This window comes from Maritimibacter sp. 55A14 (assembly GCF_003122205.1).
GTDB lineage: Bacteria > Pseudomonadota > Alphaproteobacteria > Rhodobacterales > Rhodobacteraceae > QEYE01.
The window spans coordinates 56,351-112,281 of record NZ_QEYE01000009.1 but is presented as its reverse complement, the minus strand read 5'-3'; the positions used below and the strand labels follow the sequence as shown (position 1 = coordinate 112,281).

Genomic DNA, 55,931 nt, shown 5'->3' with positions numbered 1-55,931 from the left:
GGAATGACGGCCGCGGGAACGGCGGCTGGTATCGGGGCGGGTGCGACGGCAGGCACGGCAGCGACGGCGGTACGCGGCAGCGGCCAGCGTTCGACCAGGATCACCGCCAGCCCCGCAATCACCACCGCGCCACCCGCCAGCGACTGCGCGGTCAACACCTCGCCCAGGAAGATCCCGCTCGCAAGGATCGAGAAGACCGGCAGCAGGAGCAGGAAGGGCGCGACCTGGCTGACCGGGTGACGCCGCACGAGCACATTCCACATGCCATAGCCCAGCGCCGTCATGACCAGGCCCAGATAGACCACCGTGCCCCAGACCACCCAGTCGGCGCTGCGGATCGCCGCGACATGGCCGGTCTCGAAAATGAGCGACATCACAAAGAGCTGCGGCGCGGCGCAGACCGCGATCCAGGCGGTCACGGTCAGGCCGTCGATATCCTCCAGCGCACGGATCATCGCTTGCCCCACCGCCCAGACGAAGGCGCCCGAGACGACCAGCAGGACCGACACCCAGGCGCTGGCGACGCTTGGTTCGCCCGCGATCAGCGCGACGCCCGCGAAGGCCAGCGCGATGCCCAGCCATTTGCGCAGGCCCGGACGCTCGCGCAGCGCGACCGCCCCGATCAGCACCAGGAAGGGCACTTCGAGCTGCACCACCAGCACCGCGACCGAGGCATCGAGCCCCTTGAGCCCCGTGAATGTCAGGCTGTACTGCACAGCAGACGCGATGAAGGCGATCAGCGCGAGGCGCCCGATATGGGCCAGCGGCGGGCGCACGAACCACACCAGTGCCAGCGCCGTGACGGAGAAGCGGAAGGCCATCAGCAGGATCGGCGGAAAATGCGCGATCGCGGCCTTGGAAAAGACGAAACCCATGCCCCAGATCAGGGCGACGGAGACGCCCATGAGGATGTCGATTGCGGAAAGACGGCTGACCATGCGGGCCACCTGAAGATACCGGGCTCGCAACGCCCTATTGCGCGGCGCGTTCGACCGGCATCATCCTCACCCGCCCCGGACTTGATCCGGGGCCTCTTTCATCCCTTGGGTGCAAGGCCCCGGATCAAGTCCGGGGCGGGGCAGGCGTAACTCCGATCGACCGCATCCCGCTGTAGCAGAACTTCGCGCGCGCGCCCAACGCATTTGCACGGCGCCTCATTCAATAGTTCGCGCGCGGGTCCGGTCAGCTTCCCAGCTTGTCGTCGAGAACGGAGGAGAAATCCTCGTAACTCATATTGGAAAATTTGTCGCCATTGATGACGAAGCTGGGCGTGGAGGTGATGTCGTCGGCTTTCGCGGTCTCCTGGTAGCGGGCCACCAGCGCCTCGGCATGCTGCTGGTCCGACAGGCAGGCGTCGAGTTCCGCGTCGCCAATACCTGCGATCTTGCCCAGCTTGCGCAGGTTGCCGACGATCTGGCTGGCGTCCTCGCCCGAGAGCCATTCGCGCTGGCGCTCGTAGATCATGTCGGCAATGCCGAAATACCGCTCCGGCCCTCCGCAGCGCGCGACCATCGCGGCCCATAGCCCGAACCGGTCGAAATAGACCTCGCGGTGGATGAAATGGATCTTGCCGGTGTCGATGTAGTCGGCCTTCAGCTTGCCGAAGACGGTCTTGTGGAAATTCGCGCAATGCGGGCAGGTGAAGGAGGCGTATTCGATCACCTTGACGGAGGCGTTCGCGTCGCCAAGCGCCATATCCTCGATGCCCGAGGTGTCAACATCGTCGGCGCTCTGCGCCAGGGCTGCGCTGAAGAAACTGCCGGCCCCGAGGCTCAGCATGGCGGCGGGAAGCGTGGCGATGAAACGTCTGCGGTCCATGAAAGGGCCCTTCCTGTGGTCTATTGGGTGTTGCGGGTTAACACGTTCCGCGCCAGCGCTTCCAGCGCGCTGCGCAGCCCCTCGTCATGCACGCCCTCGGCGGTTTCATGCGCGGCCTGGCGGATCTGCGGCGACGGCGCGGCGGGCGCGGCGGCGGGCGTCGCCCCGGCAAAAGCCGCCTGCGCCTCGGCGAAGCCTTCGGGTGCGGTCTGGGTGATGCGGATACGGGAGATGGCGTTATAGCCGTAGCAGGCATTCACGCGGGCGCGGATCTTCGGCTCCTCGGCCTGGAGCATCGGCGCGTTGGCGCCGGTGGTCAGCACGGTCAGCGTGGCGCCGAACCCCTGCCGGCCATAACCTATCTTGACGGGATGGGCGATGCGCGCGGTCTCGGCCCCAACGATATCGGCCCAATGGGTCAGAAGCCGCGCCACCGCGAAACCGCGCTTCTCCCCCGCGCCCTGAAGATGAGGCTGGATCAGGCTGGACGTCCGCTCGAAGCCACGGCTCCGGCGGGTATGTCCTGTCGGTTTTTCTGTCTTCGGTTTGGCGGCCATGCCTGTCTTTACGCTCTGTTGATCCTATTGTAACCGGCACGGGCATGTGTTCCAGACATTTGCGGAATATGGGGGCATAAAGTTTGTGTGAGGGCGGTTTGAGCGGAATGTTGCTGGACTGGTACGACCGCCACGCGCGCGATCTGCCCTGGCGCGTCCCGCCTGGCGCGGCCGTGCGGCCCGATCCCTACCGCGTCTGGCTGTCCGAGGTGATGCTCCAGCAGACGACGGTGGCGGCGGTGCGCGGCTATTTCGGGCGCTTCACCGCGCGCTGGCCCGACGTGGCGGCGCTGGCGGCGGCCGGGGACGATGCCGTGATGGCCGAATGGGCGGGGCTCGGCTATTACGCCCGCGCCCGCAACCTGCTGAAATGCGCCCGCGCGGTGGCGCGGGACCATGCCGGGCGCTTCCCCGACACACGCGAGGCGCTGCTGGCGCTGCCGGGCATCGGCCCCTACACCGCCTCGGCCATCGCGGCCATCGCCTTCGACCGGCCGGAAACGGTCGTGGACGGCAATGTGGAACGGGTGATCGCGCGCCTGCACGCGGTGGAGGATCCCCTGCCCGGCGCCAAGAAGGCACTGGCCGCCCATGCCGCCGCGCTGACCCCCCAGAACCGGCCGGGCGACTACGCGCAGGCGGTGATGGACCTGGGCGCCACGATCTGCACCCCGAAATCGCCGGCCTGTGGCATCTGCCCCTGGCGCGAGCCCTGCGCGGCGCGCGCCGCCGGTCGCACGGCGGACCTGCCGCACCGCGCGGCGAAGGCCCCCAAGCCGGTGCGGCTGGGCCATGCCTATGTGGCGCGGCGCGCCGATGGCGCCTGGCTGCTGGAACGGCGTCCGGATCGCGGGCTTCTGGGCGGGATGCTGGGGTGGCCCGGATCGCACTGGTCCGCCGCGCCGGAGCCCGCCCCGCCGGTCGCCGCGGATTGGCAGGTGCAGCCGGAAGAGGTGCGCCACACCTTCACCCATTTCCACCTGCGCCTGCGCGTGCATACCGCCCGGCTGCCGGACGCGGCGGCGCCGGAGGGCTGCGTCTTCCTCGACCCCGCCGCCTTCCGCCCCGGCGACCTGCCCACCGTGATGCGCAAGGTCTTCGACATGGCGCGGCATGCCTTCTGACGCGGCGACAGGCCTCCGCGACGCGATTGTGCAGGCACGGTGATGGGGATAGACTGCGCCACGGGGGCGAGGAGACAGGCGGAGGTCACGATGGTCCCGGCATCCGAGGTCGCGAAACTGCACAACGCGCTGCCCTTCTGGCTATCGCTCAGTTTCGTTCCGATCCTGATGATCGCCGCGACGCAAGGCGGCTGGACGCTGGCGCTTCTGCCCGTCTATGGCTGGGTGATCGTCTCGATCCTCGATGCCTTCGCCGGGCTGAACCTGGAGAACGCGGACCCCGACACGCCGGAGCCCGACCTCTTCTGGTACCGGCTGGTCACACTGGTCTGGTTCCCGGTCGAGTTCTGCGCGGTCTTCGGTACGATCTGGTATGTCAGCGCGACCGATCACCTGGCCTGGTGGGAGGCGATCCTGCTCTTCTTCGGGGTCGGCATGATCTCGGGCACAGTGGGGATCAACTATGCGCATGAGCTGATGCACCAACGCTCGCGGCTGGAACGCTGGATGGGCGACCTGCTGATGGCGATGGCGCTCTACGGCCATTTCCGGTCCGAACATCTGCTGGTGCACCATTCCTGGGTCGGCACCCCGCGCGACCCGGTGACGGCGCGCTACAACGAAGGCTTCCACCGGTTCTTCCCGCGAGTGCTGCGGCAATGCCTGGTCTCGTCCTTCCGCGCGGAGAAGGCGAAACTGGCGCGCAAGGACCTGCCCTGGCACCATCGCAGCAATCCCTTCTGGCGCTACTGGGCCTTGCAGGGCCTCTTCCTGGCGCTGGCCTTCGCCATCGGCGGCTGGGCGGGGCTGGGGCTTTTCGCCTACCAGGCTTTCATCGCAGTCTGGCAACTGGAGATGGTCAACTACATCGAGCATTACGGGCTGACTCGCGAACATCTGGGCGACGGCCGATATGAGCATGTGCAGCCCCGGCATAGCTGGAACGCGGCGCAGAAGGTTTCCAACTGGCTGCTGATCAACCTGCAACGCCATTCCGACCATCACTACAAGCCGAACCGGCGCTTCCCGCTGTTGCAGAACCATGCCGAAGGCGAAGCCCCGCAACTGCCCTACGGCTATCCGGCGATGACCGCGCTTTCGATGGTGCCGCCGCTCTACAAGCGGGTGATGAACCCGCGCGTGCGCGCGTGGCGCCGGCACTACTATCCCGAAATCGAGGACTGGAAACCCTATAACAAGGGGATGCTGCCGCAGCCGAAAGGCGCGTGAGAGCCCCGCTGCCCGCCATATTCTCGACCTTTTTCGGGACTATCCATTCCGGTGGGGCTTTGTGCGACGAGGGTGCAGCATGAAGATGTTCAGGAAAAACGCCAAGGCAGCGGACCCGGTCCTGCGCGCCGTAGAGCCGCCGGAACAGAAACCCGCCAACGCCGTGCCCGTCTTCCGCAGCAGCCGCGCGCCGAACGGTCCCCGTCTCGACATCGTTCCGGCGAAGGACACGTCGCCCGTATCGAATGGCGAGCCCCGCAGCGCGCGCATGGCACCGCCGAAATCCGCGCGATCCAGTTTCTGCATCGAGAACGTCACCTCCTCGATGCATGCCGCACGGGCGTCGGCGCGAGACGGCTAGAGCGCCATTCCGAAATCTTTATCCGCATTGCGGCCGATGGCCCGTTGTCAGACGGGCCGCGCGAGCAGGGGAAGAACCTCCGCGCCATGCAAGATGTCGCAGATTGGAGGGGCGCGCTTCTAGGCCGCCGCTTCCTCCACCGGCAGGTGCCCGGACTTCATGTAGATCAGGCAGCCCTCGGTCGAGAACGGCGTGTGCTCCGACAGATGCGGATTGCGCAGCCAGGTTCCGGCGGGGTAGTGGCCGTGCTCGTCCTCGAAGACGCCCTCCAGCACGAAAATCTCCTCGCCGCCGCGATGGCTGTGACGGTGGAACCGCGTGCCCGGCGCCCAGCGTTCCAGCGCCACACACTCGTTCGGAGCCTCGTGCAGCGGCAGGACCGACAGGCCTTCCACTTCCCCCGGCACAAAGGTGGCGTGGGTCGTGTCGATATGCTTCTGCTCCTGATCCTCGGGGAGGAACTGGTGCAGCTTGACGAAGATGGTGCAGCCGGGATCGGTATGCGGCGTGTGGCTCGTGCCCACCGGATTGCGCACATAGAAGCCCGCCGGGTAGTCGCCGCTTTCGTCCGAGAATACGCCGTCGAGCACGAAGAACTCCTCGCCCCCGCCGTGGGTATGGGCGTCGAAGCGCGAGCCGGGCGCGAAACGCACGATCGTGGTGGCACGCGCCACCTCGTCGCCGATGCGGTCCAGCATCATGCGGTCCACGCCGCTGGCCGGGGAGTGCACCCATTCGTAATCCTCGGGCCGGACGACAACCCGCTTGGTGAAATCTGCATTGATTCGCATTTCGGGGCCTCCTGTTCCCGGTATTCCATCTGAGCATTCTCGCCCATTCGTCAAGTAGGCACAAAAATGCCCCGTCCACGGCAAGCGGGACGGGGCAGTCGGGTGCCATGTCTGGCCACAGGCACCGGCGGTATGGGGTGATTTCAGTTGGTGCGTTTCTCGGCCATCTCGGCGCGAATCTGCTGGCGAAGCAGGTCGATGGGCACGGATTTCCCGTCGCGCCGGAAACACCAGTAGGTCCAGCCGTTGCAGCTTGGCGCGCCTTCCAGCGCCGCGCCCACCTGATGGATGGAGCCCTTGACGCTGTCGGCGATCAGCGTCCCGTCGGCGCGCACCTTGGCCGTCTTGCCACCGGGCGAGGTCAGTACCTCACCGGGGCGCAGCATGCCGCGTTCCACAAGCTGGCCGAAGGGCACACGGGGTTCGGCCCGCTTGGAGGTGCTGACCTCAAGATATTCACGGTCGTATTTGCGCGCCGCGGCGATGCGACGTTCCGCGACCTCGCGATAGGCGGCCTCGCGTTCGATGCCGATAAAACGGCGGCCCAGTTTTCTGGCCACCGCACCGGTGGTGCCGGTACCGAAGAACGGGTCCAGAACCACGTCGCCGGGATCGGTGCTGGCCACCAGAACCCGGTGAAGCAGGCTCTCGGGTTTCTGCGTCGGATGCGCCTTTTCGCCGGCCGTGCCCTTCAGGCGCTCATGGCCGGTGCAGATCGGAAGCACCCAGTCCGAGCGCATCTGCACCCCTTCGTTGAGCGCCTTCAGCGCCTCGTAGTTGAAGGTGTACTTGCTGCTCTCGGATTTGGCGGCCCAGATCATCGTCTCATGCGCATTGGTCAGCCGCTTGCCGCGGAAATTCGGCATCGGGTTGGATTTGCGCCACACCACGTCGTTGAGGATCCAGTAGCCCGCATCCTGAAGGCTCGCGCCGACGCGGAAGATATTGTGGTAGCTGCCGATGACCCAGAGCGCACCATCCGGTTTGAGCAGGCGCCGCGCAGCCTTCAGCCAGGCGCGGGTGAAGTTGTCATAGATCTGGAAACTGTCGAAAGCGTCCCAGTCGTCGTCCACCGCGTCCACGCGCGAATTGTCGGGGCGGTGCAACTCCCCCTTGAGCTGAAGATTGTAGGGCGGGTCGGCGAAGATCAGGTCGATCGAGTTCGCGGGCAGGGATTGCATCACCTCGATGCAGTCGCCAGCCAAGATCGTGTCCATCGGAAGCCCCTTGGCCCCCGTTTCAGGGTCGCGTTTCGCCATTTCTGCCTCTCGTCCCGCGCTTTGCGCTTCTTGTTGCGCCAAGAATGAGTCATCGGCGATTCGCGGTCAATTTCTTTTTTGAATCAAGAACTTATAAAAACATCTTGCTACAAGATATTGTATACCGGCTTGAATGATCGTCTATGGTGTGGGGTGACACCGAGGCTGGTCAGCGCCGCCAGATGTGCCTTCGATCCGTATCCGGCGTTACGCTCCCAGCCGTAGCCGGGAAACTGTTGCGCCAAATCCACCATGATGCGGTCGCGCGTCACCTTGGCGATGATCGAGGCCGCGGCGATGGAGAGAGCGCGCGCATCGCCCTTGACCAGGGCGTCGGCCCGGCAAGGCAGATCGGCGGGCAAGAGGTTGCCGTCGACGAGCAGGTGATCGGGCGCCGGGGTCAGCCCCGCGACGGCCCGGCGCATCGCGAGATGGGAGGCATGGAGGATGTTGAGCGCGTCTATCTCGGCGACGCTGGCATGGGCGACCGAGACCAGCGCGACCTGCGCGATTTGGAGTGCCAGCACCTCGCGGCGCTTCGCGCTCAGCCGCTTGCTGTCGTCGAGCCCGTCGGGGATGCAGTCCGGATCGAGGATAACCGCAGCCGCGGTGACCGGCCCGGCCAGCGGGCCGCGCCCGACCTCATCCACCCCGGCCACGCGGGAGGCGCCCAGCGCGCGAACGGCGCTCTCGAAGGAAAAATCCGGTCCCGGCATGGTCAGAGACAAGGACATTACGGCGCCGGACGCAAGATGAAAACGGGGCCCCGTAGGGCCCCGCTCCTACACGTTCACTCGTTAAGAAACCTCGATCAGCGGCGATGGCGGCGGTCCCGGTCGAACCGATCATGGCGGTCGAAGCGGCGGTGACGGTCGAAACGGCCGTGGCGATCATGGCGCGTAAAACGGCCGTGACTGTAGTGGCGCGGGCGATAGTGCCGATTGTAGGCGCGGCGCGGCGGATAGCCATAGTTGTAATAACCATAGCCGCGGTCCACACGTCGGCGGTCCTTGTCGCGCGAGTTCGCCACGGCGGCGCCCAGGATGGCGAGCGCGGCGACCCCGGCGACGACGGCGGCGGTATCGCTGTCGGCACGGGCGGGCGTGGCCGTGGCGGTCATGCCCCCGAGGGCAAGCGTCGCGGCCAGCATCATTGCGGAAAAGGTCTTGAACATGGGTCGGTCCTTTCTCTCGGTCTTCCATCTGCACCCGTCGCGCAGGGGCGTTTTCCTGAGTACCGGATGCAAACGGGCATGTGCAGCGTCGATGGATCAAAGATGGGGCCGGCCCCCGCGGATAGGCAATATCGGCGCGCTGTTATCGGATAACAGTCGATTGGCAACCGGCTAACAGCTTGCGGATATTGTATAACCGGGGATTATTCCGCATGTTCACCACATGTTGAAACGCATACTCATATCCTGTGCGATCATATCGCTCTGCATGGCCGCCACGTCCGCGTCGGCGGACTGCTATGCCGATTACAAGGCGAAGAAGGACGATCCGCTGCGCCTGCATTACGGCGTGGTGCAACTGCCCGACAGCGCCTGTGGCAGCCGCGGCGCGGCGGAATCGGCCACGGCGCAGCGCATTGCGCGCGGCGGGTGGACATTGTTGAAGGTCGTGTCGATCTTCGGGCCGGAAGGGCTTGATCAAAGGAAAGCGAGTGCCGGAGACTACTTCCTCAGATACTGACGCGCCGCGCCGCATATCGACCGGCAACCGCGTCGTCTATGGCGGGCTCGCGGCGGTGGTGCTGATCCTGTTCGGTGCCGCGCTTTTGCTCTTCCTGAACCTGCCCGACGCCAATGCCTTCAACACGCGGGTCGAACGCATCTTCATCGAAAATTCCGACATGACGGCGGGACGCGAGATCAAGCTGCTGGAGATCCTCGCGCAATCCGGCACCGCCTTTTCGGACACGCTGGCCAGCTACCGTTTCGTGATCTTCGTGTTACTGGTCTTCGCCACCGCGCTGCTGGTCGCCGCGCTGGTCTTTCTCTTCACCATCATCACACTCAACCGCCGCATGTCCGAGATCGAGCGCACGGGCATCCAGATCAACAGCCTGCTGCTGAGCCGGGAGGAACAGAAGGTCTTCCTCAACAGCATGGAGTTCACCCTGACCGAAGCCAGCTACGAGGCGCTGGCGGTACTGTGCGAAGCGCGGCTCGACGACGACATGCTCTCGGGTGTGGAGATCGAGGCGATGATCACCGGCAAGGACCGCGCCGATTGCGACGAGGCCGCGGGCGCAACCCGCATCAAGCGGCTGCGCGACCAGTTGGGCAACCAGATCGTCAGCGAACTGCTGGTCAAGAACATCAGCCGCAAGGGCTACATGCTGGCGATCGACAAGGACGTGATTAGAATTCTCTGACCGCTCAAAGCTCCAGGAAATACGGGTCCACGCGACGCCAGAAATGCAGCAGGTAGCGGGCCCGGACCGGGGTGGGCCCCATCGCCTCCAGCGCGTAGACATCGGCGGCCAGTAGCGCCGAGAGCTTGTAGCCCAGCGCATGGGCGCGGTGGCTCTCGCCATCGGAACCGAACATGTCCTCGATCTCGGCGGCGGCGGAGGTCAGCGCGAAGATGAGCTTCAGCGCGGACTCGCCGGGCCAGCGCTGCACCATGTCGCGCACCAGGGCCCGGCGCCGCGCATCGCTTCCCGACAGAAGTTCCGCGATTGCATGCTCGGTCATCGCATCGAGCGCCGATTTACCCATGACACATCACACCCAGGTCCCTTGCCTCCAATGCCACAGCTTGCGCAGGCATGCATTAACTATTCGCGAAGACGGGACAGGCGGAATGGCGACCCCGACAGGATTCGAACCTGTAACCTGCCCCTTAGGAGGGGGCTGCTCTATCCAGTTGAGCCACGGGGCCAGCGCCGGCCCTTCTTGCGGGTTTTGGCCGAGTGGATCAAGGGGGGAAGATCGCCGGGGGAAACGTGCCGGGGGGAGCGTGATTGGCCCTCCGCTCCCCCCGTTCAATTCCGAAATCGCCAGTCAGTCAGAGAGAGCATCAGGACGTTGCGGAACCATTCTGTTAGCGCAAACAGTAATTCGATCCGGCGCCGTGTACAAGCCCCTCCTTTGCCGCTAACACTGAATTTGGCTGCCCCTGCCCGCGACCGGCGCGGGGGCACAGGCGGGAGGGCGCCGTCGTGGCGGAGGACGACAAGTCGCATCTGACATTGCGCGACGTATCGGAAGCGTCGGGGGTCAGCGAGATGACCGTGTCGCGCGTGCTGCGCAACCGCGGGGACGTGTCGGCCAAGACCCGCGCCCGCGTTCTGGAAGCCGCGCGGCGGCTCGGCTACGTGCCCAACAAGATCGCCGGTGCGCTTGCCTCCAACCGCGTCAATCTGGTGGGTGTGGTCATCCCGTCGCTGTCCAACTTCGTCTTCCCCGACGTGCTGACCGAAATCTCCCGCGGGCTGGAGGAGACGCCGCTGCAACCGGTCTTCGGCACCAGCCATTACGATCTCGAGATCGAAGAGAAGGTGATCTACGAGATGCTCTCCTGGCGGCCCTCCGGGCTGATCGTGGCGGGGCTCGAACACACCGACGCGGCGCGCGCGATGATGCGCAATTGCGGCGTGCCGGTGGTCGAGATCATGGATGTGGATGGTTCGCCGGTAGACGCGAACGTGGGCATTTCGCACCGCCGCGCAGGGCGCGACATGGCGCGCACGATCCTGGCGGCGGGCTACCGGCGCATCGCCTATATGGGCACCGTGAAGGCCGAGGATTACCGGGCCGCCAAGCGGCTGGAGGGGTTCGAGCAAGCACTCGCCGAGGCCGGGATACGCTTCGAGATGCGCGAGCATTACGCCGGCGGTTCGGATTTCCGCAAGGGGCGCGAGATGGCCGAGGCGGTACTGGCTCGCGCGCCGGAGGTGGATTTCATCTATTGTTCCAACGACATGATCGGCGCAGGCGCGATGCTGCACTGCCTGGAGGCGGGGATCGACGTGCCGGGCCGGCTGGGGCTGGCCGGGTTCAATGGCATCGACCTGCTGGAGGGCCTGCCGCGGCGGCTGACCTCGATGGATGCGTGCCGCGCCGAAATCGGCGCCGCAGCGGCGCGGATCGTGGCCGCGCGGGCGCTGGGGGAGGGCGACGAGCCGCAGCGGATCGAGTTCGCCCCCCGGCTGATCCACGGCGAGACCCTGCGCAGCCGCTGATCCGGGCTTGATCCCCCCGCGCCGCGCGGTGTACCGCCAAGCCCAACCGTCCCTGGAAAGGCCGCGCCCCATGCAAAGCAGTGCCGCCCACAGTGACAGCGCCACGATCCGCATGGCCGTCATCGCGGTCCTGGCGATCACCGCGCTGCGAGTTCTGGCGCTGGCCTTCAGCCGGATGGACCTCTTCGTGGACGAGGCGCAATATTGGCTCTGGGGGCAGGAGCTGGCCATTGGCTACTATTCCAAGCCGCCGATGGTGGGCTGGGTCATCCGCGCCTTTACCGAACTGGGCGGATCGGACACGGCGTTCTGGATCCGCCTGCCCGGCCCGCTCTTCCACGCTACCGTGGCGCTTCTCCTGATGGCCGTGGCGCAGCGGATGCACGGCGCCGCCACGGGCGCTCTGGTGGCGCTGGCCTATCTCACGCTGCCGATGGTGAGCCTGGGCAGCCTGGTGATCTCCACCGACACGATCCTGTTTCCGTTCCTGGCGCTGGCGCTCTTCTACTGGCTGCGGCTGCTCGACCGGCCCTCGGCCCCCGACGCGCTGCTGGCCGGGGCCTGCCTGGGGCTGGGGTTCCTGTCGAAATACGCGGCCGTCTATTTCCTGATCGGCGCGGCGCTCATGGCGCTGACCCGGCACGACGCCCGGCCGGCGCGCCGCGACGCGTTTCTGGCGGCGCTGGCCTTCGGGCTGGTGATCTTGCCCAACATCGCCTGGAACATCGCCAATGGCGGCACGACCGTGTCGCACACGATGGACAATGCGAGCTGGGTGCGCGACCCGGCCACACGCGCGGGGCTGAACCTCGACAAGCTGGCGGAGTTCCTGGCCGCTCAGTTCATCGTCTTCGGGCCTGTGCTCTTCGGCGCGCTGATCTGGGCCGTGGCGCGCACGCTGCGCGGGGGGGCGGCGCGGGCAGAGGCCGGGCTGCTGTGGTTCGTGCTGCCGATCCTGGCCATCGTCAGCGTGCAGGCCGTGCTGTCGAAAGCCTATGCCAACTGGGCGGCCACCGCATATCTGGCCGGTGCGCTCGTCGCCGTACCGCTGCTGCGCGCGCGGGCGCCGCGCTGGCTGACCGCCTCCTTCGCGATCAACGGGGCGCTGGCCGTGGCGCTTCCGCTGGCCGCCGTCTTCGCCGACCGGCTGGCCTGGGACGGCAGGTTGGTGATGGGCCGGGTGATCGGCCGGGCGGAGATCAGCGAGACGATCATCGAGACCGCGCGGCGCACCGGCGCGCAGACGGTGGTGGCCGCGCATCGCGACATCCTGGCCGATCTCTTCCATACCGGGCGCCAGAGCGGCCTGACCTTCCGCGCGATCCGCGGAGACGGGCGTCCGCGGCACCATTACGAAATGTCGCTAGCCTACGAGGGCGGCGCAGCAAACCCGGTGCTGCTGGCCGAGATCGGGGAGATGCCACCCGCCTGCCCGCATGAGATGGCGCATCAATGGCAGGCCGGGCCCGGCGCCTGGAACGGCTACACCATCACTCTCTGGCTGGTGGAGCCGGATTGCAGCGACCTGGGCCGATTCTAGTAAACCAGGTTGAGCATCAGGAGCGACACCACCAGGAAGAGCACGGTCATGATCCCGCCGCTGCGCAGGAAATCCACCACCCGGTAACCCGCCGGCCCCATGATCAGCGCGTTGACCTGGTGGGTCGGGATGATGAAGGAATTGGAGGTCGAGATCGCGACGGTCAGCGCGAAGACCGCCGGATCGCCGCCCGCCGCCACCGCGATCGAGACAGCCAGCGGCACCAGCAGAACCGTCGCGCCGACATTCGACATGACCAGCGAGAAGACCGTCGCCAGGATCGCGATCCCGGCTTGGAGCGACCAGATCGGCCAGCCATTCAGGAATGTCATGATCTGCTGCGCGATCCACTCTGCCGTGCCGGTATTCTGTACCGCCTGACCCAGCGGGATCAGGCAGGCCAGCAGGAAGACCGTGTTCCAGCCCACCGCGCGATAGGCTTCGTCGATGCTCAGCACGCGGGTCAGCAGCATGCCCACCGCCCCGGTCAGCAGACAGAGCGACAAACGGATATCGGTGAACAGGATCATCGAGAGCGAGACCAGAAAGAAGAAAAGCGCGACACCCACCTTCTGCGGGCGCAACTCGTCCTGCGGGAAATCCGAGGTGACGACGACGAGATCACGGTCGCGCTTGAGCCGCACCAGATTGTCCCAGCGGGTGTGGGCGACCAGCATGTCGCCGGCCCGGAACGGCACCAGCCCGATGGCCGTCGGCGCGTGGTCCTCGGTCTCCACATGGCTGAGCGTCTCCTCGCCCCGGTGGATGGCGAGCAGGCTCAGCCCGTAGGTCTTGCGCAACAGCAGGTCGCGGGGCGACTTGCCGATCAGCTTGGAATCGGGCGGAATCACGATCTCGGCGATGCCGGCATTCGTGGGTGCGAAATCCTCGACGAAGGCATCGAGCTCAGGCCGAACGGTCAACCCGTATTTCTCCGCGAAAGCATGAACCGCTTCGGCCTTTCCGATGATCGCCAGCCGGCAGGGCGCGGCGATCTCGGCGGTCAGGATCTGCACCATCGAAGTCTTGCCGCGATAGAAGGTGGAGATGATGTAGAGATTGTTCTCCAGGTTGATGTCCGCGAGGATCTGGCCCTCCAGCGGGTTGTCCGCAGGCACATCGACCTCGAACACGCTGGCCTTCAGCCCGTAGACCCGTTCCAGATAATCCGAGGTGCCCTGCCCCGACGTCGCCTCGACCTTGACCGGTGCGGCAGGCAGTATCCAGCGCCCGAGCAGCAGGAAATAGACGATCCCGGTCGCGATCAGCACAGCTCCCACGGGCGTCACCGAGAAGAGCCCGAAGGTCTCCATCCGGCGGTCCGGGTCCAGGCCCTCGTTCGCGGTCACGATCAGGTCGTTGAGCAGGATCAGCGGCGAGGAGCCGACCATCGTCATGGTGCCGCCCAGGATAGCGCAAAAGCCCATCGGCATGAGCAGCCGCGACAACGGGATGCCGGTGCGCGCCGAGATGCGGCTGACCACCGGCAGGAAAAGCGCCGCCGCGCCGACATTCTGCAGGAAACTGGAGATCACCCCGACCGTGCCCGACACGATGGGCATGACCCGCATCTCTGTTGTCCCGCCGCGTTTGAGGATCTGCGCGGCCACCTTGTTCATGATCCCGGTCTTGTCGAGCCCGGCGCCCACGATCATCACCGCGATGATCGAGATCACCGCGTTGGAGGCGAAGCCGTCGAAGAGATGGCGGACATCCGCCAGGTTGCCCAGCCCCGGCAGGTAGCTGAGGATGCCCAGCACGACCAGCACCAGGATCGCTGCGAGGTCGATGCGGATCAGTTCCGACACGAAGAGGAAAACCGTGAAACCCAGCAGCGCCACGACGACGCCCATCTCGGTCGTGAAGATCACTTCGGCCATCGTCACCTCCCCCGTTCTTATCGTTGGGAGGAATTGAACCCGATTTTTCGGATTGGATAAAGGGAGGCCCGCGATATCGCGGATAGCGGCAGCGGGCGTCGTGTGGAGGTGACGCTCAACTGCTCCTGCCAAGCAGCACTGAAACTCGTTGATGAAATGAAAGGAACAAAAACGCCGAACGCTCCCCCCCACAGACGCCAAAATAGGCCAATCCGCCCCCGCGGATCTACCGCATGATGGGAAACAGAATGTTTCCACTGCGCGACCCACCGGAAGAACGCGCCCGACCGACCTGAAGCGGCCTTGGCACGAGCCTTCTTCCGGGGCGCGTCAGAAGGCTCTGTTCAACCGAGCCAGGAAAAAAGTCCGGCCATGCCGCAAGCGGCGCAATAACTTGGACATTCTGCACAACGATTCGGGCCGGCGATGTAACTGACACGATCAGAATGGCTCTTCAGGCATCTGGCTGCGGCCAGGCCGTGGCACACCACAATCCTCGTCCACTCAATTGGCCAAATGGCCGGAGGCACTTTCCGCCATGACGATCGAAGGCGAATTTGCGGAACTCCGCGTCAAGACGGCCGGTATGTCCAAGCGGAGATTACGATTGCGAGTAGCGCGAGCCCTCGATATGTTCACTCACACATATCGAGGGAGAGAAAGAAAAATGCCATTGTCAGCCTTGCGCCTTTGGAGTGCCGCGACCTGTCTGGCAATGGCGCTGTACATGGTCCCTGCCGCCGCCAATGCCCAAACCGATGCACCGGTGGTCGCCGCCGCCTCGGATCTCCAGTTCGCAGTGGAAGAAATCGCCGCGGCCTTTGAAACCGAGACGGGCATGGAAGTGCGGGTTTCGACGGGATCGACTGGCAATTTCGCCCGACAAATTCGCGCGGGCGCACCTTTCCAGATATTCATGGCGGCTGACGAGCAATTCATTTTCGACCTCCATCGCGACGGTTTCACCCGGAACCAAGGCGACCTCTACGCGGTGGGCCGGGTGGTGATGGTGGTGCCGAACGGCTCGACCCTTGAAGCTGACGGCAAACTCGACACCCTTGCTGCGGCGCTCTCCAAAGACAAGATCACCCGCTTCGCCATCGCCAATCCCGACCACGCACCTTACGGGATGCGGGCGCGCGAAGCGCTCCGGCACAAAGGCCTCTGGGACGCGCTCCAACCATATATCGTGCTGGGCGAGAACGTCAGCCAGGCGGCGCAGTTCGCGCTGTCGGGCAATGCCCAAGGCGGCATCATTGCCTACTCGTTGGCACTGGCGCCGAGCGTCAGAACACGCGGCACCTACGCACTGATACCCGAGGACTGGCATCAGCCACTGCGGCAGCGCATGGCCTTGCTGAATGGTGCCGGTCCCACCGCCGAAGCGTTCTATGCCTATATCAACGGTCCGTCGGCCAGAGAGGTCATGAAACGTTACGGCTTCGTCCTTCCCGGAGAGTGAGGCATGGACTGGACGGCGCTCTGGCTGTCGCTGCGCCTGGCGGGCTGGACGGTGGCGCTCCTCCTCCCGGTCGCAGTGTTCGCCGGACGGCTCCTCGCCTATCGGGAGTTTCGCGGCAAGGGCGTCACCGAAGCCCTGGTCATGCTGCCGCTGGTACTGCCGCCGACGGTCTTCGGCTTCTACCTCCTCGTCGCCTTCGGCGGGACCTCTCCCATCGGACAGTTCTGGCAGGCGGCCTTCGGGCACCAGTTGGTCTTTACCTTCGAGGGGCTGGTCGTAGCCTCGGTCATCTTCAACATGCCTTTCGCCATCCAACCCGCGCAGCGAGGATTCGAGGCGATCCCGAATGACGTCCGCGAAGCCGCCGCCTGTTGCGGCCTCGGCCCGATGAAGTCCCTGTGGAAAATCGAACTGCCGCTTGCCTGGCCGGGCCTGATGACGGCAATGGTGCTGACCTTCGCCCACACGCTCGGCGAGTTCGGCATCGTCCTGATGCTCGGCGGTTCCATTCCGGGAGAGACGAAAACCGTCGCCATTGCGATCTATGATCGCGTGCAGGCCTTCGACGACCGCAGCGCCGGGATCATGTCGGCCGTGCTGATGGCGATTTCGCTCTTCACCATCACGGTGACGTTCTGGCTGTCCTCCCGCGTCGGGCGGCGTCTCGGGAGAGCGCCATGAACGGTCTCTCCGTCGACCTTGGACAGGATGCGCCGATCCCCCTGGCGGCGTCCTTTTCCTGCGCGACCGGCGAGGTTTTGGCCTTGGTCGGGCCGTCGGGGAGCGGAAAGTCGACGATTCTCAGATCGATTGCCGGCACCTACCGGCCCCAGCACGGGACAGTTCGTGTGAACGATGAGACATGGTTCTCCGATGCCGAAGGGATTCATGTGTCCCCGCAGCGCCGCGCTGTCGGCATGGTGTTCCAGAGCTATGCCCTGTTCCCGCATATGACGGCGCTGGGCAACGTGATGACGGCGATGGGTCGCCTTCCGGCCCGTGAGCAAGACGCGCGTGCCCGTAAGCTTCTGGAACTCGTCCACCTGTCGGGCCTTGAGCGACGGCGCCCTGCGGAGCTCTCCGGCGGCCAGCAACAACGCGTGGCGGTGGCGCGGGCCTTGGCCCGCGCACCCAAGGTCCTGCTTCTCGACGAGCCGTTCTCCGCAGTCGACACGGCGACGCGTCAGCGGCTTTACCGCGAGATTGCCGAACTCCGCCGGGCGCTCAACATGCCGGTGGTCCTGGTCACCCATGACCTTGATGAAGCGGTCATGCTCGCGGACCGGATGGCCGTGCTGCATCATGGCCGAACGCTCCAGGCCGGGCGGCCCGAAGAGGTGACGACCCGGCCGGCCTCGGCCGAGGTCGCTCGGCTGGTCGGTCTCCGCAACCTGTTTCAGGGTACGGTTGTCGGGCATGACCGGAGCGCCCGGACGATCATCGAATGGAGCGGCCGAAAAATCGAGGCTGCCGCGAGGTCCGATCTGGCGCCCGGCCAGAAGGTCTCCTGGGCTGTTCCCGACGGCTTCGTGTTGCTTCACCGCCGCGATCGGCCGTCACGCGGCGAGCATGAAAACCCGGTGCCGGGAATCATCGAAACCATGCTGGTGATCGGACAGACGGCGCATCTGACGCTACGCCCCCGCAACGATCCGGGGCTGCCGCTTCATTTCTCGGTGCCGCTGCATGTGGCGCGACGCAATGGCATCGCCGAGGGTGTCGAGGCGGCGGTCTCGCTGCTCGCCGAAGGCATTCACCTGATGACACCGCCCGCCGCCGCGGAGGCCGGCTGAATGGCCCGGAGAGCGATCGTCAGCGTCTTTAGCGGCGGCACCATTGGTGCGCTCGGCGGTCTCATCGGCCTGGGCGGCGCCGAGTTCCGCCTGCCGGTCCTCGTGGGTGTTCTGAAAATGAGCCCGAAGGCGGCGGTGCCGATGAACCTTTTCGTCAGCCTCGTCACCCTCGTCGCCGCGTTCGTCGGCCGCAGCGCCAGCCTTTCCTTAACCCCGCTACAATCGCTGCTGCCGGAACTCGTCGGCCTGATCATCGGCGGCATCCCGAGCGCGCTCTGGGGCGCGGGGGTCTTGGCGCGCATGTCGGACCATCGGCTGTCGCGGCTGCTTGCCGGCCTGCTGGTGGCGATCGGACTATTGCTGGTCGTTGAAGCGTTCCTTCCGAACGAACCAGCTGGCTTGGCCCCCGCCGAGGCGCTGGCGCGGCTGGCCGTCGGCATCGCCTTGGGGCTCATCATCGGTGCTGCGGCGGCACTGCTCGGAATCGCCGGGGGCGAATTGCTCATCCCCGCCTTCATCTTCATCTTCGGGGCGGACGTGACGACGGCCGGAACTGCGAGCATACTCGTCTCGATCGTGCTCGTACCCACTGCTTTGTGGCGCTATGTTCGCCTCGGTGCGTTTCCGGCGAACACCGACCTCCGCGCGATCGCCGCGCCGATGGGGGTTGGATCGGTCATCGGCGCCATCGCGGGCGGACTGGCCGCCGGCATTTTGGCGCCCTGGATATTGAAGCTCGCCCTGGGGCTCATTCTGATCGCCTCTTCCATCAAGGTCTTCGCCACGCGACATTGATGGAATGGAGTAAGTTCCCCCGGTCCGATGGACACTCCACCCCATCTCTGATGAAACTCCCTAATCGCATGAACCCGACTCTAACGCGCTCGAACCGGTCGAGCACATCGCGAATGTCATCGGTCAGTGCTCTGCCTCCCTTCGTCATAGCGTGAGAGTCGCCGAACCGCCGCCATGCGGACGTTCCGGGCGCAGGGCGACACGGTTAGCGCATGACAAACGGATTCGCCATGGGCGTTTCGGATGTGCTGATCCAAGTCGTCTTGGTTCTTGTATAGTCCAGCACCGCCTCGATCCCCGCTTCCCGCCCGTATCCGGACTGGTTGAAACCGCCAAATGGCGCGATCGGGGAAATGGCGCGGTAGGTGTTGATCCAGCAGATCCCCGCCCGCAGCCGGTCGGACACGCGATGCGCACGCGCCAGGTTCTGCGTGAAGACGCCGGAGCCGAGGCCGTAGGGCGTGCTGTTGGCCAGATCGATCGCCTCTTGCTCGGTGTCGAAGGGCAGAAGCGACATGACCGGACCGAACATTTCAACGCTGAGCGTTGCGGTGTCAGGACCCGCGCATTCAACAAGGGTCGGCGCCATGTACGTGCCCGGACGATCGAGCGCCGCGCCGCCAAACCGGATTGTTGCGCCCTGCGAGCGGGCGGTTTCGAGCGTCTCTTCGATCCGCTGCACCTGTGCCTGGGTGCAAAGCGGGCCGACATGGGTTTCGGGCGAAAGCGGGTCGCCGACGACGATCCCCGCTGTCTTCTCCTCGATCCGCTGCGCCAGTTCGTCGAAGATCGAGCGTTGCACCAGTCCGCGCGACCCCGCGACGCAGCTTTGCCCCGACGCCCCGAAATTTCCCGCGATCAGCCCGTTGGCGGCGCCGTCCAGATCGGCATCCTCGAACACCAGGATCGGGGATTTCCCGCCCAGTTCCAGCGTGGTGACGGCGAAATTCTCGGCCGAATTACGCACCACGTGGCGCGCCGTCTCGGGGCCGCCGGTAAAGGCGATCCGGTCCACGTCGGGATGGCGCGTCAACGGAATGGCGCAGTTCTCGGCATCCCCGGTGATGACCGAGACCACACCGGGCGGAAAACCCGCCTGATCGATCAGCCGCGCCAGTTCGAACATCGGCGCAGGCGCCATCTCCGAGGCCTTGAGCACCACCGCACACCCCGCCGCCAGCGCCGGGCCCAGCTTGGTCGCAGTCAGGAACATCTGCGCGTTCCAGGGCACGATGGCCGCCACCACCCCGATCGGCATGCGCCGTGTGAACACATGCATGTCCGGTTTGTCGATGGGCAGCACCGCACCTTCGATCTTGTCCGCAAGACCCGCGTAATAACGGTAGTAATCCGCGACATAGGCGGTCTGGCTGGCGGTTTCGGCCAGGAGCTTGCCACTGTCGGTGGTCTCGATCCGGCCGAGATGCCGGGCGTTTTCCTCGATCAGATTGGCCAGACGGTAGAGGAGTTTGCCGCGGGCTGTCTGGGTCATGTCGCGCCACGCCGGGTCATTAAGCGCCCGCATTCCGGCGCGCACCGCGCGGTTTACGTCCTCGGGCGCAGCGCAGGCGAAGCTGGCCCATTCCCCGCCCGTGGCCGGATTGGTCGAGGCCATGACTTGTCCCTTGGCGCCTTCAGTCCAGTGGCCATCTATGAAAAGCTGGTAATGCGGCTTCTGTTCCATTGGTCCTCACTGAAATGCGGGCATCACGTCGTCGATGAAGCGCGCCAGCGAGGCGCGTTTGCGCGCGGTCTCCATTCCGGAATCGACCCAGAAGGCGAATTCGTCGTAACCAAGGTCTTCGTAACGCTTGAGCCGGTCAATCACATCCTGCTTGGTACCAAAGACCAGATCGCGCTGCAGCTTGTCCGGCGCGATCATGTCGTTGGCGGCGATCTCGGACTCAGACAGGGTCTCGATCAGGCCCTGGCTTACGGGCCGCCCATTCTTGAACCAGGCAAAGAAATAGGCGTAATAGCGCGCGATGTCGCGCGCCGCGCGTGACACGTCATCGGCATCGGAGCCGACATAGGTGTGCTGCAGCAGCATGATCTTGGGACGTGGGCCGTCGTAGCCATCACAGGCGGCATTGAAGCGGCCCATCAGGGTTTCCACCTCGTCCATGCCCTGCCACAGCGGCGTCACCTGGATGTTGAACCCGTTCTGCACGCCGAATTCGTGGCTGTTGGGATCGCGCGCGGCAATCCAGATCGGCGGCCCATCGGGCTGAACAGGCTTCGGGGTGGACGTGGTGGATGGAAACTCGAAGTAACTGCCCTTGTGGGAGCAATCGCCTTTCCAGAGCTGCGGCACAAGCGGGGCCATTTCGCGCATCCGCTGGCCGGCGTCCCAGGCATCGAGTCCCGGCATCAACCGCTCATATTCATAGCTATAGGCTCCACGCGCGATGCCCAACTCGATCCGTCCACCTGTAATCTGATCGGCCGAGGCGGCCTCTCCGGCCAGTCGGATCGGGTGCCAGAAGGGCGCGATCACCGTGCCGGTGCCCAGGCGGATGTTTTTGGTGTGATGCGCCAGATCGACCAGCGGCAGGAACGGGTTCGGCGCGATGGTGAATTCCATCCCGTGATGTTCGCCGGTCCAGATCGCACGCATTCCGCCCTCGTCGGCCATTTTGCAGAGGTCAAGGAAGTCCTTGTAAAGTACATCATGCGGCTGATCGGGGGTCAGGCGCTCCACATGCGCGAATAGCGAGAACTCCATGGGGTCTCCTTTCAAGTTCGATGCGTGTCGCCCGCGCCTTCATCGCCGAGATACAGCGTGAAGGACCGGGTCCAGGTTTCGAGGGCAAAGCGGGCCATCATCGTCGCGATGGCCGGCGTCGTGTATTCGAGCGCGGGAAGATCGGCGGGCGCGACGCAACGCCATGGGCCGGTCTCGCGCGGCGCGGCGCCCGTGGCCAGAACATAGGTGTGATGCGCCGAAAGCCCGCGGTCGTCGAAGGCCGAATAGATACGCCCAAGCTCTGCTTCTATCCTGCGCGCGGCGAGTCCTTTGGCCAGGCATTCCAACTGGTTGGACCGCCCCTGCGCGGTGATCTGGGGCGGGCGCAGGCCTCCGGGTGTCTCTTCCAGGAGGATACCCGCCGGGGTTTCTATGATTGCCCCGACAACCGCACCGTGCGTGATGCTCTCGCTTGCCGCCCGCTCCAGCCCGAGGCTGAAATAGCGCCCCTCGGCATAGCCCAGGCCGGAGTCGCCGCCATGATCGAAGTCCATGACCTCGCCCAGAAGGATCGAATGATCGCCGGCGGGGATCGCTTGATGCGTCGCACAGGAAAACCGCGCCACGGCGCCGCGAATGAACGGGATGCCATGCAGGTCGAAGTCATGCGGCACCCTGGCGAAGCGGTCCCCCTTAAAGCTGGCGAAGGTGTTCGAGACGTCCTCCTGCCCTTCGGCCAGAATGCTGACCGCGAAATGCGTGGCGCCATTAAAGGCGTCGAACGACGACAGGAACTTGCCCGGACAGACCAGCAAGAGGGCCGGGTCGAGCGACACCGAGGTGAACGAATTTGCCGTGAACCCCACTGGCGTTCCATCGGGCGAGCGGGTCGTGACCACGGTGACACCGGTCATGAAACGGCCAAATGCGCGGCGCAACTCGGGCGGGTTGAAATTCTTCATGGCTGACACTCCGAGGCGAAGTCCAGGAGCTTGCGATTGACCGCATCGGCATGGGTCATCGGCATCATGTGCGCCGCCAACGCGATCACCTCGGCGCGCCCGTCGGGCACCAGCGCCGCCATGGCGCGCGACATTTGAGGCGTTGAATTGGGCTCCTCGCTCCCGGTCAGGAAAAATGCCGGCATGCGCAGGGATTCGAGCGCCCCCGCCGGCGGGCCGTCCTCCGCGGCGAAGACCGAATAGGCGGCCTTGTATCCGGCGGGATCGCAGTCCTTCAGCCAAAGCTCGCAAGCCGCGCGCTCCACCGAGGGCGCATCGCCGAACCATCGGGCAAGCGTGCCGGTCGGGTCCGCAGCCTGCATACCATCCAGCGCGGCCACCCGCGTGGTGACCGCCTGTTTCGCCTCGGCGCCGCGCCGGAAGATCGCATTCACCGCCATGACCCCGCGCAGTCGCTCCGGGTATCGCGCCGCCAGGTCGAGGGCGATCATCGCCCCCATGGAATGGCCCGCCACGACCGCCGGCTCGTCCAGGCAGCCCAGCACGCGTTCGGCGTAACCTTGCAGGTCGGTCAACCCCTCGGCCATCGGGCCGTCGCCATGGCCGGGCATGTCCGGGGCGATCACACTGAAGCCTCCGACGGTCAGCGCGTCGATCTGCCGGGCCCAGGCCTCTGCGCGCAGCCCGACACCGTGCAGCAGGACCACCCGTGGTCCTCGCCCCGCGACGATCGCGGCCAGCGGGCCGATCTCAGACCGCGGCCGGGTTGTCCAGGTCATGGCCCAGATCCTCCAGATCCTGGTAGCGGTCTCCGATGCGGTGATGCGGGCGGCCAGTCTTCGCCGCGCCCAGCACCACCACGATTTCGTCGGCGCGCGGCGCATCGGGAATGGCGAATTGGATCGTCAGGTAATGCGACCGCCGTCCGGCATCGTTCTTGTCCATCAGCGGCACCGTGATCGGGGCATTCGCCCCGCCGCGCGTGTTGGTGAAGGCCAGATAGGATTTCGCCTGCACCGCCTCGCGGTAATGGTTGCCGAACCGCAGAGTGTGGATCAGACCCGAGGCATGCTCGACCTCACCATCGAGCCCCACCACGGCGGCCTTGCCATAAGCCTCGATCCTGTCGCCGCCGCCCGCCAGCGCGATCATCCGCTCGGTCAGCAGCTTGCCCAGCACGGGGCCGTAGGCGTGGATTTCGGGCTTCAGGTCCTCGACATAGCGCCCGGCCCAGGGGTTCCGCACCACCGCCGCCACCGCGAACATGCGCCACGACGTCTCGGCCGCGCGGAAGCCTTCGATCAGCACCTCTTCGTCATACGTCACGATTTTCCGGATATCGGGCTGCATGGATGTACTCCTGTTCGTCGCCCCGCTTTGTCCGGCAACATTGCGGTTTTGACAAACGAAAGAACTTCAGGCTTATCTATTAATAAGACTAATGCCTGGATTGATCATGAGCCGATCTCTGCCCCCGCTCACCTGGTTTCGCGCCTTCGAGGCCGCCGCGCGGCACTTGAGCTTTACGGCTGCCGCCGCGGAGATCGGACTCACGCAATCCGCGGTCAGCCAGCAGGTCAAGGCACTGGAGACCCGGCTGCGCGTCGCCCTTTTCACCCGCCGGGCACGCGGCCTCGCGCTGACCGATGACGGGCGCCGCCTGTTGCCACAGGTGGGGGCGGCGCTGGAACGGCTGGCCGCGGCCACGGACCTGTTCGATGCCGGGCCGCCGAACGAGATCCTCACCGTTGCCATGTCCGTCAGCATGGCCGAGTGGGTTGTCGCGCCTCCTCTCGCCGGTTTCACCGCCGCCCATCCGGGTTTGCGACTGCGCATTCTCAGCACCATCTGGCCCGATGATTTCCACAGCGCGATGGCCGATGTGGACATCCGCTTCGGATCGCAGAGGCAGGTGGGCGACGGGGCACAGGAACTGACCCCGAACCGGCTGGTCGCGCTGAAATCCCCATCGCTGCGCGGACCGCTCGCCAATGCCCCGCTGATCGAGACGGTCGGCACTTCGGATGGCTGGAAAAGCTGGGGCAAGGCCGCCGGTCTCGACGGGTTGAGCCCCTCACTTTTTGCCGACAGCTACGGCACGGCGCTGCAATTGGCGGCTCATGGCAACGGCGTGGCCCTCGTCAGCGAAATACTGGCCGGGCATGCCCTTGGCTCGGGCCGTCTCGTCCGAGCCCACGCCGAGTCGATCCCCGGCAAGGAGGGTTACTATTTGTCGGTCAATCAGCACTCTCAGGCGGCGCATGACTTCAAGGTCTGGCTCCTTGGGCAGATCGGGGCCATTCCGAACAGCAGCAATCGCATGAAGTCCTAAGGTCCGGGCCCAGTCTCCAGTATCCGCCAGTTCGGAAGACCTCCCTTGTGACACCGTGCATCTGGTTGCGCGCTTATCGGTCGGTGCAACTCTGTTGATGTGACCGCCCCCGACGGCATCAATGTGCCAATGTGGGTCTGCGATGGTCAACAAAGGATGACGGTCATGTCGGAGATTATCACTCTAACCCGTTATTCTTGATGTGGATCGTGCCCCTCACCACCTGCCGGTCATCGCCCCGCGCTTGCCCCTGGATCCGTGAACGAACTGCCGCCGCCGGTCCATCTGCTCGTCGGTCGGTCAGAAATGTCCGCTGATGCCACGGCTTCAAACCCGAAACCCCGGCCACGGCGGCGGATGGAGATCAACACATTTCCGCGCCTGTGCCATATTTTCGAACCTTTCCGGCCCTATGCAACTTTCAGTGGAACCTAACAAAGGCCGCCGAAATGAAGCTGATAATCCAGATACCGGCCTTGAACGAACAGGAAACCATCGCGGAAGTCATCGAGGCACTTCCGCGGAAAGTGCCCGGTTTCAGCAGCGTCGAGGTGCTGGTGATCGACGACGGCTCGACCGACCGAACGGTAGAGGTCGCCCGGAAGGCCGGCGCGGACCATGTGTTCCGGATGGGTTGCAACATGGGCCTGGCACGGGCCTTTTCGGCCGGCCTGGAGGAAGCGCTCGCACTCGGTGCGGACGTGATCGTGAACACCGATGCCGACCATCAGTATTGCGCGGCGGACATTCCCGCGCTGGTGCGCCCGATACGCGAAGGCGAGGCCAAGATCGTGGTTGGGGCACGCCCCATCCACGACAACGAGAGCTTCTCGCCCGCCAAGAAACTGCTTCAGCGCTTCGGAAGCTGGGTCGTACGCCGGTGCTCGGGCACCGACATACCCGACGCGCCAAGCGGCTTCCGCGCCTTTTCCCGCGATGCGGCGGCGCGGATGTGCGTCATCAACACCTATACCTACACGATCGAAACGATCATACAGGCAGGCCGCAAACGCATTCCGATCACCTCGGTTCCCGTGCGCGTCAACCGCGTCGAGCGCCCCTCGCGGCTGTTTCGCGGCACGGGGGAATACGTCCGGCGCTCGGTCGCAACGATCCTGCGTGTCTTCGTACTCTACTCGCCGCTGCAGTTCTTCTCACTGTTGGCGGCCGTTTGCGCGCTTCCGGGTTTGTTCGGTGTAGCGCGGTTTCTCTTGTTTTACATGGCCGGTGCCGGAGGCGGCCATGTCCAGTCGCTCGTTCTGTCCAGCGCTCTGCTGGCGATGGCGATGGTTCTCATGGCGATCGGAATCCTTGGCGACATGGTCGCCGCGAACCGGACCCTGCTGGAGGACATTCGCGCCCGTGACCTGTTGGGGGCGGAGCAACGGCGCAAATACGAGGGCAAGGTCGTCAAGCTGATGGATGCCTCCTGAAGACACGACCGCCATTCACGCCATCCGCCACACGCAGCCAGAGTCGCCGGGCGAAACCTGTTCCTGTCCGCGCAGCGGTCCCGTCCGCCGTCGCGACCGCGATGCAATCGGCAGGCTGAGCCTCTCGGCGACCGCCGGCAGGCTCAGTGCACGACGCCGCCGGGTCCGTGCCGCAGGATGTTGAACTGCCCGTAGCTGTCCTTGAGGTTCATCGGGATCGCACCGCTGGCCGTGGTCGAAGCCTTGCCGATCTCGGCCACTTCGAACTCGATCCCGTCCGGGATCTGGATCCGGACCCGGTGCTTGCCGCCGCCATGCGGCGCCTCGATCGGATAGCCCGAGGACTCCAGCACGCCGGGGATGGAGACCTTGGCGGTGCGCGCATCTATATCCACTTCGAACGCGATCGGCGTGTGGATCGGGTCGTGCACGGTGTCGCACATGGCGTGGAAAATCCACCAATGCGTCGTCTCCGGCTCGGTCTCGCCGCCATGCAGCACCGTCTCCAGCGCCTCGCGCTGCGCCGCGTCCGCGCGTTCGTCGATCAGAACCTGCATCTGACCCTTGCCCTCGTAGATCGGGCCGGGCCAGGCATAGATCAGCCCGAAACGCAGTTCGTCGAGCGGCACATCCCCGAAATATCCTTTGGTGATCTCGACCACCTCGAAGCCGTGGCAGCCCCCGTTCGTGGGAATTCCCTCGAACTGGCAAGGGCATCCGTCGATGCAGTTGCAGTTTCCGAACTCGCGGCCTTCGATGTACCAGTCCCTGTAAGCCATGCGTGCCCCCGTGACAGTATCGCAAGATTTGCAGCCCCCTATTCTAGCACGAATCGGTGGCCTCGCTCGACGCACGGGCACGGTCAGCCGGCCGTCCACACACCGCCCAGGGCCTAAATTACGGCCTGACAGCCGCCGCGCTATCGGAGAAGGCAGGCTCAGCCGTCACCGGCATATTGCGCGTCGGTGACGTGTTCCAGCCACGCGACGGTGGCACCGTCCTGCGCTTCCTGGATCGCCAGGTGGCTCATCCCGTGATCGGGCGCCGCGCCGTGCCAATGCTTCTCGCCCGGCGCGAACCAGACGGTGTCGCCGGCCAGGATTTCCCGGATCGGGCCGCCCTCGCTCTGCGCCAGGCCCTGACCGGAGAGCACGACCAGCGTCTGGCCCAGCGGATGGGTGTGCCAAGCGGTCCGCGCGCCCGGCTCGAAGGTGACGACGACGGCGCGCACCCGCGCCGGGTCAGGCGCCTCGATCACCGGGGTCATGCTGACGGTGCCGGTAAAATACTCCGCCGGCCCCGGCATCGACGGGCGGCTGCCGCTGCGCTTGATATCCATATCTCTTCCTCGTCTGACTGCTGCGGGATATGCCACCAGCATACATCACATGGCACGCCGGACCATGCCGCCGAAGCGGATGCCGTCCCTCAGCCCCCGGAGCGGCCCAGAAACGCCTCCGCCGCGCCGAGCAATTCCTCCCAGCATGGATCCTGCGGCAACGGGACGTGGTTGCGGCCTTCCATAACATGAAGCCGCGCATCCGGGATACCCGCCGACAGCACGCCCGACTGGGATGCCGGATGCACCGAATCCTCGCGCGCATGCAGGATTAGCGTCGGCGCCTTCACCCGGTCCAGAATATCCGTCACGTCATAGGCGTCGATCGCGCGGCGCAGCGCCACCGCGATCTCCACGGAGGCCGAGGCGAGCTGCATCTGCGCCATATGCTCCAGTTGCGCGCGGGTCGCATCCGGCATGTAGAGCGTGGCGAAGGCCGCGGCGAAGGCCCCGCCCGAGCGGCCCCAACCCTGGCGGATCACGGTCTGGATCGCCTCGGCGTTGCGGACCTCCTCCTCGGTGCCGCGCACCGCGCGGCCCTGCGCGTAGCCGCCATAGAGCACCAACCGGCTGACCCGTTCCGGACAGCGTGCGGCGAAGGCCACCGCAACGGGCACGCCCTGCGAGGCAGCCAGGATGGGAAACCGGTCGAGCCCCGCGGCATCCGCGACAGCCTCCAGATCGTCGGCCAGCCGCTCCAGCGACAGGTCGGGCGGCGAGGGATCGCTGAGTCCCGTACCGCGTTGGTCGTAGCGCGTGACCGAGAAGCTGCTCCCCAGCCGGTCGAGGAACGGGCGCCAGACGGGGCTCTTCCAGTCCAGTTCCAGATGGGTCAGGAAATGTCCCGCCCTGAGCATCGGCGGACCCGCGCCAGTGGTGGTATGGGCGATCCGCGTTCCATCGCGCGACCGCGCCATCCGGATCGTCTGCGCCTCCGCCTCGTCGGCGGGCGCCGCGGTCTCGCCCCGGTCGTCGACGCTGACCGGGGCGACGAGGCGGAAGCCACGCCGCGGCACGGTCTGCAACACGGTCTGGGCTCGCCCGTCATCCCCGACCGCGCGGCGCAGCGCGTTGATCCGCGAGGAAACCGCCGCGTCCGACACGCACCGCCCGCCCCAGATATCGGCGATGATCTCGTCGCGCCCGATCAACTCGCCCGGCCGCGACAGGAACGGTGCCAGCAAATCAAAGACCTGCGGTTCCAGCGGCACCGTCTCGCCGCCGCGGCGGAACCGGTAGCGGCGTAGATCGAGCTCGCAATCCGCAAATCGGTACAGCATGCCCCGATGAAACGCTCAATACCGGCCCTTCGCAAGCGGCACGCGATGCCCGAGACGATTTCAATGGTTTCTAAAGGCCTTCTCAAGACCGTCTTCAAGCGCCGGACGCAGCCTCGCGCGATGCTGGTCCCGGACAGTCACACTCGTGCGGAGAGACACCATGTCAGAGACGCAGACCACATCCATCATACGGCGCCCCGACGGCTCCATCGACACGGCATACTACGTCGCGCAGGGACACCGGGCGCGCGGTCCAGGCACGCCGGCTGGCAGCAGCACTGGCGTCGCCCACACCCGCGCCGCGCAAGCCATCCGCTCTCGCGCGGGCGGTCGCGGCGCTGCACCGCCCGCTGATCCGCACATCCTGAGATCCGGGGGCGGGCATGTTCCGCCTCCGGCACCTCCCGGCCGGGGCCTGGCGACCTGCGGTGCGCACCGAAGTTCCTTGCTCGCGGCCGGGGGGACCGCAGTTCAGAGCATCGGCCAGACGATCAGCAACCCACCCGCCGCGATCAGGGCCGCGCCGCTGCCGCGCACCAGAAGCCCGACGCGGGGCAACAGCTTCTCCGCCAGGACGAAAAGAGCGAGCCCCACGATCCAGTAGAGGTTCATGATCCCGCCCACGAAAAGCAGCGCCATTAGCGCCCAGCAGCAGCCCAGGCAATAGATGCCGTGATGCGCGCCCAGCCGGAACGCCCCGGCTGCGCCGGGCCGGTGGTTGTGGGTCAGGAACTGCGCGGGAGAGCGGCAATGCGCCAGGCAGGCATCCTTGAAATGGCTGAACTGATAGAGCCCGGCCGCGATCAGCACCACGCCGGCGAGGAGGCCGGAATTCAGCATCATCATCGCGGAGGCTACGAGGCCCACCCGTTCCAGCGTGTATTGCAGCCCCGTCGCCAGTACCGAGAACGCCGCCCAGGCGGCTAGGTAGCCGCCCAGAAAGACCAGGCTCAAGCGCGCCGCGTGGCGGCTGTCGGGTCCGGCTTTCTTGAGCGCGGTATAGAGCAGCAGCATCGGCGCCGCGCTCGGCGTCATCATCGCGACCATCATGATCCACCACATCAGGAAGATCAGGATCGCGTAGGAGAGGCTCCAGCCCGGATTCTCGCCCATCTGCATGGCCGTGCCGGGCGCGCCAGTCATCCGGGTCATCTGGAGCGCCGACATGTTCATGCCGACACCGGCCACCGTGTAGGCCCCGGCGCCCAGTACGATCAGCCCCACGGCCCCCATGACGATGCGCCGGTCGTTGCGCATCAGCCGCTCCGCGAGGCCGGTTCGGGTCTTGCCGGTCCTGCTCATGGCCCGGCTAGGCCTGGACAACGCCCTGCCCGGTCAGGTGCAGGCGCGCGAAATGGGCATGCGTGTCGGTGTTCTTCAGCAACTCGATCCCGCCATTTCCGGTCCTGGTGCTGCCGCTGGCCAGTTCGGCCTTTGCGAACTCGAAGCCATGCGGCAATTCCAACCTGACGCGGTGCGGCTCGCCCGAGACGATATTGGGGATCGGCTTGGCGGATATCTCGAACACCTCGCCGGCCTTCGCGTTGCCGATACGTCCCTCCCGGTCGATGTCGATGCTGATCGGTGCCCGCAGGGTCTCGTGCTTGTTCGGGCTCATGGCTCCGAAGACAAACCACATGGTCGCCATTTCCTCGGTATCGCCGCCACTCATGATCGTCTCCAGCGCGGCGTGCTGCGCGTCGTCCGCGCGCTCGTCGATGATCAGTTGCATCTCGCCGTTGCCCTCGTGGATCGCACCGGGCCATTTGTACATGACGGCCGCGCGCAGGCCGTCGAGGCTGACATCCCCGTAATGGCCCTTCTCGATCTCGAGCACACCCGCCGCTTCGCATGTGCCGTCCGTGGGCAATACGCCGAACTGGCAGGGGCAGCCGAAATTGCAGTTGCAGTTGACGAGTTCCTCGCCCTGAATGCTCCAGTCTTCCATGATAAACGCTCCCAAGGTTTTATCCCGCATCTCAATTGATGCAAGTCTGCCGCGATGGCTTCCTCGGATGCTGCCTCGGGTTGGTTTCTTGTTGTCCTCGGCACTCTACACTCAGAAAGAATTGCACACGAATGACGTTACCAGATTCGAACCGCGCCACCAAACCCGGCCGCGAGTTGCCCGCGTCCCGGCTCAACCGCCCAGCGCAGCCGCCATCAGCCGATAGACGACCTGCGCCGCGGTGAAGTCCCAGGCGGCATTGCCGTCCGGGGCCAGTTCGACCACATCGAAGCCCACGCAGCGGCGGCCTTTGAGTGCATGTTCCACCAGATGTAGCGCCTGATAATAGCCCAGCCCGCCGGGAACCGGCGTTCCGGTGGCCGGCATCACCGACGGGTCCAGCCCGTCCACGTCGAAACTCACATAGACCAGATCGGGGAAGCCCGCAGGCAGGTCCACGGCGTGAACCGCCTGGGTGACGAGATCCTCGGCATCGCGGAAAAAGACGCGGTTGTCCACGCGGCTCCCGGCCTCCTCGGCGCTGAGCGCGCGCACCCCGAATTGCGCCAGCGCGACGCCCTCCCCGGCCAGCAGATGCATGACCGAGGCGTGGGAATGCGGCTCGTTCTGGTATGCCACACGCAAATCCGCATGGGCATCGATCTGAACCAGCCCGACCGGCTGGCCCAGCGCGCGGGCGACGCCCATCACCGCGCCATAGGTCAGTGAATGCTCGCCGCCCAGCGTCACCGGAATGCGACCGGCGCGCGCCGCCGCGGCGGTGCGTTCGGCCAGGCGGTCCATGACGGCGGGCAGCGGACCGTCGCAATCGAGCGAGGGCTCGGTATGGATACCCGCCGCGCAGGGTTCGGTCCCGTTGCAGAGCCGCTCCAACTCGTTGCTGGCCTCCAGGATCGCCTGCGGCCCCTTCGCGGTCCCCGCACCATAGGAGACGGTACGCTCCAGCGGCACCGGGATCACCGAGAAGCGCGCGGTCTCCTGCGCGCGTTCGGCTTCGGTCAGTTCGCTTTCGAGAAAGACGGTCATTCGAACTCCTCAGGACAGGCGGGACCGGAAATCGTCATAGGTGAACCGGCGCCGGATGCGCAGCGCGTCGGTTCGTGAATTCCATATCGCGATGGCGGGCAGCGGCACGCCGTTGAATGTATTGGTCTTGACCATCGAGTAATGCGCCTGATCGAGGAAGGCGAGCCGCTGGCCGACCTGCAACGGCGCCGCCCACGTATAATCCCCGATCACGTCGCCGGCCAGGCAGGACGGGCCCCCCAGCCGATAGGTATGGCCCGCCTCCGCCTCGCCCAGCAGGGCCGGGCGATAGGGCGCCTCGATCACGTCGGGCATGTGGCAGGTGGCCGAGATATCGGTGATCGCCAGGTCCATGCGGTTCCGCGGCAGATCGAGCACCTCGCCCACCAGGATGCCCGCATCGAGCGCCACGGCCTCGCCGGGCTCCAGATAGACATCGAGCCCGTATTTCGCGCGCAGCCCGGTGAGAAACCCCACCAGAGCCTCGCGCTCGTAATCGGCCCGCGTGATATGGTGCCCGCCACCGAAATTCAGCCATTTCATCCGCCCAAGATAGGGCGCAAGTTTCGGCTCGACCGCGGCCCAGGTCCGCGCGAGCGGCGCGAAGCCCTGTTCGCAAAGCGTGTGCATGTGGAGCCCATCGACCCCGTCGAGCACCCCGGCATCAAGCAGCGAAACCGGCGTGCCGAGGCGCGAGCACGGCGCGCATGGATCGTATTTCGGCACCTCGCCCTCGGAATGTTCGGGATTGATGCGCAGGCCAACCTGCCGTCCGGCGGCACGGCAGCGCGACAGGAACCGGTCCTTCTGCCCGGGGCTGTTGCAGATCACGTGATCGGATAGCGCGATGATCTCGTCGATCTCGGCCTCCTTGTAGCCCGCGCAGAAGGTGGCAAGCTCGCCGCCGTATTCCTCGCGCCCCAGACGCGCCTCGTAGAGACCGCTGGCGCAGGTGCCGCCCAGATAGCGCCGCACCAGCGGTGCCAGCGCGAACATCGAGAACGCTTTGAGCGCGCTGAGCACATGCGCCCCTGACCGCTCGCCCACACCGGCCAGAACCTGAAGATTGCGCTCCACCACAGCCTCGTCCACCACGAAACAGGGCGAGGGAACCCGTGACAGGTCGAAATCGCGAAACGCACCGGGGTCGCCCGCCTGGGTCTGCATCATTTCGGCCATCGCCCTGCCCCTTCCTGCCCGTACTCCGCGCCGGCGCCGCGCGATGGATCAGAACTCCACCGGCCCGTCCAGTTCATGCACCTCCCAGGGCAGGCCGTGGGCGTTCAGCATGTCCATGAAATCGTCGGGATCGAGCTCTTCCATGTTCCACACGCCGGGCGCCGTCCAGTTGCCCTTGAGCACCTGCGCCGCCCCGATCATCGCGGGCACGCCGGTGGTGTAGCTGACCGCCTGGCTGCCGACCTCGCGATAGCATTCCTCGTGATCGCAGATGTTGTAGATGTAATAGGTCTTCTCGCCCGAGCCGTCCCTGGCTTCCCCGGTCACGATATCGCCGATGCACGCCTTGCCCTTGGTCTGCTCGCCCAGCCCACCGGGATCGGGCAGCAGGGTCTTGAGGAACTGGATCGGGATGATCTCGACCCCGTTATGCATGACCGGGTCGATCCGCGTCATGCCGACATTCTGCAAGACCTTGGCATGGGTGATATAGGCGTCCCCGAAAGTCATCCAGAACCGCGCGCGCTCGATCTCGGGGAAATGGGCCGAAAGGCTTTCCAGCTCCTCGTGATACATCAGGTACATGTTCCTGGGTCCGATGCCCGGAAAATCGAACTCCACCTTGTGGGTCATGGCGGGCGTCGTCTGCCAATTGCCCTTTTCCCAGTGCTTGGCGTCCTGAAGCACCTCGCGCAGGTTGATCTCGGGGTTGAAATTGGTGGCGAAAGCCTGGTCGTTCGACCCGCCATTGGCGTCGAGAACGTCGATCTGCCGGATCGTGTCGAGCTTGTGCTTCTTCAGCCATTTGGCGAAGACGCTGGTCACGCCCGGATCGAAGCCCGACCCCAGGATCGCCACCAGACCGGCCTTCTTGAACTTGTCGCGATAGGCCCATTGCCAGTGATATTCGAACTTGGCCTCGTCCTCGGGCTCGTAATTCGCGGTGTCGAGGTAGTGACAGCCGGCCTCCAGACAGGCATCCATCAGCTTGAGATCCTGATAGGGCAGCGCGAGGTTGACGAGGATCTCGGCCCCGGTCCGCCGGATGAGATCGACCGTCGCGCTCAGATCCATCGCGTTAACCTGGGCCGTGGCGATATCGACGCCCACCCGTTCCTTGACCGATTTCGCGATCTCGTCGCATTTCGACTTGGTCCGGCTCGCCAGGGTGATCTCGGAAAAGATATCCGAGTTCATCGCCATCTTGTGAACGGCCGCATGGCTGACGCCGCCGGCGCCGATAACCAGTGTCTTTCCCATGACTGTCTCTCCCGGTTCTGAGGATCATTCGTAATAGGTGTAGCCGGTGATGCTGTCGCGATAGGCGTTCATCAGCGCCTTGCGGCCAGCGGCGTTGAGCGTCTTGGCCGAAGTCGCCTCATCCAGCATCCGGCGGAACGCCTCGACGCAGTCGCGCGGGTCGTATTCCACATACGCCATGACCTCGGCGATGGTGTCGCCCTCAAGCTCGTGCAGAAGGTCGAACTCGCCATCCTCGCCCAGCTCGATCGTCACCACATTGGTGTCACCGAAGAGGTTGTGCAAATCGCCCAGCGTTTCCTGATAGGCGCCCACGAAGAAGACGCCCAGGTAATAGGTCGCGTCGTCGCGCAGGCGGTGCAACGGCAGCGAGGGCGAGATGCCGTCGGCCAGGATGAAACGGTCGATCTTGCCGTCGCTGTCGCAGGTGATGTCCGACAGGATAGCGCGGCGCTCCGGCGCCTCGTCAAGGCGCTGCAACGGCGCGACGGGGTGGAGCTGGTCGATGGCCCAGACATCCGGCAGCGACTGGAAGAGCGAGAAATTGCAGTGATAGATATCGGCGAGATTCTCGAGATGCTCCTCGATCTCGCGGCCATTCTGCGTGCCCGCCGCCAGCGTCTTGATGCCCGCCATCAGGTGCAGATAGATGCGTTCCGCCCGCGCCATCTCCCGCAGCCCGACGGTGCCGCGCCGGAAAAGCGCGCGCATCTCGTTGCGGTAGAAGGTGCTGTCGTTGATGCATTCCTGAAGCCGGTCGGCCGAGAGATACTCCTGCACCGCGGCCAGGTCGGAGACGTAGTGATGGTCCTCGGGCTGCGGGCGCGGCGCGTCGTCGGCGTCGAAGAAGGTGGCCTCCAGCACGTCGAAGATCAGCATCGAGGTGGACGCCACGACCGCGCGGCCGCTCTCGGTCACCAGTGTGGGATGCGCGACGCCGGCCTCGTTGAGCGCATAGGCCACCGTCTCGACCACGTTGGCGCAGTATTCCTCGACCGAATAGTTGACGGAGTTCTCCGAGGCCTTCTTCTCGCCCGTGTAATCGAAGCCCAACCCACCGCCGAGGTCGAGATGGGTCAGCGCGGCGCCTTCGGCCGTCAGTTCGGTGAAGTAGCGGCACGCTTCCGACACCGCGCGGCGCACGTCGTTCACGTCGGGGATCTGGCTGCCCAGATGCGAATGCTGGAGCTTCAGGCAATGCAGGAGGCCCGCCTCGCGGAGCCGGTCCATGATCGAGACCAACTGATCGGTGTTCATCCCGAAGGTCGAACGGTCGCCGGAGCTTTCCGCCCAGTTCCCGCCGATGCGGTTGGTCAGCTTCACCCGCACGCCCAGAAGCGGCTCCTCGCCCAGCTCGCGCGTTACTCGGATCACTGTCTCCAGCTCTCGCGGGCTTTCCAGAACGATCACCGTGTTGAACCCGATCTTGCGCGACAGGATCGCCAGCCGGATGAATTCGTCGTCCTTCACGCCGTTGCAGATGATCAGCGCATCCTTGGGCAGACGGTGCGCCATTGCAATCACCAGTTCAGGCTTCGAGCCGGCTTCCAGCCCGAAGGAATAGGGCCGCCCGAATTCCACGATCCGGTCCACCACCTGCGCCTGCTGGTTGACCTTGATCGGGAACACCCCGCGATAGGCCCCGGTATAACCCGAGGCCGCGATCGCACGCGCAAAGCCTTCGTTGATGCGGGCGATATTCTGGCGCAGGTAGCCCGCCACGCGCAGCAGGATCGGCGTGTGGATGCCGCGCTCTTGCAGATCGTGCAGGATGCCGGGAAGGCTGACCGCCGGGGCGTCCGGACGATCCGGATCGAGCAATCCGACATCGCCATTGGGCAGCACCTCCAGCAAGCCGCGGCCCCAGCGCTCGAACCCGTAGATGGAATGTGTCGCCCCGGCGCCGTCGCTCATGCCCGCAAACCCCCAGATTCGTGTTGTGCGGCACCGTCTCTCAGCGCGCGCCGGGTGTCCAGCGCCCCACGCGGCATAACGATGCGCAATTCGGACATCCAGCATAGGCATTCGGCGCCGCGGCGCAAAGAGGCGGCCCGCCACCCTGCGCGGCTCAGTGCGACAGCGCCGATCCTTCGAGTTCCCGCTCCAGCGCCTTCTCGACCGCGCCGCGGGGCCGGGTGAATCGCGCAAGCAGGTCGTAGAGAACCGGCGTGACGCCCAGCATCAGCAGGCTGGACAGGCCGAGCCCCGCAATGATGACGGTGCCGATGGCGATACGGCTTTCGGCGCCCGCGCCGGAGGCCAGGACCAGCGGCAGCGCCCCCAGGATTGTGGAAACTGCGGTCATCACGATGGGGCGCAGGCGCAGCACCGAGGCCTCGATCACCGCCTCGCGCACCTCCATGCCGCGGTCGCGAAGCTGATTGGCGAACTCCACGATCAGGATGCCGTTCTTGGCGATCAGCCCGATCAGCAGGATGATCCCGATCTGGCTGTAGACATTCAGCGACAGCCCCCCCAGCGCCATCGCGTAGATCGCGCCGGCCACGCCCGTGGGCACGGTCAGCATGATGACCAGCGGGTGCACGAAGCTCTCGAACTGCGCGGCCAGCACCAGGAAGACGATGAGCAGCGCCAGCAGGAAGATCACGCCCACGCCACCGGATGTGTCCTTGAAGGTGCGCGACTGCCCCTCGTAGCCCAGCTTGGCCTCGGCAGGCAGGATCTCGGCGGCGATCGCCTCCAGCTCGGCCAGGACGCTGCCCAGATCGGCGCCCGGTGCCAGCGCCCCGGAAAGCTGGATCGAGGGCAGCCGGTCGAAGCGCCTTAGCGAGGGCGCGGCAGCGTTCTCCTCCAGCCGGACAAGCGCGCCGAGCGGCACCAGCGTCTCGCCGTCGCCGGCGCGCAGGAAGATATTGGCGATGTCGGAGGGGTCCCGCCGGTCGGCATCCTCGGCCTGCACCAGCACCGGGTATTCGCGGCCGCGGCTGACGAAGCTCGTCACCTCGCGCGAGGCCAGCATGGTCTGGAGCGTGGCCGCGATCACCTCCGCCGAGATGCCCAGATCGTCGGCGCGGGCGCGGTCGATGGAGACGTCGAGCTGCGGCAGGTTCTGCTCGAAATTGATCTCGGGATTGACCAGCCCCGGCAGGCTTTCGGCGCGCGCCAGCATCGCCGTGGCCCAGTCCTTGACGCTGTCGAAATCGGGGCCGCCGATCACCACACGCACCGGGGTGGAGTTGCCGCGCAGTCCCAGGCCGGCGGGCGTAACCGGAAAGCCACGCGCGATGGTGACCTTGCCCATCTGCGGCGCGATCTCCTCCACGATGGCCGAGACCGGACGGTCGCGCTCCTCCCAGGGAGCGAGGCGGAAGACCACGAAGGACCGCCAGGCCCGCCCGCCCCAACCGGTGAAGGTGAAGACCGTCTCGATCTCGCCCGATTTCCGCATCGGCTCCAGTATCTCTTCGACCTGCCGGGCCGCCATGTCGGAATGCGGCACGGTCGACCCCTGCGGCGCGGTCAGCGGCACGAAGCCCACGCCGCGATCCTCGTGCGGGGCAAGCTCGCGCGGGAGCCCGTCATAAAAAAGCGCGGCGCCGCCGGTGACCGCCAGGGCGACCGCCAGAACTACCAGCGGCATGTCCAGCGCGCGGGTCAGGACGGCCCGGTAGATGCGTTGCGAAAGCGGGGCGGGCCGCGCGCCCTCCGCGCCGCCCGCCGCGGCGCGGCGCGGCACGCTCAGCACCTTGGAGGCCAGCGCCGGGCAGGCGGTCAATGCCACGAAGGTCGAGATCGCGACCGTCCCCGCCATCACCCAGCCGAATTCCACGAAGAGCCGGCCGACCTGGCCCGGCATGAAGGAAAGTGGCACGAAAACCGCGATCAACGTTATCGAGGTGGCGATCACCGCGAAAGTCACCTGGCGGGCTCCGTGCAGGCTGGCGGCCAGCGGGCGCTCACCATTCTCGATCCGGCGCTGGATGTTCTCCAGCACCACGATGGCGTCGTCCACCACCAGCCCGATCGCCAGCAGCAGCGCCAGCAGCGTGAGTGTGTTGAGCGAAAACCCCCAGAGCCCGATCAGCACGAAACACCCGATCAGCGAGACCGGAATGGTGATCGCCGGGATCAGCGTGGCGCGGAAGCTGCGCAGAAAGAGCAGGATCACCAGAACCACCAGAACCAGCGAGATCGAGAGCGCGATCACCACCTCGCGGATCGAGGCGCCCACGAAAAGCGCGTCATCGGAGCCCACGATGATCCGCATCCCCTCCGGCAGGCTTTCCTGAAGCGCCGCAATTTCGGCGCGGACCGCGTTGGAGATGGCCAGCGTGTTGGACTGGCTCTGGCGCAGCACCGCCACGCCGACGGCATCGGCGCCGTTGGTGCGCACCACGGTCGTGTCGTCGGCCACGCCAGGGGCGATGCGGGCCACATCGCCCAGCCGCACCGGATAACCCGCCACGCGGTCCAGAACGACGTCGCGGAAATCTTCGACGCTGTGCAGCCGGCTGTTGAGCCGCACCGAAAGCTGGCGGTTGTAGGATTCCACCTCGCCCGCGGGAAGTTCGATATTGTTGCGCCTCAGCGCGGCCTCGACATCGGCCACGGTCAGGTTGCGCGCGGCCAGCGCGCGGCGGTCGATCCAGATGCGCACCGCGAAAGGGCGCGCGCCGTAGATATCGACATTGGCCACCCCGTCCAGCGTGGCGATCCGGTCAGCGATGAACCGGTCGATATAGTCGGTGATCTCGGCCGTTGTCATCCGGTCGGAGGTGATGGCGAGCCGCATCACCGGGTCGGCGTCGGCGTCGCTCTTCACCACCTGCGGCTCGTCGGCTTCCTCCGGCAGGTCGCCGCGCACCCGCCCGACCGCATCGCGCACGTCGTTCGCGGCCACGTCGATATCCGTGCCGGTGTCGAACTCGATGGTCACGCGGGACCTGCCCTGGCGGCTTTCCGAACTGATCGAACGGATGCCCGAGATCGACGCGATGGCGCCCTCGATGGTTTCGGTCAGGTCGGTGTCGATCACCTCCGGTGCGGCGCCGCGATAGGTGGTGGTGACAGTGACCACGGCATTGTCCACATCCGGCAATTCCCGCACCGGCACCCCCCGCAGCGCGGCGAGGCCGAAGACGACGATGAGCAGGCTCGCCACCGCCGCAAGAACCGGCCGGCGCACCGCGATGTCCGAGAGCGTCATGTGTCGCTCTCCGCCGCGTCCGCCGGGGCGGCGCCGATCACCGCGGCGCTGTCGCCCAACACCCGCACCGGGCTGCCGTCGCGCACCCGCTGAAGCCCGCGGACCACCACCGCATCGCCCGCCGTCAGTCCGGACGTCACGGCCACCACGCCGTCGCGGCGCTGGCCGGTCACCACCTTGCGGCGCAACGCCTTGCCGTCCTCGACCACGAAGACATAGGTGTCGGCGGCCTGGAACACGATCGCCTCCTCCGGCACGACGAGCGCCTCGGATTGCGACAGGACCAGCGTCAGCGACATGAACATGCCCGCCGGCAGAAGGTTCTCGGGATTGGGGATCACCGCGCGGGTCTTGAAGGACCGGCTCACCGGGTCGATGCGGCTGTCATAGGCCGCGACCCGGCCCACAAAGTCGCGCTCGGGGAAGGCGGCGCTGAAGGCGGTCAGCTCCTGTCCAAGCCGGACCCCGGCGAAAAGCGTCTCCGGCAGCGAAAACTCCACCTCGATCTCCGACAGGTCGTCGAGCCTGGTCAGCATCGTGTCCTCGTCCACCCGCGCGCCCAGATCGGCATCGGTCAGGCCGACGACCCCGGCGAAAGGGGCCCGGATCGTGCGCTCGGCCATCCGGCGCCGCGCCCGGTCGAGTTCGGCGCTTGCTGCCGCCAGACGCGCCGTCGCCTCCTCCAGCGTGGCCTGGGCGACAGCGTTGGTCTCGCGCAGGCGGCGGATGCGTTCCAGTGCCTGACGCTGCTCGACCAGCCGGGCTTCGGCCTCGGTCAGGTCGGCGCGCTGGATCTCGTCGTCGAGCCGCGCCAGCACGTCGCCGGCCTCGACCGTTGCGCCGGGCTCGATCAGGATCTCCACGAGACGTCCCGCCGCCTCCGGCACGATCTCCACCGATTGCCGGGCGCGGGTCGTGCCCACGGCCTCCACGGAGCGGCTGAGGGTGCGCGTCTCGGCCCGCGCGATCTCGACCGGAACCTCGCGCGGCCCGCCCGCCCCCACCGTCGCCTCGGCCGGCGGCGCCATGTGCTCGGTATAGTAGGAATAGCCGCCGAAGCCGGCCGCGCCCAGAAGGCACAGGACAAGCAGCTGCTTCCAAATCGCCATCACCGTCTCCCGGGGCACCTGCCCCGGCGAAGATATAACACGAAACAAACCGGCGGCGAGCGTGCATGGCGCGCCACACGCAGGATTTATCGCGCGGGCGCGGGGTTCAACGTTGCGCTCTAGACGCCCAAACCGGCCCCGTCTGGCACCTTGATCACCCGAGATCCTTCGGTGAAGTCAGCCAGCGAGAAGCGCCAGATCGCCCCCGGCCAGCGCAGGTCCATCTCGCGCTTCCGGCTCCTGTAGACCGCCGTGTAGAGCGTGCCGAACCCCGCCGAATAGGCGGTGGAATAGAGCGGAGGCTTGAGAAACGCGCCGATGAACTTCTCCTCGGTCTCCGGATGCAGCGTCAACCGCTGGAGCAGATACCTCTCCCGTTCCACCGTCGCGGTGAAACGGGCATGGCTGATCCATTCCACGTTTTCCTGATGGTTCGTGGCCACCGCGGCGTGGGTCAGCAGTGCTGGACGGTCCGGCGCCATCAACGCGGTCAGGTAGCGCCGCTTCGCGTCGAGCACGGTGACGTTGTAGCTCATATGCGTGGGCACGCGGGCCAGCACCTCGCCCGCCTCTTCGGCCGTCTTGCAGGTCTGCAGGACGTAGCGCAGGATGACCGGCACACCGAACCCCTCGCCCACCACGCGCCGCCCGCCGAAGGTCAGCGAAATCGCCAGCCCCGCGTCGTTCACGCCGTCCACCAGCCCCCACAGCCCGTCGCTCGTCCCCATCACGGCGCGACCCTTCCAACGGGTGTGCAGCACCAGGCTGTCGAAAGCCGCAGGGCTGTAGTCGTAATTGCGCACCATGACCGGCTGCCGTCCCGGCCAGATCGCCTGCGAGCAGCCCGAGAGATAAGGCGGCGGGCAGTAGAAGCTGAGAAATCGCGCCGCCTGATCGCCACCGCCCGCCAGCTCGCATAGCTGGTCGTAGAGCGGCACGATCTCGGGCATGTGGCGCTTGAGCGCGCGGCGGCTCTCGACATAGGTCGGGCGCGCCGCGTCGCCCTCGCGCGCCCACCAGCGGTGATAGTCGGGCCAGTACTCGGCGAAGAGCCCGGCCCATTTCGGACCGGGCTCGTCTTCCGATATGGCCCGCCAGAGAACGTCCATCGGGATCAGAGGTATTTGTGACCCGGATCGGCGAGTGCCGAAGCGGTGGGCAGCGGTCGGGCGGCGAAACTCGACTTGATGCCGTGGATCCATTTCTTCGCGCGCTCGTTCAGTCGGAAGCCCGGCGTCATCGACCGCCCGCGCGTGACCAGAATGCCCAGATCGGCACCCTCATAGCGGAAATCGCCGGGCTTCTGGATGCGCAGGAAAAAGGCTTCGTTCTCGTTCTCCACGGCGCGGCGGTGATAGTCGAACCGGTCGAAGACCACGCGCCCGTCCTCCTGCATCCGGTAGATGCCGGTGGGCGGCGCCTGGGTGATCACATCGACGCTGTCCTCGGTATGCTTGATGACCATTTGCGACCAACTGTCGATCATGTCCGGGTCGGCCCAGCGCGCGTTCAACTCGTCCACGTCAAGCCGGAATTTCTTGGAACAGAACTCCAGCAGGTGGAACAGGAAGAGCGGCGCGTCGGCATGGGCGAAGGCCGCATGGTTGGTCATCGACGAGGCGCCGGTGATGCGCGGATTGAGTTCCCCCAACCAGATATCGCCGGATTTCTTCTCGATCAGGAAATCCAGTTCGAAATAGCCGCGATAGCCTTCCTTGCGAAGCTGCTCGCCGAATTTGAAGGTCAACTCGCGCGCCTTCTGCCGGGTCTTGGGCGGGAAGGCTGTCGAGAAGATCTCGTTGCCGCACCAGCCGCCGCGATAGGGGGTAAGGTCCTTGAACCCAACCAGTTCGGTCATCAGCGGCCCCACGATCGTGCCCTCCGACGTGGCGCAGGCCTCGATCGCCGAGCCGCGGCAGTCGATGCGCTTCATGATCTTGATCTCGCCCTCGCCCACGATCTCGTGCTCGTGGCGACGGAAATCGGCCTCGGACTTGATGAAGAAGGTGGTGTGGCCGCTGTCGCCGAAGGCCGATTGCAGCACCAGGTCGTGCCCGATCCCGGCCTTTTCGCAGATCTTGCGCAAGTGGTCGTAATCCTTGACCTCCGAGAGCGTGTTGGGCACCGACGGCACGCCCGCCTTGTTGCCGACGCGGACGGTCTCGATCTTGTTGTCCATGCGGGTGCGCAGCTTGGCCTTGGGAAACCAGACCTTGCCGCCAAGTTCGGCCACCAGGCGCTCGGTCTCCTCGTCGAACATCAGGAAGACGAATTTCGGGGTGCCGCCACGGCGCTTGACGAAATCCACCACCTCCTTGTGCTGGAGCAAGTAGTTGTTGATATCCTCGATCGACTGGAACTCCGCATGGGGCGCCTCGGAGGGGCAGAAAACGTTGGGGTGCTGTCCGTCATAACAATCTATATAACTGATATATTTAAAATTCTTGGCCCATTCATCGAGCCCGAGGAGGTTGAAGTTCGTGGCCGAGACGAAGTAGATCGGGTCCTCGCTGCGGTGGAAATAGCGCCGGATTTCCGAGATGTTCTTGAGCACCTTGCGCCCCGAACCGGACGCCTTCGCCTTGCTGGTCTTGGTCATATGAAATTCTCCCCTTTTTCTGTCGTTTCTTATTCAGCCGCCTTGCTGGCGCCCTGTCCCGCACCATGCTCGGCCAGCGCGTCGGGCGTGAATACGCGCAGGCCAAGATCGGCGCGGTAGCCATGAATTTCGTTCACGTCGAGCGCCCGCATGAAATCGAGGATCCCGTCGGACACCACCTGCCCCGGCACCAGGATCGGGAAACCGGGCGGATAGGGGATGATGAAGGAGGCCGACACCATCTCGCCACCATTGGCGCGGGCGCTCTGCAACTCGACATAGTCGCATTTGCTTTCGTCATAGGCCAGGAAGAAGGCGGCGCGGATGTCGCCTTCGGGCGTCTTGCCATCGACACGGAACGCATCGTGGAAGCGGCTGAAATCGGGCAGCGGCGGCAATTCCTCCATCAGGCTCTTCACCCGGCGCTCGAAGGCGCGGCGCTCCATCACCGAGGCGTCGTCCTGAAGGTCGTCCAGATCCTGCGCGATCTGCACAAGAACCTCGATCAGATAGGCGACCGAGGACCGCGTGGTGCCGATATTGGTCATGAAGAGCACGGTATTGCGCGAGGTCTTGTTGATCTGGATGCCGTATTCTTCCATCAGGATATCGGTCTTGAACGTGTCGCCATCCCAGCCGGTGCCGCCGACCGCCAGCGTCACCCGGCTTGCGTCCAGCACGAACTCGTCGCGCGACCAGCTGTCCCAGATGTCGTCCCAGCCCTGCTCGGCCTCGCTGTAGGAGGTGATGCCGCTTTCGCGATGTGCCTCGGGGATCATGTCCGCCGCCGTCAGCACCTTGAAATACTTCCTCAGCAGAGGGTGCGAGCCGATCGCCCGGCGCATCGAGATCGCGGCTTCCACCTGGCGCTGAACGAACTCGAAACCCTCCAGCTCCACCTGGCGGCGGCCCACGTCGAGCGAGGCGATGATCTGGTAATTGGGCGAGGTAGAGGTATGGGTCATATAGGCTTCGTGGAACGCCTGCTCCACCTCGCCCTTGAAGTCCTGATCATGGACATGGATCATCGACCCCTGCCTGAGCGAGGTCAGGGTCTTGTGGGTGGACTGCGTGGCATAGACGCGGACCCGCGCATCGGGCGGCGGAACCAGCCGCGTGGCGATCAGGGTCTCGTCGTCGGCGCCGTCGAGTTCCGCCTGCTGGGCCTCCCAGGCTTTCCCGGCCTCCTCGGTCCTGAGCCGCGCGCGCAGCGTCTCGGCCACGGCCATGCCGGTACGTTGCCGGTAGGTCGGCGCGAAGCGGGCAAAGGCGAACCACGCCTCGTCCCAGAGGAAGACGAGGTCCTTCTTGATGGCCAGGCATTCCTCCATCACCCGTCCGACATTGTAGACGATGCCGTCGAAGGTGCAGTTTGTAAGCAGCAGCATCCGCACCCGGTCGAGCTTGCCCGCCGCCTTCAGTTCCAGCAGCTGGCGCTTGATCTCGACCAGCGGTACGGCGCCGTACATCGAGTATTCGTCGAGCGGGTAGCTGTCGAGATAGACAACATGCGCCCCCGCAAGCACCATGCCGTAATGGTGCGACTTGTGGCAGTCGCGGTCCACCAGCACGATGTCACCGGGCCGCACCAGCGCCTGCACGACGATCTTGTTGCAGGTCGAGGTGCCGTTGGTGGCAAAGAAGGTCTGCTTGGCACCAAAAGCCCGCGCCGCAAGCTCCTGCGCTTTCTTGATCGGACCCACCGGTTCCAGCAGGCTGTCGAGCCCGCCCGAGGTCGCCGAAGTCTCGGCCAGGAAGATGTTAGCCCCGTAGAAGGCGCCCATGTCCTGAATCCAGTGACTGCGGGTGATCGACTTGCCGCGCGAGATCGGCATGGCGTGGAAGACGCCCGTCGGCTGCTTGGAATAATCCTTGAGCGCGGTGAAGAACGGCGTCTTGAAGCGCGAGCGGACGCCGCGAAGGATGTTCAGGTGCAGTTCCTGGAAGTCTTCCTGATTGTAGAACACCCGCCGGCAGCGGCCGAGGTCGAGCCCGGCGATGCTTTCCACCGACCGGTCTGTGATGAGGTAGCTGTCAAGCTCGGGGCGGATGCGCGCGATCAGCCGGGTCAGGTTCGGGCCGTAATCCTCTGGCCGCATGTCCCCGATCCCGTCCTCGCTTTCCAATAGCGTCAGGTAGCGTTGCAGGATCGACAACTCATTATTCGATTTCAGCCGCAATCCGGGGCGGACCACCACCGCCTGGATGTTGTGATTGAAGAGGATGCCGATCAGCGCGTCCTCGAAGCTGGGCACAATCACCGGCTCGTAGGTGAACTGATCCTCATGGCGGCGCATGCTCTGGATCGAGCCGCGCAGCCAGCGTTCCTGATGCTCGTTCAGGTCATCAACGATCAGCACCTCGAAATAGGGTTTGGTCAGGGCGCGGGCCTCGGGCGAGAGCAGCGCCTCGTCTTCCAAGTCCTCGGTGTCGCTTTCGTCCCGCCCGAGCGGGATCGAGCGTCGGCGATATGCGCCCGAGGTCAGGGCGCGGGTGATCCGCCGGACCGAGTGGGCCAGGTCGTCGTAATTGTGGTGCTCGAAACTCCTCCGCAGATGATCGAATGCGGAAATGCCGGGAAAGGCCCAGTAGCTTTCGATCGTGCCAAGCTGGTCCAGCAGCTCCTCGATCTTCGGCCGCAGCCTTGCGAGCGTCGCCTCCGAGGGGTCGCGCGCCAGCGTCGCGGTCAGGTCGGACAGGGTGCTCCACCTGTCCGACCGAAGCTGGATCGCGCTGAAATAATTGCTCATGGTCTTCATGGACCTCGCCCCCTCCGGTTCTGGATCAAAGAGTTGCAACTGCACCTGCGAATGCCGCCGGGATGCCGTTCAGTAAGGGGAAAGGATCGTGTCGACGTCACCCGTTGGCAATCCTTCCCAAGGCATGCACGCCGTGAACGGCCGTCTCCGGGCCGGTCGCGCCGGGCTCGGACGCATCGGTGCGCGGATCGGCCATCGACGGGGTGCCCGTGACGCGCTGGCGCGGCATTTCCAGCGGTCCCAGGCTGTGCAGATAGGCATCCGCCCCGCTCGCGCGGTCATAAACCGGGAATTCCGCTTCGCGGTCGCGGAAGCTCTTGAGTACCTGACCCAGCCCCTTCATCCCGGTCTCGCGCTGGCGGCGCACCTGGTCGAGGTCGATCTCGATGGGGAAGATGTCTTCCTGCCCGGCGGCCTGGTGGAGAACCTGCGCCGAGGGGTCCACCACGCAGGAGCGGCCCACGCCGCCCGCGCCCAGACCGTTCACGTCGATGACGTAACACTGAAACTGCGCCGCGGTGGCCCGCGCGATAGCGAGCTCCGCGTCCCGGTCGGTGGTGCCGGTCAGAACCGGGTGCAGCAGCACCTCGACCCCCTGCGCGGTCAGATGGCGCGTGGTTTCCGGGAACCAGATGTCATAGCAGATCGACAGCCCGAACCGGCCCACTTCCGGCACGTCGAAGACACAGAAATCCGTGCCGGCGGAGATGCCGGATTCATACGGGCGGAACGGGAACATCTTGCGGTATGTCGCCACGATTTCGCCCTGCGGATCGATCACGACGGAGGTGTTGAAGATGCGGCCGTCCGCGGTTTTCTCGAACATCGAGCCGGGGATCAGCCAGATCCTGTGGCGGCGCGCGTCCTCCTGGAAAAGCGCGACCGTGTCATTGGTCAGCGGCTGCGCGAATTTCGGCAGCGGGCCAAAGGGGGCCAGTTCGCTCAGCAGGACCATCTGGGTCCAAGGGAACCGGGCCATCGTGACGTCGATGCGGTGACGCACGGCCTCGACATTGGAATGCGCGGCGGCGACATGCATCTGGATGCCGGCAATTGCGAAAGGGGTCATTTCTTCTTTCTGCTCCGTAACGACCGGGAACCGGCCGGAATTTTCCAAGCGTACATGGCAGGCCAAGGACAGTCCACAGCGATAAGCGGACGCGCGCGCGCTGCCGTCTCAGCCCAGAACCTCGGCCACGACGGCCAGAAAATCCCCGTTGGTGACGAGACCGGGGAAATGCCGCCCCGCCAGAAGCCCGGACCGCCCCGCGACATAGACATGCGGGGCCACGCCGGTGCGGTCCGCCGGCCAGACCTGCACGACCGGATCGCCCGCCTGCACCATGTCGCCCAGATCGGCCAATGGCTCCACCAGCCCTTCGCGATCGGCGAAGACGAAACCCGCCTCGTCGGGCATGTCGAGCATCACGCTCGGCCCGATCTCCATCTCACCCTTCAGGATGCCCGCATGGATCAACAGGTTGCGCAGGCCCTTCCGGGCGATGGCGTTACTGCGCGCGGTCGATGTGCCGCCCCCGCCCAGCTCGCTGGAGACGAAGACCTTGCCCGCCGCCTCCACTTCCGTGTCGTAGAGTCCGACCGTCTCCAGCTCGAATTGCATCATCGAGTAGGGCGCGTTGAAGGCGCGCATGGCCGCGACGCAGGCCGCCTGCCATTCCTTGTTCTCCTGCACATGGGCAGTGGCGAAGGGCACGAAATCCAGCGTCTTCCCGCCGGAATGGAAATCCATGACGATATCGGCCATCGGCACCAGGCTGTGCAGGAAATAATCCGCGATCTTTTCGGTCACGGTGCCGTCGGGACGGCCGGGAAAGGCGCGGTTGAGGTTGCGCCCGTCGATAGGCGAGAGCCGCGCCCCGACGCGGAAGGCGGGGTAGTTGAAGGCCGGCACGATGATGACCCGCCCGGTGATCTGCGCCGGGTCGAGCGTATGGGCCAGCCCTTGCAACGCGACCGGGCCCTCGTATTCGTCGCCGTGATTGCCGCCGGTCAAGAGCGCCGTCGGCCCCTCGCCGTTGCGCAGCACCGTGAGCGGGATCATGATCGCTCCCCAGGCGCTGGCATTGTGGCTGTGCGGCAGCCGCAGATAGCCGTGATGCACCCCGTCGCGGTCGAGCGGCACTGTGGGCGTGATGGGGTTCGCGATCATCCGGTTTCCTTTCCCGCGGCGGCATCCACATCCTCGCCCGAGACGATGCGGTGATGCAGGCGCATGTCCAGATTGCAGCCCGTCAGCAGCACCGCCACCGACCCCTCCGGGCGGACCCGGCCCGACATCGGCGCGGCTATGCCGACCGCACCGGAGCCTCCGACAATCTGGCGTTCCTCCCAACAGGTGTGGCGGATGGCCTGCGCAATCTCCACCGCCTGATCCATGCGCTCCCCCTCCCTCGGCCCGCCGGGCGTTTCAGACCGGCTCCAGCCCGCACCAGTCCGCGATGAACCGCGCGACCGTCTCGGTCACGCGTTGGACCGAAGGCAGGTTCACCCGCTCGTCGAAACCGTGAATGTTCTCGGCCAGCGGCCCGTAGACCAGCGTGGGAATGCCCTGCTGCACCGCGAACACCCGCCCGTCCAGATAACAGGGCATGGCGATATCCTTCAGCCCGCGCCCGGTGACCGTGCGATGTGCCCGCGCCAGCGCGGCCTCCGCGTCGCTACCAGGCTCCAGCACATAGCCTTCGGCGGTGAAGCCGTTCCATTCCACCACCGGCGGCTGCGCCGCGAGCAGCGGATCGCCGCGCGCCACTTCCGCCACGAAGGCTTCGACCGCAGCCATCGCCTCGGCGGGCGTTTCGCCGGGATAGAAGGCGATCCGGCAGTCCATGTCGCACCAGGCAGGGACCGACGAGGCCCAGTCCCCGCCTTCGATCCTGCCGATATTGAGGTTGATCGGATGCGGGTGATCGGCAAAGGGCGGGCAGCCGCCCTTGCGCGCGTTCCAGGCGGCCTCCAGTTCCTTCAGCCTGACCATCATGCGCCCCGCCGCCTCGATCGCGTTGCCGCCCGCGCCAGTGTCGAAGACATGGACCGGCCGCCCGGAAATGCGGATGCGGAACCACAGCGTGCCGGTATTGGCGCGCACCAGTTCCTCGTCGAAGGGTTCCGTCACCAAGGCGGCATCGGCGATATAGCCGCGCGCCGCGCAGGCCAGTGCGCCGTTCCCCGTGCTCTCCTCCTCCGGCACCGATTGCAGATGCACCCGGCCAGCGGGCTGCACGCCCAGCCGCCGCAACGCGTCGAGCGCGAAGAGATTGGCGACCAGACCCGCCTTCATGTCGCCCGCCCCCCGGCCATAGAGCCAGTCGCCCTCGCGCCGCGGCGCGAATGCGGGCGTGGTCCAGTGCTCGGCCGGACCCGGCGGGACCACGTCGATATGGCCGTTGAGGATCAACGACCGCCCGCCGCCGCGGCCCCGATGCGTGGCCACCAGCGCGGACATCTTGGAATAATCCACCGTGGCGGGCGCCAGCGCCGGGTGGGCCGCCAGTTCCGGCGCGTCGAGCGTCCAGCGGTCGATCTCGAACCCGCGCTCGCGACAGGCCTGCTCCATGATGTCCTGCGCGGCCTCTTCGTGGGCGCGGACCGAGGCGCAGGCGGTCAGGCGCTCCAAAAACGCCACCTGGTCGGCGAAGCCTTCGGCCACCGCCGCGCCGATACCGGCAATCGGATCGTCGCTCATCTTGCCCCCCTTTCGCCTCACAGCCGCTTGGCGACCTCCTCGAGCATCACTTCGGTCGCGCCGCCGCCGATCGCCTGCACCCGCGCGTCGCGCGCCATCCGCTCGATCGCGCTTTCGCGCATGTAGCCCATGCCACCGTGGAATTGCAGACAATCATACATCACCTCATTCACCAACTCGCCGCAGAGCGCCTTGATCATCGACACCTCGCGCACCACCTCCTCGCCCGCGGCGTCGCGCGCGGCGGTGGCGTAGACAAACTGCCGCGCGGACGCCACCCGCGCCGCGAGCATCGCCAGCCGCTGACGGATCGCCTGCTTCTCCCAGAGCGGGGCGCCGAACGCCTTGCGGGTCTTCACGTAGTCCAGCGTCAGGTCGAGCGCGGCCTGCGCCTCGCCCATCGCCATCGCGCCGATGACCAGCCGCTCGTTCTGGAAATTGCGCATGATGGCGTAAAAGCCCTGCCCTTCCTCGCCCAGCACATTCTCCGCCGGCACCCGGCAGTCGCGGAACGCCAGTTCGGCGGTATCCGAACAGAGCCAGCCATGCTTCTTGAGCGCCCGGCTGACGGTGAACCCCGGTGTGCCCTTTTCCAACAGGAACATGGTCACCGACTGGCTGGGCGGGCCGTCCGTGGCGGTCTTGGCCGCGACGCAGTAGAGATCGGCATGCACCCCGTTGGTGATGAACATCTTGGCGCCGTTCAGCACATAGGCGTCGCCGTCGCGCCGCGCCGTGGTGCGGATGCCCTTCACGTCGGAACCCGCATCGGGCTCGGTCACCGCCACGGCGCAGATTTTCTCGCCCGCGATGACGCCGGGCATATGCGCGGCGCGCTGCGCCTCGGAGCCAGCGCTGAAAAGATGCACCGAGGCCATATCGGTATGCACCAGCGCGGTGATCGCCACGCCCGAGAAGGTGGAGCGGCCCAGTTCCTCGGCCAGCACCACGGTGGCACGCGCGTCCATCTCCGAGCCGCCGTATTCCTCCGGGTAGCGTATGCCGAAGAAGCCGAGCGCGCCCATCTCGCGCAGAACCTCGCGCGGGACCATCCCGGCCTCTTCCCAGGCCGCAGCCTCGGGCTTGATGCGTTCCTCCACGAAGCGGCGGACCTGGTCGCGCAGCATCTCGTGTTCGTCGGAGAGGAATAGCGTGCCGGTCATGCGGAAAGCCCCTTCCGGATCGTGGCGGGATTGTTGTCGCGGAAGGCGGGAATGCCGGTCTGCGGCGCGCCCTCGGCCCGAGGGGGGATATTTTGAATGGTCATCGGCCCTCCTCCGGCAGGGACGGGATCTCGCGGCGATAGAGCGCGGCCTCCGCCGCGCCCGGATCGGCCTGGAAATAGCGGGCGGCGCGGTGCCCGGAATAGACCGCGTCGGCGATCAGGCCGGGCATCTGCGCATCTCCGATCACTTCCAGCACGCTCAGGCCACCCTCGTCCCGCAGGGCCTCGTAAAGCGCCGTCTCGCGCGCACGTTCCGTGACCAGCACGACCGAGGCACAGTCCACCTGCCGCCGCGCCCCGGTATACACGCAGGCCAGATCGACGCGCCCCTCGCCCAGCGCGGCCAGCCGCGCATTGGCCTCGATCCGCACCCCGGCCTCAAGCAGCGCGGTCTGGATGCGCCCCTGTTCCAGCGTGTGCGCGCACCAGGGGGAGACGACCGGCGCCGGCGTCACCAACGTGATGTCGTCGCGGAGCGTGGCCAGGAGGTCGGCGATCACACCGCCCATATAGGCCTGGTCGTCGTCATAGATCACCACCGGCCCGGCACCGGGCAGGCGGCCTTCCATGATGTCGTCGGGGGTCAGGATCGCCACGCCCCCGCCCCCCGTCAGCGGTGCCCGGCAGGTCCGGCCCACCCCGTCGCGCCGCCAGCGCGCCCCGGTGGCCAGGAAGACATTGGCAATGCCCAGTTCCAGCACCGCCGCCGCGTCGAGCGGGCTGTTGAGGTACATTTCCACATTGCCGCGCTGGCGCAGGTCGTAGAGCCGGTTGTCGGCCACCCGGCGCCAGGCCCCCAGACCCTTGAGCGCGGATTCCCGCGCCACGCGGCCACCGGGCTCCGGCGCGGCGTCCGCCAGCGTCACGTCATAACCGCGGCGCGCCAGTTGCAGCGCACATTCCAACCCCGCGGGCCCCGCGCCCACCACCAGCGCCGCCGCCGCCGCCGCCTTCGGCGCGATCTCCTCGGGGTGCCAGCCGCGCCGCCATTCCTCGCCCATCGTGGGGTTCTGGGTGCAGCGGATCGGCCCGCCCAGATTGTCGGCGGCCACGCAGATATTGCAGCCGATGCATTCGCGGATCGCCTCGATCCGGTCGGCGGCGATCTTGGCGGGCAGGAACGGGTCGGCGATGGAGGGGCGGGCCGCGCCGATCAGGTCGAGCCGGCCCTTCGCCACAAGCGCGGCCATCTGGTCGGGCGAACTCAGCCGCCCCACGCCCACCACGGGCTTCGTCGTCAGGCCCTTGACGAAATCCGTATAGGCAAGCTGATAGCCGTCCTCGGGTTGGAACCGGGTGGTCTGCGAGTCGTTCGACCAGTCCGAGACGTTCACGTCCCACAGATCGGGCATCTCGGCCAGCATCTCCACCACGGCGCGGCCTTCCTCGGCAGCCTGCATCCCGTCCGGCCCGGCCATCTCGTCCACCGCGAAGCGGAAGGCCACCGCGCAGTCCCCGCCGACGGCCTCGTGTGTCTCTTCCAGCAACTCGCGGGTCAGCCGAAGGCGGTTCTCCAGCGATCCGCCATATTCGTCGCCCCTGGCGTTCAGCGCGGGCAGCAGGAAATGCTGCGGCAGGGTCATCCGGTGCCCGGCATAGACATAGACGATATCGAACCCCGCCTCGCGCGCCCGGAGCGCCGCGTCGCGATGCCAGCGGCGAAACGCCCGGATGTCGGCCTTGTCCATGGCGCGGGCCTGGGCCGGCACCGCGAAATCGAGCGCCATGTCCGAAGGCGCGAGGGCGGGTGTGCGCGTCAGGATGTTGGAGGCGTGAAAGCCGTTATGGGCAAGCTGCACCGCGGCCAGCGCGCCGTGCTCATGCACCGCCCCGGTCATCACGCGGAGCGCGGGAATGTCGCGCGCGTCCCAGATCCGGCCCTCGGCATAGGGCGTGAGGTCCGAGGAGGGATGGATCTCGGTCTCTTGCGTGCTTACAACGCCCCACCCGCCGGCGGCCTTCATGCCGCGCATCCCGGCCTCCGCGCGCGGGCGCAAATGGCCCATGCCGTTGCAATGTGGCACCTGGTAGAAGCGGTTCTTCGCCGTGACCGGCCCGATGCGGACCGGCTCGAACAAGGCCGCGTAGCGCGCGTTGACTGTCACTGGCTGCTCCCCCGAAAAACCGTCGCGAGGCCAGTCTAGGCCGCTCAATGCGCGGTCAGCAAGCGCCCGTAGCCGGGGATGGCGTCGGCTATGCCGGCCAGCCGCAGCGTGTCCCAGATCATTGCCTGGTTGGAGGCGATCACCGGCTTGCCCGCTGCCTCCTCGATCTTCTGGACAACGTCGAGCGTGCGCAACGCCCCGCAGGAGACGAAGATCGCATCCGCCTCCGGCCGGTCGAGCGACAAGGCGAACTCGGCGATGAAATCGGGCGCGACGCGCACCATGTCGCTGTCGCGCTCCAGGTTCAGCCCCTGGATGTCGAGCACATCGAACCCCGCGGCGCGCAAATAATCCGCCTCGCGTGTGTTGATCTCGTCCAGATAGGGGGTCGCCACGACGATCCGCCGTGCGCCCACGGCATGCAGCCCGCGGATCACCCCGGCGATGAGCGAGGTGGCCCGCGCGCCGGGCGCGCCCCGGTTCAGTTCCGCCGCCACGCGCGCCTCGCCGATCACCAGCGAGCCCGAGGTGCAGGCATAGCACACCACGTCGAGCGATCCGTCGGGCAGCAGCGTCGCGGCGCAATCGGCCAGCAGACCGGCCTGCGCGGCCAGGCTGTCGCTGGTGATCGAATCCGGAATCGCGGCGCGGGTGAAATGGACGCCCACGCCCGAAGGGCGAAGCGCCATGATATCGTCCTCGATCGTCTGCTCGGTGGCCAGCAGCACGTAGCCGATCTTGGCCCGCGGGTGACGCCCCGCATCGAAACGCACCACCTGCAGGGCCGATGCCACATGTCCGTTCCCTATGGCCTTGTCCATTGACGCCTCCCCTTCCGCCCGGCCAAGTCTAGCCGGTCGCTTGGGCGGCGCATGTCAGGATGCGACATGCCGCCGGGGCGCCGGCCCGCGGGGTGATCTGACGATCGCGCGGCGGCCTGCGGCCTTGATCCCGCGCGGAGGCAACAGATAAATCTCCGGTCAAGGCCAAATAATTCAGATCGGGCGGGGATCGGACCCTATACCCCAAGCTCGCGATTGACCTGTGCAAGGTTCTGCCTGATTTCGGGCACGTCCGGCGCCAGCCGCCGGGCCCAGAGAAAGGCGCGCCGTGCGCCCTGCAAATCGCCGCGCCCGTAGCGCGTATTGCCCAGGCCGAACTGCCAGAGCCAGTGATCCGGCCAGCGCGCCGCGCCCGCGGCATAGGCTTCCTGCGCCGCCCGCAACTGGCCCGCGCGTTCCAACGCCTCGGCGGCGCGCAGAACGTCCCACTCACCGGCGGCGGCCGGAAGCTCGCCGGGCGGCAGCACCACCAGCGCCCAGTAATCGCCGCGCCGCCAGGTCCGCTCAAAGAGCCTGAGTGGCATGACCATGCGGTCCAACTCGCCCGAGTGCAGGATGATGCGGCGCGCCTCCAGGTCGTAGCCCACCGCGACGGCATAGTGCCATTTCAGCGCAAAATTCAGACCGAGATTCTGGAAGACGATCACGGGATGCCCGGCGGCGATTTCATCGAGCAGGTTTTGGAAACCCGTCACCGGGACCGCCAGTTGCCCGCGCCGCCGCGCGCTGCCCAGCATGTCGGCCAGATACGTGCCTTCCGCCCCCGGACTGAAGGACTGCGCCGCGATCTCGGATTGCGTGACATCGAGGCCGGACCATTGCATGACCATCGCCAGCGACGCCGGGCCGCAATGGAAATCGGCCTGTTTGATGAGCGGCACACCCGGCACCGCGGCCCGCGTGACCTGATCCGCCGGAACCTCCAGCCGCCGGTCCACGGCCTGCGCGCATCCCAGCAGAACCACCGGGATGCAGATCAGCAGTGCGGCGCGGAAAACGCCGGTCAGCGCGTGGCGCAACGGGTGAACTTGAAGACCGAGGTCAGGCAAAGCAGGTCGGTCACGAGCAGGACGATGAAGACCGTCAGCAGCGCTCCCACAACCGCACCGGCCGCGCCGGCGCCGGCGGAGTCCTCTTCCATCTGCGAGATGATCGAGGCTATTTCCCGGTCAGAGAGCGCCCTGAGCCGCGCTTCGGCCTCTGCCGGGTCGACGCCCTGCGCGATGATCTCGTCGCGAATCTCCTTCTTCTGGAGCTCGCCCAGGAGGAACTCGCGGTCGGCATAAGCCGCGTATCTGTCGATAGCCGCACCGGTGGAGAGCATTTCCGCACGTGCCGCGGTGGTCGTCTGTGTGGCAAGCGTCAACTGCACGGCCATGAAAACCGTCGCGGCGAGTTTCATCTGTGTTGCAAATCTCATCCCGGCATCCCTTTCTTTTCTTCGCGCCCGTCCCCCGCGCTCTTTCACTGGGGCAGGCGCCATTTCCTTCATCAGAACACAGCCACGCCGGGCACACAATATCGGCATACGCCCGCCCAGTCCCTTGGATTGGCGGGATTCCGCCACCCGAAAATGGAAAATCGGACCCGCGCTGGCGGCACGGGCCCGATCGCTTTTTGCCGGCAGGCGCGGTCAGACGTCGGCGGATTCGCCCACATTATCAACGCCGCGCTCTTCGAGCAGCGTCGTCAGCCAGTTCGGGTCCATCTCCGGCACCGAGCTGAGCAGCAGGTCGGTATAGGGATGGTGCGGCGGGGTGAACATCTCGTCCTTCGGCCCCTGCTCGACCACGCGGCCTTCCTTCATGACCACGACCTCGTCGGCGATGGAGCGCACCGTCGCCAGGTCATGCGTGATGAACATGTACGAAAGGTTCAGCTCTTTCTGGAGGTTGTCGAGAAGCTTCAGGATGCCCTCCGCCACGAGTTGGTCGAGTGCGCTCGTCACCTCGTCGCAGATGATGAAGCTGGGTTCCGCCGCCAGCGCGCGGGCGATGCCGATGCGCTGCTTCTGCCCGCCCGAGAGTTCCGGCGGATAGCGGTAATAGAATTGCGACGGCTCCAGCTCTATGAGGTCCAGAAGATGGTCGATCCGGTTCTTCAACTCGGTACCCTTGAGCCCGCCATAGAAGGCGGCGGGCCGCCCGATGATGTC

At 66.0% G+C, this 55,931-nt stretch carries 52 protein-coding genes and 1 tRNA gene (3 of these 53 only partly in view); 14 read left to right on the top strand and 39 right to left on the bottom strand.

Annotated features, from left to right (window positions below; genetic code table 11):
• Positions 1-7, top strand: partial view of a hypothetical protein gene (locus DDZ14_RS09590; protein WP_109424745.1) — the 3' portion only. The gene continues 614 nt to the left of window position 1, outside the view; 7 of the gene's 621 nt are visible here — the last part of the coding sequence; the start codon falls outside the window, past its left edge; its stop codon occupies positions 5-7.
• Here DDZ14_RS09590 and DDZ14_RS09585 read toward each other — a convergent pair.
• The 3 genes from DDZ14_RS09585 to DDZ14_RS09575 all read right to left on the bottom strand — a co-directional run.
• Positions 1-938 carry the 5' portion of a DMT family transporter gene (locus tag DDZ14_RS09585; protein WP_109424744.1) on the bottom strand. Its footprint begins 73 nt before the window's first position, so 938 of the gene's 1,011 nt are visible here — the first part of the coding sequence; the start codon lies at positions 936-938; its stop codon lies off the left edge, out of view. The two genes, DDZ14_RS09590 and DDZ14_RS09585, sit on opposite strands and share 80 nt — an antisense overlap.
• A 244-nt stretch (positions 939-1,182) precedes the next feature.
• Positions 1,183-1,818: a DsbA family protein gene (locus DDZ14_RS09580; RefSeq protein WP_109424743.1), complete on the bottom strand. Its 636-nt coding sequence runs from the start codon at positions 1,816-1,818 to the stop codon at positions 1,183-1,185.
• A 20-nt stretch (positions 1,819-1,838) separates the two neighbouring features.
• Entirely contained in the window at positions 1,839-2,375 is a 537-nt protein-coding gene (locus tag DDZ14_RS09575) for a DUF721 domain-containing protein (RefSeq protein ID WP_109424742.1), read from the bottom strand.
• Between the two features lie 107 nt (positions 2,376-2,482).
• On the opposite strand from DDZ14_RS09575, the gene mutY reads away from it, so the two are divergent.
• The 3 genes from mutY (at position 2,483) to DDZ14_RS09560 (ending at position 5,090) form a co-directional block, all read left to right on the top strand.
• Complete coding sequence (gene mutY, locus DDZ14_RS09570) at positions 2,483-3,499, top strand: A/G-specific adenine glycosylase (RefSeq protein ID WP_109424741.1); 1,017 nt, start codon at positions 2,483-2,485, stop codon at positions 3,497-3,499.
• A gap of 90 nt (positions 3,500-3,589) precedes the next feature.
• Complete coding sequence (locus tag DDZ14_RS09565) at positions 3,590-4,729, top strand: alkane 1-monooxygenase (RefSeq protein ID WP_109424740.1); 1,140 nt, start codon at positions 3,590-3,592, stop codon at positions 4,727-4,729.
• A 79-nt stretch (positions 4,730-4,808) separates the two neighbouring features.
• Complete coding sequence (locus DDZ14_RS09560) at positions 4,809-5,090, top strand: hypothetical protein (protein WP_109424739.1); 282 nt, start codon at positions 4,809-4,811, stop codon at positions 5,088-5,090.
• A 119-nt stretch (positions 5,091-5,209) separates the two neighbouring features.
• On the opposite strand, the gene DDZ14_RS09555 is transcribed toward DDZ14_RS09560, so the two are convergent.
• The 4 genes from DDZ14_RS09555 to DDZ14_RS09540 form a co-directional block, all read right to left on the bottom strand.
• On the bottom strand, positions 5,210-5,881 hold the full coding sequence (locus tag DDZ14_RS09555) for a cupin domain-containing protein (protein ID WP_109424738.1): 672 nt from the start codon (positions 5,879-5,881) through the stop codon (positions 5,210-5,212).
• Between the two features lie 143 nt (positions 5,882-6,024).
• A complete protein-coding gene (locus tag DDZ14_RS09550) occupies positions 6,025-7,140 on the bottom strand; it encodes a site-specific DNA-methyltransferase (RefSeq protein ID WP_109424737.1) in 1,116 nt (371 codons plus the stop codon).
• A 107-nt stretch (positions 7,141-7,247) separates the two neighbouring features.
• Positions 7,248-7,856, bottom strand: a complete 609-nt coding sequence (locus tag DDZ14_RS09545) for a ribonuclease HII (protein ID WP_109424736.1) — start codon at positions 7,854-7,856, stop codon at positions 7,248-7,250.
• A 95-nt stretch (positions 7,857-7,951) separates the two neighbouring features.
• Positions 7,952-8,314 carry a hypothetical protein gene (locus DDZ14_RS09540; RefSeq protein ID WP_109424735.1) on the bottom strand — a complete coding sequence of 121 codons (363 nt, stop codon included), beginning with the start codon at positions 8,312-8,314 and terminating at the stop codon, positions 7,952-7,954.
• 223 nt (positions 8,315-8,537) lie between these two features.
• On the opposite strand from DDZ14_RS09540, the gene DDZ14_RS09535 reads away from it, so the two are divergent.
• Positions 8,538-8,834, top strand: coding sequence for a hypothetical protein (locus tag DDZ14_RS09535; RefSeq protein ID WP_109424734.1), 297 nt, complete (start codon positions 8,538-8,540; stop codon positions 8,832-8,834).
• Positions 8,806-9,519, top strand: coding sequence for a response regulator transcription factor (locus DDZ14_RS09530; protein ID WP_109424733.1), 714 nt, complete (start codon positions 8,806-8,808; stop codon positions 9,517-9,519). The genes DDZ14_RS09535 and DDZ14_RS09530 overlap by 29 nt, the downstream gene beginning before the upstream one ends.
• A gap of 4 nt (positions 9,520-9,523) precedes the next feature.
• Here the strand turns inward: DDZ14_RS09530 and DDZ14_RS09525 are convergent, their stop codons facing one another.
• Together DDZ14_RS09525 and DDZ14_RS09520 are read right to left on the bottom strand one after the other, a co-directional pair.
• Positions 9,524-9,865 (bottom strand): hypothetical protein, encoded by a 342-nt coding sequence (locus DDZ14_RS09525; RefSeq protein WP_109424732.1) that lies wholly within the window; start codon positions 9,863-9,865, stop codon positions 9,524-9,526.
• An 86-nt stretch (positions 9,866-9,951) separates the two neighbouring features.
• Positions 9,952-10,028: transfer RNA gene (locus tag DDZ14_RS09520), tRNA-Arg, on the bottom strand.
• A 280-nt stretch (positions 10,029-10,308) separates the two neighbouring features.
• On the opposite strand from DDZ14_RS09520, the gene DDZ14_RS09515 reads away from it, so the two are divergent.
• Positions 10,309-11,331 carry a LacI family DNA-binding transcriptional regulator gene (locus DDZ14_RS09515; protein ID WP_109424731.1) on the top strand — a complete coding sequence of 341 codons (1,023 nt, stop codon included), beginning with the start codon at positions 10,309-10,311 and terminating at the stop codon, positions 11,329-11,331.
• A 70-nt stretch (positions 11,332-11,401) separates the two neighbouring features.
• Positions 11,402-12,871 (top strand): glycosyltransferase family 39 protein, encoded by a 1,470-nt coding sequence (locus tag DDZ14_RS09510; protein WP_109424730.1) that lies wholly within the window; start codon positions 11,402-11,404, stop codon positions 12,869-12,871.
• Here DDZ14_RS09510 and DDZ14_RS09505 read toward each other — a convergent pair.
• Positions 12,868-14,751, bottom strand: coding sequence for an SLC13 family permease (locus tag DDZ14_RS09505; RefSeq protein WP_109424729.1), 1,884 nt, complete (start codon positions 14,749-14,751; stop codon positions 12,868-12,870). The genes DDZ14_RS09510 and DDZ14_RS09505 overlap by 4 nt on opposite strands.
• A gap of 538 nt (positions 14,752-15,289) precedes the next feature.
• On the opposite strand from DDZ14_RS09505, the gene modA reads away from it, so the two are divergent.
• The 4 genes from modA to DDZ14_RS09485 are packed head-to-tail and all read left to right on the top strand — an operon-like array spanning position 15,290 to position 18,801.
• Positions 15,290-16,213, top strand: coding sequence for a molybdate ABC transporter substrate-binding protein (gene modA, locus DDZ14_RS09500; RefSeq protein ID WP_199221325.1), 924 nt, complete (start codon positions 15,290-15,292; stop codon positions 16,211-16,213).
• Positions 16,214-16,216: 3 nt separating this feature from the next.
• Complete coding sequence (modB, locus tag DDZ14_RS09495) at positions 16,217-16,894, top strand: molybdate ABC transporter permease subunit (RefSeq protein ID WP_109424727.1); 678 nt, start codon at positions 16,217-16,219, stop codon at positions 16,892-16,894.
• Positions 16,891-18,006, top strand: a complete 1,116-nt coding sequence (locus DDZ14_RS09490) for an ABC transporter ATP-binding protein (protein WP_109424726.1) — start codon at positions 16,891-16,893, stop codon at positions 18,004-18,006. The genes modB and DDZ14_RS09490 overlap by 4 nt, the downstream gene beginning before the upstream one ends.
• Positions 18,007-18,801 (top strand): TSUP family transporter, encoded by a 795-nt coding sequence (locus DDZ14_RS09485; RefSeq protein WP_109424725.1) that lies wholly within the window; start codon positions 18,007-18,009, stop codon positions 18,799-18,801.
• 205 nt (positions 18,802-19,006) lie between these two features.
• On the opposite strand, the gene DDZ14_RS09480 is transcribed toward DDZ14_RS09485, so the two are convergent.
• From DDZ14_RS09480 to DDZ14_RS09460, 5 genes are read right to left on the bottom strand one after another with little or no spacing between them, the layout of a single operon-like run.
• Positions 19,007-20,485: an aldehyde dehydrogenase gene (locus DDZ14_RS09480; RefSeq protein ID WP_109424724.1), complete on the bottom strand. Its 1,479-nt coding sequence runs from the start codon at positions 20,483-20,485 to the stop codon at positions 19,007-19,009.
• Between the two features lie 6 nt (positions 20,486-20,491).
• On the bottom strand, positions 20,492-21,526 hold the full coding sequence (locus DDZ14_RS09475) for an LLM class flavin-dependent oxidoreductase (protein ID WP_109424723.1): 1,035 nt from the start codon (positions 21,524-21,526) through the stop codon (positions 20,492-20,494).
• Between the two features lie 11 nt (positions 21,527-21,537).
• Positions 21,538-22,449 carry a flavin reductase family protein gene (locus DDZ14_RS09470; RefSeq protein ID WP_109424722.1) on the bottom strand — a complete coding sequence of 304 codons (912 nt, stop codon included), beginning with the start codon at positions 22,447-22,449 and terminating at the stop codon, positions 21,538-21,540.
• Positions 22,446-23,228: an alpha/beta fold hydrolase gene (locus DDZ14_RS09465; protein ID WP_109424721.1), complete on the bottom strand. Its 783-nt coding sequence runs from the start codon at positions 23,226-23,228 to the stop codon at positions 22,446-22,448. Before DDZ14_RS09465 ends, DDZ14_RS09470 begins: the two co-directional genes overlap by 4 nt.
• Positions 23,200-23,799: an amino acid synthesis family protein gene (locus DDZ14_RS09460; RefSeq protein WP_109424720.1), complete on the bottom strand. Its 600-nt coding sequence runs from the start codon at positions 23,797-23,799 to the stop codon at positions 23,200-23,202. The genes DDZ14_RS09465 and DDZ14_RS09460 overlap by 29 nt, the downstream gene beginning before the upstream one ends.
• Positions 23,800-23,905: 106 nt before the next feature.
• Here DDZ14_RS09460 and DDZ14_RS09455 point away from each other — a divergent pair, with 106 nt between their 5' ends.
• Together DDZ14_RS09455 and DDZ14_RS09450 are read left to right on the top strand one after the other, a co-directional pair.
• Positions 23,906-24,781 carry a LysR family transcriptional regulator gene (locus DDZ14_RS09455; protein WP_109424719.1) on the top strand — a complete coding sequence of 292 codons (876 nt, stop codon included), beginning with the start codon at positions 23,906-23,908 and terminating at the stop codon, positions 24,779-24,781.
• Positions 24,782-25,230: 449 nt separating this feature from the next.
• Positions 25,231-26,214: a glycosyltransferase family 2 protein gene (locus DDZ14_RS09450; protein WP_109424718.1), complete on the top strand. Its 984-nt coding sequence runs from the start codon at positions 25,231-25,233 to the stop codon at positions 26,212-26,214.
• A gap of 143 nt (positions 26,215-26,357) precedes the next feature.
• On the opposite strand, the gene DDZ14_RS09445 is transcribed toward DDZ14_RS09450, so the two are convergent.
• The 24 genes from DDZ14_RS09445 to DDZ14_RS09330 all read right to left on the bottom strand — a co-directional run.
• Complete coding sequence (locus tag DDZ14_RS09445) at positions 26,358-26,993, bottom strand: DUF1326 domain-containing protein (protein WP_109424717.1); 636 nt, start codon at positions 26,991-26,993, stop codon at positions 26,358-26,360.
• Positions 26,994-27,151: 158 nt separating this feature from the next.
• Positions 27,152-27,553, bottom strand: coding sequence for a cupin domain-containing protein (locus DDZ14_RS09440; protein WP_109424716.1), 402 nt, complete (start codon positions 27,551-27,553; stop codon positions 27,152-27,154).
• Positions 27,554-27,642: 89 nt separating this feature from the next.
• Complete coding sequence (locus DDZ14_RS09435; protein WP_109424715.1) at positions 27,643-28,833, bottom strand: alpha/beta fold hydrolase; 1,191 nt, start codon at positions 28,831-28,833, stop codon at positions 27,643-27,645.
• A gap of 471 nt (positions 28,834-29,304) precedes the next feature.
• A complete protein-coding gene (locus DDZ14_RS09430) occupies positions 29,305-30,135 on the bottom strand; it encodes a DUF2182 domain-containing protein (RefSeq protein WP_109424714.1) in 831 nt (276 codons plus the stop codon).
• Positions 30,136-30,142: 7 nt separating this feature from the next.
• On the bottom strand, positions 30,143-30,781 hold the full coding sequence (locus DDZ14_RS09425) for a DUF1326 domain-containing protein (protein ID WP_109424713.1): 639 nt from the start codon (positions 30,779-30,781) through the stop codon (positions 30,143-30,145).
• Between the two features lie 192 nt (positions 30,782-30,973).
• Positions 30,974-31,828 carry an agmatinase gene (speB, locus tag DDZ14_RS09420; protein WP_109424712.1) on the bottom strand — a complete coding sequence of 285 codons (855 nt, stop codon included), beginning with the start codon at positions 31,826-31,828 and terminating at the stop codon, positions 30,974-30,976.
• Positions 31,829-31,837: 9 nt separating this feature from the next.
• Positions 31,838-33,007: a carboxynorspermidine decarboxylase gene (locus DDZ14_RS09415; RefSeq protein ID WP_109424711.1), complete on the bottom strand. Its 1,170-nt coding sequence runs from the start codon at positions 33,005-33,007 to the stop codon at positions 31,838-31,840.
• A 48-nt stretch (positions 33,008-33,055) separates the two neighbouring features.
• A complete protein-coding gene (locus DDZ14_RS09410) occupies positions 33,056-34,267 on the bottom strand; it encodes a saccharopine dehydrogenase family protein (RefSeq protein WP_109424710.1) in 1,212 nt (403 codons plus the stop codon).
• A gap of 24 nt (positions 34,268-34,291) precedes the next feature.
• Entirely contained in the window at positions 34,292-36,181 is a 1,890-nt protein-coding gene (gene speA, locus DDZ14_RS09405; RefSeq protein WP_109424709.1) for a biosynthetic arginine decarboxylase, read from the bottom strand.
• A gap of 154 nt (positions 36,182-36,335) precedes the next feature.
• Positions 36,336-39,434 (bottom strand): efflux RND transporter permease subunit, encoded by a 3,099-nt coding sequence (locus DDZ14_RS09400; RefSeq protein ID WP_109424708.1) that lies wholly within the window; start codon positions 39,432-39,434, stop codon positions 36,336-36,338.
• A complete protein-coding gene (locus tag DDZ14_RS09395; protein WP_109424707.1) occupies positions 39,431-40,543 on the bottom strand; it encodes an efflux RND transporter periplasmic adaptor subunit in 1,113 nt (370 codons plus the stop codon). The genes DDZ14_RS09400 and DDZ14_RS09395 overlap by 4 nt, the downstream gene beginning before the upstream one ends.
• A gap of 119 nt (positions 40,544-40,662) precedes the next feature.
• Positions 40,663-41,652 carry a C45 family autoproteolytic acyltransferase/hydolase gene (locus DDZ14_RS09390; RefSeq protein ID WP_109424706.1) on the bottom strand — a complete coding sequence of 330 codons (990 nt, stop codon included), beginning with the start codon at positions 41,650-41,652 and terminating at the stop codon, positions 40,663-40,665.
• A gap of 5 nt (positions 41,653-41,657) precedes the next feature.
• The gene (locus DDZ14_RS09385; RefSeq protein WP_109424705.1) at positions 41,658-43,142 is read right to left on the bottom strand and encodes a biotin carboxylase; all 1,485 of its coding nucleotides are present in this window, start codon (positions 43,140-43,142) and stop codon (positions 41,658-41,660) included.
• 29 nt (positions 43,143-43,171) lie between these two features.
• A complete protein-coding gene (locus DDZ14_RS09380; RefSeq protein ID WP_109424704.1) occupies positions 43,172-45,901 on the bottom strand; it encodes an aminotransferase class I/II-fold pyridoxal phosphate-dependent enzyme in 2,730 nt (909 codons plus the stop codon).
• 97 nt (positions 45,902-45,998) lie between these two features.
• Positions 45,999-46,970, bottom strand: coding sequence for a carbon-nitrogen hydrolase family protein (locus DDZ14_RS09375; protein ID WP_109424798.1), 972 nt, complete (start codon positions 46,968-46,970; stop codon positions 45,999-46,001).
• 108 nt (positions 46,971-47,078) lie between these two features.
• On the bottom strand, positions 47,079-48,071 hold the full coding sequence (gene doeB / locus DDZ14_RS09370) for a N(2)-acetyl-L-2,4-diaminobutanoate deacetylase DoeB (RefSeq protein WP_109424703.1): 993 nt from the start codon (positions 48,069-48,071) through the stop codon (positions 47,079-47,081).
• On the bottom strand, positions 48,068-48,298 hold the full coding sequence (locus tag DDZ14_RS09365) for a hypothetical protein (protein WP_109424702.1): 231 nt from the start codon (positions 48,296-48,298) through the stop codon (positions 48,068-48,070). The genes doeB and DDZ14_RS09365 overlap by 4 nt, the downstream gene beginning before the upstream one ends.
• Before the next feature lie 31 nt (positions 48,299-48,329).
• On the bottom strand, positions 48,330-49,604 hold the full coding sequence (locus tag DDZ14_RS09360; protein WP_109424701.1) for an ArgE/DapE family deacylase: 1,275 nt from the start codon (positions 49,602-49,604) through the stop codon (positions 48,330-48,332).
• Positions 49,605-49,621: 17 nt separating this feature from the next.
• Positions 49,622-50,767, bottom strand: coding sequence for an acyl-CoA dehydrogenase family protein (locus DDZ14_RS09355; RefSeq protein WP_109424700.1), 1,146 nt, complete (start codon positions 50,765-50,767; stop codon positions 49,622-49,624).
• Between the two features lie 100 nt (positions 50,768-50,867).
• Positions 50,868-52,934, bottom strand: a complete 2,067-nt coding sequence (locus tag DDZ14_RS09350) for an FAD-dependent oxidoreductase (RefSeq protein WP_109424699.1) — start codon at positions 52,932-52,934, stop codon at positions 50,868-50,870.
• Between the two features lie 44 nt (positions 52,935-52,978).
• Positions 52,979-53,755, bottom strand: coding sequence for an arylmalonate decarboxylase (locus DDZ14_RS09345; RefSeq protein WP_199221324.1), 777 nt, complete (start codon positions 53,753-53,755; stop codon positions 52,979-52,981).
• Between the two features lie 197 nt (positions 53,756-53,952).
• The gene (locus DDZ14_RS09340; protein WP_233252535.1) at positions 53,953-54,795 is read right to left on the bottom strand and encodes a PA2778 family cysteine peptidase; all 843 of its coding nucleotides are present in this window, start codon (positions 54,793-54,795) and stop codon (positions 53,953-53,955) included.
• A complete protein-coding gene (locus tag DDZ14_RS09335) occupies positions 54,780-55,196 on the bottom strand; it encodes a PA2779 family protein (protein ID WP_109424698.1) in 417 nt (138 codons plus the stop codon). The genes DDZ14_RS09340 and DDZ14_RS09335 overlap by 16 nt, the downstream gene beginning before the upstream one ends.
• Positions 55,197-55,409: 213 nt before the next feature.
• Positions 55,410-55,931 carry the 3' portion of an ABC transporter ATP-binding protein gene (locus DDZ14_RS09330; RefSeq protein ID WP_109424697.1) on the bottom strand. The gene runs 1,125 nt beyond the window's last position, so the window shows 522 of its 1,647 coding nt (coding positions 1,126-1,647); its start codon lies off the right edge, out of view; it ends in the stop codon at positions 55,410-55,412.

Excerpts from the sequence above, each read along its gene's own strand:
- DDZ14_RS09580 (WP_109424743.1), bottom strand. The coding sequence starts at position 1,818 with ATGGACCGCAGACGTTTCATCGCCACGCTTCCCGCCGCCATGCTGAGC.
- DDZ14_RS09575 (WP_109424742.1), bottom strand. The coding sequence starts at position 2,375 with ATGGCCGCCAAACCGAAGACAGAAAAACCGACAGGACATACCCGCCGG.
- mutY (WP_109424741.1), top strand. The coding sequence starts at position 2,483 with ATGTTGCTGGACTGGTACGACCGCCACGCGCGCGATCTGCCCTGGCGC.
- DDZ14_RS09565 (WP_109424740.1), top strand. The coding sequence starts at position 3,590 with ATGGTCCCGGCATCCGAGGTCGCGAAACTGCACAACGCGCTGCCCTTC.
- DDZ14_RS09560 (WP_109424739.1), top strand. The coding sequence starts at position 4,809 with ATGAAGATGTTCAGGAAAAACGCCAAGGCAGCGGACCCGGTCCTGCGC.
- DDZ14_RS09555 (WP_109424738.1), bottom strand. The coding sequence starts at position 5,881 with ATGCGAATCAATGCAGATTTCACCAAGCGGGTTGTCGTCCGGCCCGAG.
- DDZ14_RS09550 (WP_109424737.1), bottom strand. The coding sequence starts at position 7,140 with ATGGCGAAACGCGACCCTGAAACGGGGGCCAAGGGGCTTCCGATGGAC.
- DDZ14_RS09545 (WP_109424736.1), bottom strand. The coding sequence starts at position 7,856 with ATGCCGGGACCGGATTTTTCCTTCGAGAGCGCCGTTCGCGCGCTGGGC.
- DDZ14_RS09540 (WP_109424735.1), bottom strand. The coding sequence starts at position 8,314 with ATGTTCAAGACCTTTTCCGCAATGATGCTGGCCGCGACGCTTGCCCTC.
- DDZ14_RS09535 (WP_109424734.1), top strand. The coding sequence starts at position 8,538 with ATGTTGAAACGCATACTCATATCCTGTGCGATCATATCGCTCTGCATG.
- DDZ14_RS09525 (WP_109424732.1), bottom strand. The coding sequence starts at position 9,865 with ATGGGTAAATCGGCGCTCGATGCGATGACCGAGCATGCAATCGCGGAA.
- DDZ14_RS09510 (WP_109424730.1), top strand. The coding sequence starts at position 11,402 with ATGCAAAGCAGTGCCGCCCACAGTGACAGCGCCACGATCCGCATGGCC.
- DDZ14_RS09505 (WP_109424729.1), bottom strand. The coding sequence starts at position 14,751 with ATGGCCGAAGTGATCTTCACGACCGAGATGGGCGTCGTCGTGGCGCTG.
- modA (WP_199221325.1), top strand. The coding sequence starts at position 15,290 with ATGACGATCGAAGGCGAATTTGCGGAACTCCGCGTCAAGACGGCCGGT.
- modB (WP_109424727.1), top strand. The coding sequence starts at position 16,217 with ATGGACTGGACGGCGCTCTGGCTGTCGCTGCGCCTGGCGGGCTGGACG.
- DDZ14_RS09490 (WP_109424726.1), top strand. The coding sequence starts at position 16,891 with ATGAACGGTCTCTCCGTCGACCTTGGACAGGATGCGCCGATCCCCCTG.
- DDZ14_RS09485 (WP_109424725.1), top strand. The coding sequence starts at position 18,007 with ATGGCCCGGAGAGCGATCGTCAGCGTCTTTAGCGGCGGCACCATTGGT.
- DDZ14_RS09480 (WP_109424724.1), bottom strand. The coding sequence starts at position 20,485 with ATGGAACAGAAGCCGCATTACCAGCTTTTCATAGATGGCCACTGGACT.
- DDZ14_RS09475 (WP_109424723.1), bottom strand. The coding sequence starts at position 21,526 with ATGGAGTTCTCGCTATTCGCGCATGTGGAGCGCCTGACCCCCGATCAG.
- DDZ14_RS09470 (WP_109424722.1), bottom strand. The coding sequence starts at position 22,449 with ATGAAGAATTTCAACCCGCCCGAGTTGCGCCGCGCATTTGGCCGTTTC.
- DDZ14_RS09465 (WP_109424721.1), bottom strand. The coding sequence starts at position 23,228 with ATGACCTGGACAACCCGGCCGCGGTCTGAGATCGGCCCGCTGGCCGCG.
- DDZ14_RS09460 (WP_109424720.1), bottom strand. The coding sequence starts at position 23,799 with ATGCAGCCCGATATCCGGAAAATCGTGACGTATGACGAAGAGGTGCTG.
- DDZ14_RS09455 (WP_109424719.1), top strand. The coding sequence starts at position 23,906 with ATGAGCCGATCTCTGCCCCCGCTCACCTGGTTTCGCGCCTTCGAGGCC.
- DDZ14_RS09450 (WP_109424718.1), top strand. The coding sequence starts at position 25,231 with ATGAAGCTGATAATCCAGATACCGGCCTTGAACGAACAGGAAACCATC.
- DDZ14_RS09445 (WP_109424717.1), bottom strand. The coding sequence starts at position 26,993 with ATGGCTTACAGGGACTGGTACATCGAAGGCCGCGAGTTCGGAAACTGC.
- DDZ14_RS09440 (WP_109424716.1), bottom strand. The coding sequence starts at position 27,553 with ATGGATATCAAGCGCAGCGGCAGCCGCCCGTCGATGCCGGGGCCGGCG.
- DDZ14_RS09435 (WP_109424715.1), bottom strand. The coding sequence starts at position 28,833 with ATGCTGTACCGATTTGCGGATTGCGAGCTCGATCTACGCCGCTACCGG.
- DDZ14_RS09430 (WP_109424714.1), bottom strand. The coding sequence starts at position 30,135 with ATGAGCAGGACCGGCAAGACCCGAACCGGCCTCGCGGAGCGGCTGATG.
- DDZ14_RS09425 (WP_109424713.1), bottom strand. The coding sequence starts at position 30,781 with ATGGAAGACTGGAGCATTCAGGGCGAGGAACTCGTCAACTGCAACTGC.
- speB (WP_109424712.1), bottom strand. The coding sequence starts at position 31,828 with ATGACCGTCTTTCTCGAAAGCGAACTGACCGAAGCCGAACGCGCGCAG.
- DDZ14_RS09415 (WP_109424711.1), bottom strand. The coding sequence starts at position 33,007 with ATGGCCGAAATGATGCAGACCCAGGCGGGCGACCCCGGTGCGTTTCGC.
- DDZ14_RS09410 (WP_109424710.1), bottom strand. The coding sequence starts at position 34,267 with ATGGGAAAGACACTGGTTATCGGCGCCGGCGGCGTCAGCCATGCGGCC.
- speA (WP_109424709.1), bottom strand. The coding sequence starts at position 36,181 with ATGAGCGACGGCGCCGGGGCGACACATTCCATCTACGGGTTCGAGCGC.
- DDZ14_RS09400 (WP_109424708.1), bottom strand. The coding sequence starts at position 39,434 with ATGACGCTCTCGGACATCGCGGTGCGCCGGCCGGTTCTTGCGGCGGTG.
- DDZ14_RS09395 (WP_109424707.1), bottom strand. The coding sequence starts at position 40,543 with ATGGCGATTTGGAAGCAGCTGCTTGTCCTGTGCCTTCTGGGCGCGGCC.
- DDZ14_RS09390 (WP_109424706.1), bottom strand. The coding sequence starts at position 41,652 with ATGGACGTTCTCTGGCGGGCCATATCGGAAGACGAGCCCGGTCCGAAA.
- DDZ14_RS09385 (WP_109424705.1), bottom strand. The coding sequence starts at position 43,142 with ATGACCAAGACCAGCAAGGCGAAGGCGTCCGGTTCGGGGCGCAAGGTG.
- DDZ14_RS09380 (WP_109424704.1), bottom strand. The coding sequence starts at position 45,901 with ATGAAGACCATGAGCAATTATTTCAGCGCGATCCAGCTTCGGTCGGAC.
- DDZ14_RS09375 (WP_109424798.1), bottom strand. The coding sequence starts at position 46,970 with ATGACCCCTTTCGCAATTGCCGGCATCCAGATGCATGTCGCCGCCGCG.
- doeB (WP_109424703.1), bottom strand. The coding sequence starts at position 48,071 with ATGATCGCGAACCCCATCACGCCCACAGTGCCGCTCGACCGCGACGGG.
- DDZ14_RS09365 (WP_109424702.1), bottom strand. The coding sequence starts at position 48,298 with ATGGATCAGGCGGTGGAGATTGCGCAGGCCATCCGCCACACCTGTTGG.
- DDZ14_RS09360 (WP_109424701.1), bottom strand. The coding sequence starts at position 49,604 with ATGAGCGACGATCCGATTGCCGGTATCGGCGCGGCGGTGGCCGAAGGC.
- DDZ14_RS09355 (WP_109424700.1), bottom strand. The coding sequence starts at position 50,767 with ATGACCGGCACGCTATTCCTCTCCGACGAACACGAGATGCTGCGCGAC.
- DDZ14_RS09345 (WP_199221324.1), bottom strand. The coding sequence starts at position 53,755 with ATGGACAAGGCCATAGGGAACGGACATGTGGCATCGGCCCTGCAGGTG.
- DDZ14_RS09335 (WP_109424698.1), bottom strand. The coding sequence starts at position 55,196 with ATGAGATTTGCAACACAGATGAAACTCGCCGCGACGGTTTTCATGGCC.